The sequence below is a fragment of the Rhodobacteraceae bacterium D3-12 genome (assembly GCA_025916135.1).
Classification (GTDB): domain Bacteria; phylum Pseudomonadota; class Alphaproteobacteria; order Rhodobacterales; family Rhodobacteraceae; genus JAKGBX01.
On sequence record CP104793.1, the window covers coordinates 1714472 to 1770411 of the forward strand.

The 55940-nt window shown below is 60.6% G+C and carries 56 protein-coding genes and 4 pseudogenes (2 of these 60 running past the window's edge); 22 read left to right on the forward strand and 38 right to left on the reverse strand.

Annotated elements, in window-relative coordinates; all coding sequences use genetic code 11:
• From N4R57_08455 to N4R57_08470, 4 genes and pseudogenes are all read left to right on the forward strand, one after another.
• Positions 1-158, forward strand: partial view of a twin-arginine translocase TatA/TatE family subunit gene (locus N4R57_08455; protein UYV39028.1) — the 3' portion only. The gene continues 67 nt to the left of window position 1, outside the view; only the last 158 of its 225 coding nucleotides appear in the window; its start codon lies beyond the left edge, outside the window; it ends in the stop codon at positions 156-158.
• Between the two features lie 9 nt (positions 159-167).
• On the forward strand, positions 168-896 hold the full coding sequence (gene tatB, locus N4R57_08460; GenBank protein ID UYV39029.1) for a Sec-independent protein translocase protein TatB: 729 nt from the start codon (positions 168-170) through the stop codon (positions 894-896).
• 110 nt (positions 897-1006) lie between these two features.
• Positions 1007-1845: pseudogene (gene tatC / locus N4R57_08465) on the forward strand (twin-arginine translocase subunit TatC).
• Entirely contained in the window at positions 1838-2683 is an 846-nt protein-coding gene (locus N4R57_08470) for an ATP-binding protein (GenBank protein UYV39030.1), read from the forward strand. Before tatC ends, N4R57_08470 begins: the two are co-directional and overlap by 8 nt.
• A gap of 3 nt (positions 2684-2686) precedes the next feature.
• On the opposite strand, the gene N4R57_08475 is transcribed toward N4R57_08470, so the two are convergent.
• The 14 genes from N4R57_08475 to alr form a co-directional block, all read right to left on the reverse strand.
• Positions 2687-3241, reverse strand: a complete 555-nt coding sequence (locus tag N4R57_08475; GenBank protein ID UYV39031.1) for a hypothetical protein — start codon at positions 3239-3241, stop codon at positions 2687-2689.
• A 141-nt stretch (positions 3242-3382) separates the two neighbouring features.
• On the reverse strand, positions 3383-4591 hold the full coding sequence (locus tag N4R57_08480) for a peptidoglycan DD-metalloendopeptidase family protein (protein ID UYV39032.1): 1209 nt from the start codon (positions 4589-4591) through the stop codon (positions 3383-3385).
• A gap of 60 nt (positions 4592-4651) precedes the next feature.
• On the reverse strand, positions 4652-5305 hold the full coding sequence (locus N4R57_08485; GenBank protein ID UYV39033.1) for a protein-L-isoaspartate(D-aspartate) O-methyltransferase: 654 nt from the start codon (positions 5303-5305) through the stop codon (positions 4652-4654).
• Positions 5302-6081, reverse strand: a complete 780-nt coding sequence (gene surE, locus N4R57_08490; GenBank protein UYV39034.1) for a 5'/3'-nucleotidase SurE — start codon at positions 6079-6081, stop codon at positions 5302-5304. The genes N4R57_08485 and surE overlap by 4 nt, the downstream gene beginning before the upstream one ends.
• A 181-nt stretch (positions 6082-6262) precedes the next feature.
• Positions 6263-6907, reverse strand: a complete 645-nt coding sequence (locus N4R57_08495) for an SDR family oxidoreductase (protein UYV39035.1) — start codon at positions 6905-6907, stop codon at positions 6263-6265.
• Between the two features lie 40 nt (positions 6908-6947).
• Complete coding sequence (locus tag N4R57_08500) at positions 6948-7223, reverse strand: hypothetical protein (protein ID UYV39036.1); 276 nt, start codon at positions 7221-7223, stop codon at positions 6948-6950.
• A 126-nt stretch (positions 7224-7349) separates the two neighbouring features.
• On the reverse strand, positions 7350-8801 hold the full coding sequence (purF, locus tag N4R57_08505; protein UYV39538.1) for an amidophosphoribosyltransferase: 1452 nt from the start codon (positions 8799-8801) through the stop codon (positions 7350-7352).
• 126 nt (positions 8802-8927) lie between these two features.
• Positions 8928-9482 (reverse strand): CvpA family protein, encoded by a 555-nt coding sequence (locus tag N4R57_08510; protein UYV39037.1) that lies wholly within the window; start codon positions 9480-9482, stop codon positions 8928-8930.
• A gap of 38 nt (positions 9483-9520) precedes the next feature.
• Positions 9521-10885: a DNA repair protein RadA gene (radA, locus tag N4R57_08515; protein ID UYV39038.1), complete on the reverse strand. Its 1365-nt coding sequence runs from the start codon at positions 10883-10885 to the stop codon at positions 9521-9523.
• A gap of 86 nt (positions 10886-10971) precedes the next feature.
• On the reverse strand, positions 10972-11727 hold the full coding sequence (locus N4R57_08520; GenBank protein UYV39039.1) for a DNA repair protein: 756 nt from the start codon (positions 11725-11727) through the stop codon (positions 10972-10974).
• 122 nt (positions 11728-11849) lie between these two features.
• Positions 11850-12320: a paraquat-inducible protein A gene (locus N4R57_08525; protein UYV39040.1), complete on the reverse strand. Its 471-nt coding sequence runs from the start codon at positions 12318-12320 to the stop codon at positions 11850-11852.
• 334 nt (positions 12321-12654) lie between these two features.
• Positions 12655-13413, reverse strand: a complete 759-nt coding sequence (locus tag N4R57_08530; GenBank protein ID UYV39041.1) for an ATP-binding cassette domain-containing protein — start codon at positions 13411-13413, stop codon at positions 12655-12657.
• A 127-nt stretch (positions 13414-13540) separates the two neighbouring features.
• Entirely contained in the window at positions 13541-14335 is a 795-nt protein-coding gene (locus tag N4R57_08535; protein ID UYV39042.1) for an ABC transporter permease, read from the reverse strand.
• Between the two features lie 9 nt (positions 14336-14344).
• Positions 14345-15382 carry an alanine racemase gene (gene alr, locus N4R57_08540; GenBank protein ID UYV39043.1) on the reverse strand — a complete coding sequence of 346 codons (1038 nt, stop codon included), beginning with the start codon at positions 15380-15382 and terminating at the stop codon, positions 14345-14347.
• A gap of 135 nt (positions 15383-15517) precedes the next feature.
• Here alr and N4R57_08545 point away from each other — a divergent pair, with 135 nt between their 5' ends.
• Entirely contained in the window at positions 15518-16792 is a 1275-nt protein-coding gene (locus N4R57_08545; protein UYV39044.1) for a hypothetical protein, read from the forward strand.
• 75 nt (positions 16793-16867) lie between these two features.
• On the opposite strand, the gene N4R57_08550 is transcribed toward N4R57_08545, so the two are convergent.
• The 10 genes and pseudogenes from N4R57_08550 to N4R57_08595 all read right to left on the reverse strand — a co-directional run bounded on the left by N4R57_08550 (position 16868) and on the right by N4R57_08595 (position 27732).
• A complete protein-coding gene (locus N4R57_08550) occupies positions 16868-17296 on the reverse strand; it encodes a hypothetical protein (GenBank protein ID UYV39045.1) in 429 nt (142 codons plus the stop codon).
• Entirely contained in the window at positions 17296-18783 is a 1488-nt protein-coding gene (locus tag N4R57_08555) for a replicative DNA helicase (GenBank protein UYV39046.1), read from the reverse strand. Before N4R57_08555 ends, N4R57_08550 begins: the two co-directional genes overlap by 1 nt.
• A gap of 195 nt (positions 18784-18978) precedes the next feature.
• On the reverse strand, positions 18979-19662 hold the full coding sequence (locus N4R57_08560; GenBank protein ID UYV39047.1) for an orotate phosphoribosyltransferase: 684 nt from the start codon (positions 19660-19662) through the stop codon (positions 18979-18981).
• A gap of 78 nt (positions 19663-19740) precedes the next feature.
• Positions 19741-20778 carry a dihydroorotase gene (gene pyrC / locus N4R57_08565; protein UYV39048.1) on the reverse strand — a complete coding sequence of 346 codons (1038 nt, stop codon included), beginning with the start codon at positions 20776-20778 and terminating at the stop codon, positions 19741-19743.
• Between the two features lie 67 nt (positions 20779-20845).
• A complete protein-coding gene (locus N4R57_08570; protein ID UYV39049.1) occupies positions 20846-21826 on the reverse strand; it encodes a phosphoadenosine phosphosulfate reductase in 981 nt (326 codons plus the stop codon).
• Positions 21827-21950: 124 nt separating this feature from the next.
• Positions 21951-22991, reverse strand: coding sequence for a glycosyltransferase family 2 protein (locus tag N4R57_08575; GenBank protein UYV39050.1), 1041 nt, complete (start codon positions 22989-22991; stop codon positions 21951-21953).
• A 4-nt stretch (positions 22992-22995) separates the two neighbouring features.
• Complete coding sequence (locus N4R57_08580; GenBank protein UYV39051.1) at positions 22996-23706, reverse strand: FkbM family methyltransferase; 711 nt, start codon at positions 23704-23706, stop codon at positions 22996-22998.
• Between the two features lie 3 nt (positions 23707-23709).
• Positions 23710-26078 (reverse strand): annotated as a pseudogene (locus N4R57_08585) (glycosyltransferase family 2 protein).
• Entirely contained in the window at positions 26078-26704 is a 627-nt protein-coding gene (locus N4R57_08590) for a sulfotransferase family protein (GenBank protein UYV39052.1), read from the reverse strand. The pseudogene N4R57_08585 and the gene N4R57_08590 overlap by 1 nt, the downstream one beginning before the upstream one ends.
• Complete coding sequence (locus N4R57_08595; protein ID UYV39053.1) at positions 26701-27732, reverse strand: glycosyltransferase family 2 protein; 1032 nt, start codon at positions 27730-27732, stop codon at positions 26701-26703. The genes N4R57_08590 and N4R57_08595 overlap by 4 nt, the downstream gene beginning before the upstream one ends.
• Positions 27733-27958: 226 nt before the next feature.
• Between N4R57_08595 and N4R57_08600 the strand changes: the two genes are divergently transcribed.
• From N4R57_08600 to N4R57_08610, 3 genes are read left to right on the forward strand one after another with little or no spacing between them, the layout of a single operon-like run.
• A complete protein-coding gene (locus N4R57_08600) occupies positions 27959-28867 on the forward strand; it encodes a MoxR family ATPase (GenBank protein UYV39054.1) in 909 nt (302 codons plus the stop codon).
• A 29-nt stretch (positions 28868-28896) separates the two neighbouring features.
• On the forward strand, positions 28897-29106 hold the full coding sequence (locus N4R57_08605) for a hypothetical protein (GenBank protein ID UYV39055.1): 210 nt from the start codon (positions 28897-28899) through the stop codon (positions 29104-29106).
• Between the two features lie 18 nt (positions 29107-29124).
• Positions 29125-30387, forward strand: coding sequence for a VWA domain-containing protein (locus N4R57_08610; protein ID UYV39056.1), 1263 nt, complete (start codon positions 29125-29127; stop codon positions 30385-30387).
• Between the two features lie 13 nt (positions 30388-30400).
• Here N4R57_08610 and N4R57_08615 read toward each other — a convergent pair whose 3' ends face one another.
• Positions 30401-31024, reverse strand: coding sequence for a hypothetical protein (locus tag N4R57_08615; GenBank protein UYV39057.1), 624 nt, complete (start codon positions 31022-31024; stop codon positions 30401-30403).
• A gap of 65 nt (positions 31025-31089) precedes the next feature.
• Between N4R57_08615 and N4R57_08620 the strand changes: the two genes are divergently transcribed.
• The 4 genes from N4R57_08620 (at position 31090) to N4R57_08635 (ending at position 34419) form a co-directional block, all read left to right on the forward strand.
• Positions 31090-31641 carry a YeeE/YedE family protein gene (locus N4R57_08620; GenBank protein UYV39058.1) on the forward strand — a complete coding sequence of 184 codons (552 nt, stop codon included), beginning with the start codon at positions 31090-31092 and terminating at the stop codon, positions 31639-31641.
• A 3-nt stretch (positions 31642-31644) separates the two neighbouring features.
• Positions 31645-32235 carry a YeeE/YedE family protein gene (locus tag N4R57_08625; protein UYV39059.1) on the forward strand — a complete coding sequence of 197 codons (591 nt, stop codon included), beginning with the start codon at positions 31645-31647 and terminating at the stop codon, positions 32233-32235.
• 229 nt (positions 32236-32464) lie between these two features.
• Positions 32465-33427, forward strand: coding sequence for an XdhC family protein (locus tag N4R57_08630; GenBank protein ID UYV39060.1), 963 nt, complete (start codon positions 32465-32467; stop codon positions 33425-33427).
• Complete coding sequence (locus N4R57_08635) at positions 33424-34419, forward strand: molybdopterin-binding protein (protein UYV39061.1); 996 nt, start codon at positions 33424-33426, stop codon at positions 34417-34419. The genes N4R57_08630 and N4R57_08635 overlap by 4 nt, the downstream gene beginning before the upstream one ends.
• A 66-nt stretch (positions 34420-34485) precedes the next feature.
• On the opposite strand, the gene N4R57_08640 is transcribed toward N4R57_08635, so the two are convergent.
• From N4R57_08640 to infC, 3 genes are all read right to left on the reverse strand, one after another.
• The gene (locus tag N4R57_08640; GenBank protein ID UYV39062.1) at positions 34486-35112 is read right to left on the reverse strand and encodes a protocatechuate 3,4-dioxygenase; all 627 of its coding nucleotides are present in this window, start codon (positions 35110-35112) and stop codon (positions 34486-34488) included.
• A gap of 136 nt (positions 35113-35248) precedes the next feature.
• Entirely contained in the window at positions 35249-35833 is a 585-nt protein-coding gene (locus N4R57_08645; GenBank protein ID UYV39063.1) for a class I SAM-dependent methyltransferase, read from the reverse strand.
• A gap of 300 nt (positions 35834-36133) precedes the next feature.
• Positions 36134-36826: a translation initiation factor IF-3 gene (gene infC, locus N4R57_08650; protein ID UYV39064.1), complete on the reverse strand. Its 693-nt coding sequence runs from the start codon at positions 36824-36826 to the stop codon at positions 36134-36136.
• A gap of 60 nt (positions 36827-36886) precedes the next feature.
• Here infC and N4R57_08655 point away from each other — a divergent pair, with 60 nt between their 5' ends.
• Positions 36887-37711 carry a translation initiation factor 3 gene (locus tag N4R57_08655; protein UYV39065.1) on the forward strand — a complete coding sequence of 275 codons (825 nt, stop codon included), beginning with the start codon at positions 36887-36889 and terminating at the stop codon, positions 37709-37711.
• Positions 37712-37793: 82 nt separating this feature from the next.
• Here N4R57_08655 and N4R57_08660 read toward each other — a convergent pair whose 3' ends face one another.
• The 5 genes from N4R57_08660 to N4R57_08680 form a co-directional block, all read right to left on the reverse strand.
• On the reverse strand, positions 37794-38591 hold the full coding sequence (locus N4R57_08660) for a ferredoxin--NADP reductase (GenBank protein ID UYV39539.1): 798 nt from the start codon (positions 38589-38591) through the stop codon (positions 37794-37796).
• 221 nt (positions 38592-38812) lie between these two features.
• Positions 38813-39238 (reverse strand): DUF934 domain-containing protein, encoded by a 426-nt coding sequence (locus tag N4R57_08665; GenBank protein UYV39066.1) that lies wholly within the window; start codon positions 39236-39238, stop codon positions 38813-38815.
• Positions 39235-39984, reverse strand: a complete 750-nt coding sequence (locus N4R57_08670) for a phosphoadenylyl-sulfate reductase (protein UYV39067.1) — start codon at positions 39982-39984, stop codon at positions 39235-39237. The genes N4R57_08665 and N4R57_08670 overlap by 4 nt, the downstream gene beginning before the upstream one ends.
• A gap of 21 nt (positions 39985-40005) precedes the next feature.
• A complete protein-coding gene (locus tag N4R57_08675) occupies positions 40006-41652 on the reverse strand; it encodes a nitrite/sulfite reductase (GenBank protein ID UYV39068.1) in 1647 nt (548 codons plus the stop codon).
• A 27-nt stretch (positions 41653-41679) separates the two neighbouring features.
• Positions 41680-42003 (reverse strand): DUF2849 domain-containing protein, encoded by a 324-nt coding sequence (locus tag N4R57_08680; GenBank protein ID UYV39069.1) that lies wholly within the window; start codon positions 42001-42003, stop codon positions 41680-41682.
• A 147-nt stretch (positions 42004-42150) separates the two neighbouring features.
• Here N4R57_08680 and N4R57_08685 point away from each other — a divergent pair.
• Positions 42151-42611: pseudogene (locus N4R57_08685) on the forward strand (Lrp/AsnC family transcriptional regulator).
• 39 nt (positions 42612-42650) lie between these two features.
• On the opposite strand, the gene N4R57_08690 reads toward N4R57_08685, so the two are convergent.
• Entirely contained in the window at positions 42651-43817 is a 1167-nt protein-coding gene (locus N4R57_08690; GenBank protein ID UYV39070.1) for a cytochrome P450, read from the reverse strand.
• 71 nt (positions 43818-43888) lie between these two features.
• On the opposite strand from N4R57_08690, the gene N4R57_08695 reads away from it, so the two are divergent.
• From N4R57_08695 to N4R57_08725, 7 genes are all read left to right on the forward strand, one after another.
• Positions 43889-45556 carry an ATP-binding protein gene (locus N4R57_08695; GenBank protein ID UYV39071.1) on the forward strand — a complete coding sequence of 556 codons (1668 nt, stop codon included), beginning with the start codon at positions 43889-43891 and terminating at the stop codon, positions 45554-45556.
• Positions 45553-46782 carry a sigma-54 dependent transcriptional regulator gene (locus N4R57_08700; protein UYV39072.1) on the forward strand — a complete coding sequence of 410 codons (1230 nt, stop codon included), beginning with the start codon at positions 45553-45555 and terminating at the stop codon, positions 46780-46782. The genes N4R57_08695 and N4R57_08700 overlap by 4 nt, the downstream gene beginning before the upstream one ends.
• Positions 46783-46917: 135 nt before the next feature.
• Positions 46918-47385, forward strand: a complete 468-nt coding sequence (locus N4R57_08705; protein ID UYV39073.1) for a hypothetical protein — start codon at positions 46918-46920, stop codon at positions 47383-47385.
• A gap of 285 nt (positions 47386-47670) precedes the next feature.
• Positions 47671-48675, forward strand: a complete 1005-nt coding sequence (locus N4R57_08710) for a DctP family TRAP transporter solute-binding subunit (protein UYV39074.1) — start codon at positions 47671-47673, stop codon at positions 48673-48675.
• Positions 48676-48799: 124 nt separating this feature from the next.
• Positions 48800-49471, forward strand: a complete 672-nt coding sequence (locus N4R57_08715) for a TRAP transporter small permease (GenBank protein ID UYV39075.1) — start codon at positions 48800-48802, stop codon at positions 49469-49471.
• On the forward strand, positions 49471-50847 hold the full coding sequence (locus tag N4R57_08720; protein UYV39076.1) for a TRAP transporter large permease: 1377 nt from the start codon (positions 49471-49473) through the stop codon (positions 50845-50847). Before N4R57_08715 ends, N4R57_08720 begins: the two co-directional genes overlap by 1 nt.
• Before the next feature lie 105 nt (positions 50848-50952).
• On the forward strand, positions 50953-52836 hold the full coding sequence (locus N4R57_08725; protein ID UYV39077.1) for an SLC13 family permease: 1884 nt from the start codon (positions 50953-50955) through the stop codon (positions 52834-52836).
• 133 nt (positions 52837-52969) lie between these two features.
• On the opposite strand, the pseudogene tpiA reads toward N4R57_08725, so the two are convergent.
• From tpiA to N4R57_08745, 4 genes and pseudogenes are all read right to left on the reverse strand, one after another.
• A pseudogene (tpiA, locus tag N4R57_08730) lies at positions 52970-53721 on the reverse strand (triose-phosphate isomerase).
• A 73-nt stretch (positions 53722-53794) separates the two neighbouring features.
• Positions 53795-54163: an iron-sulfur cluster assembly accessory protein gene (locus N4R57_08735; GenBank protein ID UYV39078.1), complete on the reverse strand. Its 369-nt coding sequence runs from the start codon at positions 54161-54163 to the stop codon at positions 53795-53797.
• Positions 54164-54192: 29 nt separating this feature from the next.
• Complete coding sequence (locus N4R57_08740) at positions 54193-54555, reverse strand: SUF system Fe-S cluster assembly protein (GenBank protein ID UYV39079.1); 363 nt, start codon at positions 54553-54555, stop codon at positions 54193-54195.
• A 291-nt stretch (positions 54556-54846) separates the two neighbouring features.
• Positions 54847-55632, reverse strand: coding sequence for an enoyl-CoA hydratase-related protein (locus tag N4R57_08745; GenBank protein UYV39080.1), 786 nt, complete (start codon positions 55630-55632; stop codon positions 54847-54849).
• A 201-nt stretch (positions 55633-55833) separates the two neighbouring features.
• Between N4R57_08745 and tgt the strand changes: the two genes are divergently transcribed.
• Positions 55834-55940, forward strand: the beginning of a protein-coding gene (tgt, locus tag N4R57_08750; GenBank protein ID UYV39081.1) for a tRNA guanosine(34) transglycosylase Tgt. Its footprint extends 1024 nt past the window's final position; only the first 107 of its 1131 coding nucleotides appear in the window; the start codon lies at positions 55834-55836; its stop codon lies off the right edge, out of view.

A 55940-nucleotide genomic window follows, 5' to 3' on the forward strand; every position in this document is an offset into this window, starting at 1 on the left:
GCGGCAAGATTAGCTCGCTCATGGGTGAGGTCGGCAAAGGGATCACCGCCTTTAAGAAAGGCGTCAGTGACGGCACGCAAGAGCTGGAAGATCAGGCGAACGACGTCTCGGATTCGGCCAAGGACGTGACGCCCGCCGAAGAAAAAGACAAAGCCTGAGTCGGCTGAATGTTCGATCTTGGCTGGACCGAGCTTCTGCTGATCGGCATCGTCGCGCTGATCGTTGTGGGACCCAAGGATTTGCCCATGCTGTTCCGCAAGGTGGGGCAGTTTGTTGGCAAAGCCAAAGGCATGGCGCGCGAATTCAGCCGGGCGATGGATGAAGCGGCCGATGAGTCCGGGATGAAAGAGACGGCAGAGTCCTTGCGCAAAATTGCTGATCCCAAGAAAATGGGGTTGGACGCGGTTAAAGACGCCACGGACGGGTTCAAGAACTGGGAACCGGGGTCGAACACTGCCGATCTGGCCGAGGACCGCGCTGAGGCGGCCAAGAAAATCCACGATGCCACGGCCAAGAAAGCGCAAGAGCGTCAGGCCGCCGAGGCCGCGAAGCTGGCCGAAGAGACCGTGAAGGCGACAAGTGCGGAACCGGCAAAAACCGCGTCAGCAAAGACAGCACCGGCCAAGAAAGCACCGGCCAAGAAGCCAGCGGCGAAAAAGCCCGCAGCGAAGGCGAAAACGGCTGCTTCCAAAGCGCCTGCGAAGGCGGCGGGGGCTAAAACGGCTGCGAAAGCACAGGCCAAAACACCGGCAAAAACCTCGGCGAAGACACAGTCCAAAGCCAAGAGCACGGCAAGCAAAGCTTCCGCTAGCAAGGCAACAGCCTCCAAAGCAACGGCAGCCAAGAAACCGGCGGCGAAGAAACCCGCTGCCAAATCCACCGGATCCAAGGCATGAGCCAGACCGATACACATGACGACATCGAAGACAGTTCTGCCCCGCTGATCGAGCATCTGACCGAATTACGTGATCGACTGATCCGTTCGGTTTTGGCTTTTATCGTCGGGATGGTGATTTGTTTTACTGTCTGGAACCCGATCTTTAACTTTCTGACGCAGCCGCTTTGTGATGCGCGTGGCGCGATGGGGGATGATTGCGGGCTGATCCTGATCAAGCTGCAAGAGGGTTTCTTTGTCGCGATTTCGATTTCGCTTTTGGGCGGGTTGGTGTTGTCGTTCCCGTTCATTTCCTATCAGCTGTGGCGCTTTGTGGCGCTGGACTTTACAAGTCCGAAAAGGGCGCGTTCTTGCCGTTCCTTGTGGCGTCGCCGTTCATGTTTTTTCTGGGCGCATCGTTTGCGTTTTACGTCGTGACGCCGCTGGCCTTTGATTTCTTCCTCGGATTCCAGCAAGAAGGCACGTTGATCGGTGAGGGCGAGGTGGCCAACAAGACCGCCGGGATCGCCTTTCAGGGGTCCGCGCATGAGTATCTGCGCCTGACAATCAAATTCATTGTCGCCTTTGGTCTGTGTTTCCAATTGCCCGTTCTATTGACCCTTATGGGCAAGGCGGGCTTGGTGAGCGCCGAGGGGCTGGGCAATGTGCGCAAATATGCTGTTGTTGCAATTCTGGTGCTGGCCGCGTTGGTAACGCCGCCGGACATCATCACTCAGGTGATCCTTTTCGTGGTGGTTTATGGTCTCTACGAAGTTTCGATTTTCCTCGTCAGACGGGTTGAGAAGAAGCGCGAAGAAAAGCTGCGCGCCGAAGGGCTTTGGTTTGAGGATGATGAGGAAGAGGCCGATGACGGTCTGGACGATGACCCGCTGATGGCCGAGTTCGATGACGATGATATCGACGGAGTCGAGGGGGATGACCCGACAAGGCGGGTAAGTCCTGATGTCTAAGAAGGTGTTGGGACGGATCGCATCGGCGCTGGAGCGGATGTCGCCGGAGCCTGAGAAAGCGCCAGATTTTGACGCGGCGTCGGCCTTTGTCTGGCAAGTTGAGCCGGATCGGCTTGACCCGGTTGCAGACGTTTCGCGGGTCGATCTGCGGCTGTTGTTGGGCGTGGAGCGTTCGCGCGATACGCTGTTGGCCAACACGCGACAGTTTGCAGAGGGGTTGCCCGCCAACAACGCACTTCTCTGGGGCGCGCGTGGGATGGGGAAATCCTCGCTCGTCAAGGCGGTGCATTCGGATGTGCAGGCAGGGTTCCCCGATCTGAAACTGGTGGAATTGCAGCGCGAAGACCTGCCTTCGGTTGGCCGGTTATTGAACCTGCTGCGCGAGAGCGATGCGCGATTTGTGCTGTTCTGTGATGACCTGTCGTTCAGCCATGATGATCAGCATTACAAATCGCTTAAAGCCGTTCTGGATGGCGGGATTGAGGGGCGGCCCGAGAACGTGGTGTTTTATGCCACGTCAAACCGGCGCCACCTGATGCCGCGCGATATGATCGAGAACGAGCGTGGCTCGGCGATCAACCCGTCCGAAGCGGTGGAAGAGAAGGTGTCTCTTTCAGATCGTTTCGGGCTTTGGCTGGGCTTTCACGCCTGTGATCAGGATGCGTTTCTGTCGATGATCCGCGGTTATTGCGACCACTATGGAATCGAGATTTCAGACGAAGAGCTGCGCGCTGAGGCGATAGAATGGCAAGCCACCCGAGGCGCGCGTTCGGGCCGGGTGGCTTGGCAATATGTGACCGATCTAGCCGGGCGAAAAGGTGTTTCGCTCAAAAGCTGAAGATCAGTTTTTCTTCTTCTTTTTCTTGTCTTTTTTCTTCTTTTCCTTGGCGGCCTTTACGACCTGAAGCTCGCGGCGAAGGTTGAAGGCCTCGCTTTTATTGACCTGATAATACTGAATTTTCTGATGCTCTGAACTGCGTGCGCTGGTGAGGAGAGCGTTCATTGTGTTGACCTTGACCGTCTTCTTGGGCTTGACCCAGACGAAGCCTTCATCGTTGTAATAGAAAGGGAAATACGAGTATTTCCCGCTCTCCGGATAGACAAGGAAGAACAGGTCGCGCGATTCATCCGGATGGCGAACGATCAGGCTTGTCGAGCGGACGTGATCGGTCTTGTCGACGTCAAGTTCGCTGAGGGTAAGTTTGACCAGCCCGTTGTCGAAATCCATGAAAATGTAAGAGCCCTTGCGCGAGGAAAACACCGCGTTTTGCCCGCCAAAGAACTCTGGCGGGGAGAGTGCCACAGCATCGCGATGCAGGTCATAGGGCGAGGACAGCTTGCACGCTCCCAGTATGAGGAGCGAAATCAGGGCGAGGGAAATTCTAGAAAGCGACATGGATATCCTCTGAGAAGCGGTTAATCGGTAAAATATGTCGGTTCAGGGTAGGGAGGATCTGTTGGTTCGACAACAGATACCTCTGCCCTGTCGCCGGTTTTCCGACCGATCAGGCGCGCGTCAGAGGGGGGCGCGGCCGGGTTACTTGGTCAGATACGGCAGGGGATCGACGCTGTCGAAGCCTTTGCGCACTTCGAAGTGGACATAGGCGCTTTTGCCTGCCGGTATTTTGGCAAGCGCCTGCCCGCGTTTGACGGTTTGTCCCTTTTTGACCGCGATGCCGTCGATATTGGCATAGACCGTGCTGAGCCCGCTTTTGTGTTTCACAACGACGATTTGAACATCATCGCTTTTGGGGGAGACATAGGCGACGCTGCCGCTTTCTGCGGCGCCGACGGACTTACCTGCGGCGGCGGCGATGTCGATACCCTCGTTCTTGCCCTTCTTATACTCGCGGATGATCTTGCCTTGCACAGGGTATGCCAGCTTGCCGCCTGTGCTTGCCTTGGTCTGGGTTTTGCCGAGATCGGGGGCAGCGGCTTTGGCCTCTGCCTTGGCTGCGGCCACGGGTTTGGTGCTTTCCTTGGGCAAGGGTTTGGTCGAACTGGGCGGAGTCGGCGTGGGGCTGCCTGCGCCAGGGGCGACTGTCGCGGCGGCGGGTTGGGCTTTGGTCGGGGCTTTTGCTTCGGGGACCGGGATCAGCAGGTATTGACCTTCGCGGATGGCAAAATCGCTGCCTAGACCGTTCCATTCAGCGAGCGAACGGACAGAGACGTTATAAAGCCGGGAGATGGTAAAGGCGGTTTCGCCGCGCTGTACCTTGTGGCGTTTGGGTTCGAGGCCGCGCGCGACCTTGGGCGCGGCGGCGGGTTTTGTGGCGGGCAGAGTGGTTGTTTTGACACTCTGTTGTCCGGCGCGATCAATCGCGCCGCCGGCCAGCGTGGTGATGTCGACACCCGGCGGTTGGATCGGGCCGCTGGTCGCGGAGCCGGTCGCCGGCGATGGTTCGGCGACGCGGCGGGGCAGGGCGACGATTTCGCCGTCGCGCAGCACGTCGGTCGTTTGCACGCCGTTATATTTGGCCAGAGCCGCCGCATCGGTGCCAACGCGAGAGGCCACATCAGCCAGCGTATCGCCGCGTCGCGCAACGGCGACCTGATAGTTAGGATAGGAAATGATGCCGCGATTATCGGGACGGGGGCGGTTGGTTGTGGCTTGGCGAGCGGCCTCGGCCGTGTTTAAGCCGCCAAGCGCGCCGCGCATGTCCAGATCAATTCCGTTCTGGCACCCGGCCAGAGCCAAAGTGCCGCCCAATAACGCCACACGGGCCGCTGAGAAGTGAAACCGCATCTCGATATCCTCAATCCTGCTCCCTATTGCCGGAGCTTGGGGTGTTTCTCTTATGTTGCCTTACGTGTCTTTCCCAAGGCCTTCAAGCAAAGGCACGAAACGCACCGGTCGAAGCTCTTCGTAGTCCAGCCCGTTTTCGGTTCTTGTGACCCGGATTAGGTGCTGCACCGTGTCGGACTGTCCTACCGGCACGACCATAATACCCCCGATTTTAAGCTGGGCCAAGAGCGGGCCGGGCGGGTCTTCGGCGGCGGCGGTCACGATGATACGATCGAACGGCGCCTGATCCGGCAGGCCGAAGCTTCCGTCGGCGGTCATGGCGGTGATATTGGTGAGGTCCATCTCGCGGAAAATTGCGGAGGCCTCGCGCACAAGGCGGCGGTGGCGGTCGACCGAATAGACACGGCGGGCAAGCTGGCTGAGGATTGCGGCCTGATAGCCCGAGCCGGTGCCGACTTCGAGAACCTTGTCGCGCGAGCTGACATCAAGCGCTTGCGTCATAAGCCCGACCACGGAGGGTTGCGAGATGGTCTGCCCGCAGGCGATCGGCAGGGGCATGTCCTCGTAAGCGCGTTCAGAGAACAGGCCGCGCACGAAGGGGCCGCGGTCGATCTTCTCCATCGCTTCGAGAACCCGTTGATTTGTCACACCTTTTGAACGCAGCGCAAAGAGGAACTGCATCTTGCGTTGCGAGATATCGTCCGGTGTGCTCATTCGACCCCCTTGAAGGTGTCGAGCATGTCATGGGCCGTCAGGTCCGCGCGCATGGGGGTGACCGAGATATAGCCATCGAGATTGGCGGCAGCATCGGTGCCGGGGGCGGTGGGGTGATGTTGTTCGCCGCCTTTGATCCAGAGAAACTTGCGGCCCGACGGCGAATGGTGCGGTTCGGTGCTAAAGCGGGTCTGGCGGCGGAAGCCTTGGGCGGCAATGCGCGTGCCTGCGACTTTGTCAGCGGGCTGGGGCGGAAAATTCACGTTGTAAAACAAGCGGTAATCCGCCTGATCCTCGGGCGCTACGTCGAGGATTTTACGGATCGTTTCTGCGCCGTACCGGCGGGCGGCCTCGAACGGGTCGTTGGCTTGGAAGTTTGCCGGGCCGTAATATTGCGAGAGCGCGAAGGAGGTTACACCTTGCAATGCCCCCTCCATCGCGCCGCCAAGGGTGCCGGAATAGAGCGCGTTTTCAGCGGAGTTATTGCCGCGATTGACGCCTGAGAGGATCAGGTCGGGGCGCTCTTTCATGACCTCGTGAAGGCCCGCGAGCACGCAATCTGCGGGGCTTCCTTCGGCGGCGTAGCGCCGCTCGCTCATTTTCGAGATCATCATCGGGTGCGTATAGCTGATGCAATGGGCGACGCCGGATTGCTCGAACGCGGGGGCCACGGTCCAGACTTCGCCTTCGGGACCGGCCAGATCGGTTGCGATCTGGTGGAGGACTTCAAGCCCGGGGGCATTGATGCCGTCATCATTGGTGATCAGAATTCGCATGTGCCGCCCCGCCGTTGTTGCCTTGCGGAGTGCATATACCCAAACGCGCGCGATCTGAACCATCGAAAACAAGAAGGAAGATGATCTATAAAGATTGCGGAAGTTTTAACACAGCGGACCGGACAGGGCGACGTCGGAGCGGGGCTCCGGATGGTTGCAACTGGTGCGGCGGTCGAAGCGCTCAGCGCGGGAGCGTATCCAGCAAGCGCTTGGCTTCATCCGCGGGGGCAGCCAGCGGGCTGCGGTCTTCGCCGGGGAAGAAACGGGCGCGATTGGCTGTGGCCAGCGGGCGCGGCGACAGGACATGCACTTTGGGTCCGATGTTGACCGTTTCCGCAGCCCAAGAGCGGGCGAGGGCGATCTGTGCGGCTTTGGTCGCGCCATAGGCTCCAAAGAATTTTTCGCCCGCGCGGGGATCGTCAAAGAAAAGCGCAGTTCCCGATTGCCCGAGCAGCGGGGCGATGAAGGGAATCAGCCGCCCCGTGGCGGTGACATTGATGGCGACCGATTTTTCCCAATCCTTGTCGCTGACATGGTCCGCAGGCGAAAGCGGCGCGGCGTGAACCGCCGTATGGGCCCAGACATCAACGCTGTTCCAGCGGTCATAGATGCTTCGGCACAGTTGGGCCATGGCGTCGGGGTTGGTGATGTCCATCGGGGCGAGGGTGGCAATGCCGCCTTTCGCCTGAATACGGTCATCCAGCTCTTCGAGGGCGCCGGTGGTGCGGGCCACGGCGACGATGTGGTGTGTCTCGCAGAGGGCTTCGGCAAGGCCGGCGCCAAGGCCGCGGGACGCTCCGGTGATAAGGGCGATTTTGGTGCTCATATCGGCTGTGTGGCCCCCATGGCGCAAAAGGTCAAGCCCGCTAGCGCGGCATGGCGAGGCGGAGGGTGCGCCCGCCTTTGGCCAGCAGCAATTCGCTTTGGCTGATGCCGACGACCTTGCCAATCGTTGTTTGGTCGCCGGTGCTGACCTTGAGGATTTTGCCAGCTGGAAGGCGGATGAGGGCACCGGGCGCGTCAGCGCTTCCGAAGGTTCCAATCAGCGCCACGTTGTTCAGGCGCATCGCTGTTGTTTCGGTCGCGGCAGTGGCGACCTTGGGATTGGCCGCAGTGTCGGGCGTTTTGTTGGACTTGGACATGGTTTGACCGCTTGTTCATTGGCAGAAAAGCGGGCCAATAACAGTGCCAAGCGGGAATGCCCACACGGGCAAAACGCGCATGCGCGGGTTCTTGCTGCGACGCAGCGTAAGGGGGCGGGATGCCGCTTATTCAGCGGCTTTCATCTCGAACCCTTTTTCGATCATGTCGGCGGGGGTGACCGGGTATTCGCCTGAGAAGCAGGCGTCGCAATATTGCGGGCAGTCATTTTTGCGCCCGGAGGCTTCGCCCACGGCGCGGTAGAGACCGTCAAGCGAGACGAATTTGAGGCTATCAACCGCGAGGTGGTCGCGCATTTCGTCTTCGCTCATCGTGGCGGCGAGGAGTTTTTCGCGTTGCGGCGTGTCGACACCATAAAAACAAGGCCATGCCGTGGGCGGCGAGGCAATGCGGAAGTGGACTTCCTTGGCACCGGCATCAAGGATCATTTCCTTGATCTTGCGGCTGGTGGTGCCGCGCACAACGCTGTCATCGACAAGCACCACACGTTTGCCGCGGATCAGGGCGCGGTTGACGTTGAGTTTGAGGCGCACACCCATGTTGCGGATCTGTTCGGTTGGCTCGATGAAGGTCCGGCCCATGTATTGGTTGCGGATGATGCCCATGCCGAAGGGGATGCCGGATTCATGGGCAAAGCCAATGGCGGCGGGGGTTCCGCTATCTGGGACGGGGCAAACGAGATCGGCCTCAACAGGGGTTTCGCGGGCCAGTTCAACGCCAATCTGGCGGCGGGTTTCATAGACCGAACGGCCGCCGATGATGCTGTCGGGGCGCGAAAAATAGACATGTTCGAAGATGCAGAAACGCGAGGACTTGCGACGGAAGGGAAAGGAGCTTTCGACGCCTTTGTCCGAGATCACGACCATTTCGCCGGGTTCGATTTCACGCACGTAGTCCGCGCCGATAATGTCGAGCCCGCAAGTTTCCGAGCTGAGCGCCCAGCCATCACCGATCTTGCCCAATACCAGTGGGCGCACACCAAGCGCGTCGCGCACGCCGATGAGCTTGGTCCGGGTCATGGCAACGATCGAGAACGCGCCTTCGACGCGGCGCAGCGCGTCTTCCATGCGTTCGGGAATGTTGCGTTGAAGCGACCGGGCCATCAGGTGGATGATGCATTCGCTGTCGCTTGAGCTTTGGAAGATCGAGCCGCGCTCGATCAACTCGCGGCGCAGGGCGTCGGCATTGGTGATATTGCCGTTATGGGCAATCGCTGCGCCGCCCATGGAAAATTCGCCAAAGAAGGGTTGAACGTCGCGGATTTGCGCGGCCTTCGAGCCAGCCGTGGAATAGCGCACATGGCCGATCGCAAGCGGGCCGGGCAGCGTTTCCATCAAGGATTGCTTGGTAAAGTTGTCGCGCACGTAGCCGAACCGACGGGCGGAATTGAACCCCTGCTCGGGGTCGTGGCTGACGATGCCGCCGGCCTCTTGCCCGCGGTGTTGCAGGGCATGCAGGCCGAGGGCCACGAAATTCGCCGCGTCGGTCACGCCGACGACGCCAAAGACGCCGCATTCTTCTTTGAGTTTGTCATCATCAAAAGGATGGGCGGGGGGCATTTGGATGGGCACGGGAGGCAGCTCCGAATCCGTCTGGACGATCCTGCCCTCTTGTAAGGGCTCAGGAAGGCCATGTCACGAAACGATCACAAATGAAACCCGCCAAACGGCAGGCGGCGGTAAAATTTACTCGCTACAGGCGCCAACGAGTTGTTCGTATTGACGGGTGACCCAGCCCAGAGCTTCTTCTGGGTTGTTTTCCTGAATCCGGCCGGTGAAGCGCGAGAAGACGCGGTGAGAGCGGCTGTCGTCGATCATCTGGATGTCTTGGCTGGTGATCACCGTTTCATAGACGAAGAAGGCCACCGCAACGAGCAGCACACCGCGCAGCACGCCAAAGAGGAAGCCGAGCCCCTGGTCGATGCCGCCAAGGGCAGAGCGTTGCACCAGCGAGGAAAACAGCGGCGTAAAGAGCGAGGCCACAACCAGCGCCACCGCAAAGACGGCGGCGAAGCCTGCGATCATCGACAATTCACAGCTGTCGGAAAGGAAATCTCCGAGAACCGGGACTTCCTTGACAAGTGGCTGCACTTGGGGTGCGAACATGAAGGCGAGGATCGCGGCCACGATCCAGCCCGCGATGGCAAGGGATTCGCGCACGATGCCGCGAGAATAGGCCAGAAGTGCCGAGACGACGATAACGAGCGCAACAACGCCGTCGATGATGGTAAAGCCTTCCATGACTGTCCCTTTTTGTTTTTTGCTTGTGCGCTTGCGGTTCAGCCCGCGCCGAAAATTTCACCCACGAATGCGGTCAGGTCGGCCAGTTTAGTGGCCTTGAAACCGCGCGTGCCTGCGGCTTTGCCGCCTGATGGCATGATTGCAGAGGAGAAACCAAGTTTTTGCGCTTCTTTCAACCTGTTTTCGGTTTGAGAGACCGCTCTGAGCGCGCCGGAGAGGCTAATTTCGCCAAAAACCACGGTGTCGGCGGGCAGGCTGGCGTCCTCGCGGGCCGAAAGGAGGGCGGCGGCGACGGCGAGATCGGCGGCGGGTTCGGTGATTTTCATACCGCCCGCGACGTTGAGGTAGACATCAAGCCCGGCGAAGGGAATGCCGCAGCGGGCCTCTAACACGGCGAGGATCATGGCGAGACGGCTGCCATCCCAGCCGACGACGGTGCGGCGGGGTTGCGAATGGGGCGAAGGGGCGACAAGCGCCTGAAACTCAACCAGAACCGGGCGGGTGCCTTCGATCCCGGCGAAGACGGCTGAGCCGGGGCTGGGTTCGCCACGTTCGGAGAGGAACAGGGCGGAGGGGTTCAAAACCTCGCTAAGGCCGGCGCCGGTCATCTCGAAGACGCCGATTTCATCCGCGGGGCCAAAGCGGTTTTTGACGGCGCGCAGGATGCGGAACTGATGGCCGCGCTCGCCCTCGAAATAGAGCACGGTGTCGACCATATGTTCGACCACACGCGGGCCGGCGATTTGGCCATCTTTGGTGACGTGGCCCACAAGGATCACCGAGATGCCCATGCGCTTGGCAAAGCTGGTCAGCTCATGCGCGGCGGCGCGCACCTGAGAGACGGAACCGGGGGCGGAGCCGACGTTATCGGCCCACATCGTCTGGATCGAATCGATGATCGCAAGGGCGGGGCGTTCGGCCTCGAGAGTGGTTAATATATCGCGCAGATTTGTTTCGGTCGCGAGTTGAACCGGAGCCGAAGCGAGGCCGAGGCGTTGGGCGCGCATGCGCACTTGTGCGCTGGCCTCTTCGCCGGAAACGTATATTGTTTTCAACCCCTTAGTGGCAAATGCGGCGGCCGCCTGCAAAAGCAGCGTGGACTTGCCGATGCCCGGATCGCCGCCGACGAGCAGTGCGGAGGCGGGAACGAGGCCGCCGCCGAGGACGCGATCAAGCTCGCCCAGGCCGCTGATGGTGCGGGCGGGCGGTTTTTCTTCGTGGCCCAGATCGGAGAGTTGCACCGGCTTGCCACGGGTGTTGCCAAGCGATTTGGTTGCCGGGCCAGAGGACAGCGGCACCTCTTCGACGATGGAATTCCATTCGCCACAGGCGTCGCAACGCCCGGACCATTTGGAGTGCTTTGCGCCACAGGCGTTACAGGTGAAACTAGGTGCTTTTGCCATGCTCAGGGGTTTGCATGAGCGCAAGCGCCACGTCAAACGGCAAATGCATCAAGACGGAGTTTGCAGCAAGACCGGTGAAGGCCCGGTTACTCGGCCGCGCGGGGCAGGGTGATGATCTTGCGCGCATCCAACATTTCGCTGCCCATTTCGGGCAGGATGACGAACAATTCGTCGCGCAGCCGTTCGAGTTGCGACGCGGCGACGCTCTCTTCGAGTTCGACCTGTGTGAGCCAGTGTTTCAGCTCTTGGTGGATCTCTTTTGCGCGGTCGAGACGCTTGTCGAAATTTTCGACCTCGTGCTGACGCTGGCGCAGGAAATCGCGGGCGCGATTGACGTTTTCATCAGAATAGGTGACCGCCAATTCGCGCGAAACATAGCTCATCTGGGCGGCCATTTCGAGGATTTCAGGCTCCATCTGTCCCATGTCGGGATGGTCACGCAGATAGGCGATCCGCTCGCGCATGGCGTCGAATTCGGCGCTCATCTGGAAGACATCGTTGCGGTCGGCGGCATGGGCGTGGTGATAGGCGCGGGCGACGTCCTCGACGCCCATGTGGAAGGTGCGATGCGAGTTTTCGAGCGCCATGATGCGGCGGTTCGAGGGCAGGAAAAAGCACAGTAGAACAGCAAGAATTGTGCCGCCTACCTGCACATAGATACCAGCATTTTCAACTGCTTGGCCGCCGACGTTGATCTGGAGATCAAGCCAAGGCCAATAGCCGATCGCAGAGAGGATCGTGGCGACGACCAAAGACAGCGCCAAGAGCATAAACGTGAAAAAAGCCAGACGGTGCAGCAAGTGCTGCGCGAGTTCAAAACCAGCACGAAAATGGTGCGACATGACATCCCCCCAAGGAAGTCAAAACATTACGATTACTTAGGCGAGTTTATGCCGGATGGCTTCCGGAACGCTATGAAAAAAGAAAAAAATGTGACGATAAAAAGGCAGGAAAGCCTTGGAAGTCAGGTGGTTGTTTCCCAATCCGAGACAATGGTAGACTTTTTTAGCTTTCGTTCAGAAAGCATGCCGATCACCAGCGAGGCAACGATGCAGGCGGTGAAAAGGTAAAGCCCCCAGGCGACTTCGATTTTGCCGATTCCGATGCCTTTGGAGAGGGTGATATAGAGCGCGATGAGGAAGATATCGGCCATCGCGAGCTTGCCCAGAATACCCAGCACCGGCAGCACCTTGGGGGAGAGCAGGTCGAAATGCAAAAGGCCAAGGCCGATGGTTTTCATATAGGGCGCGAAAAGGGCGAAGAAGGTCACCATCAGGGCGAGGAAAATGTCCGAGCTCCAGAGGCTTTGCAGGCCGGAAATAACGCTGATTTCATTGAGGGAAAACAGTGGCAAACCAAGTCCCGCGCGCATGAGCGGCGAGAACCAAGCAATCGGGAAAAGGATGATGAGGCTGAGATTGGCGATGCGCAGCATAGGTGGCCTTTCCGTGGTGCATTGGGCGAGAGGTAGGGGGGATTGCGGCGCGGTGCAATGGGCGGCGGCGTTAACCCGTTGTTAGGGGAGGTTAATTGGCCACATTGGCGGGGATCGGTGGGGGGTGATGTCCGGCTGACCTTCGGCTGACATGCGTATGACATCCGAAAACCGCATATGTTTACCCCGTATTAAGTAAATGCATCGTACGGTGGGGTAACGATTGGCGATCTTTCGGGTCGATATTTCCGGGCGGTGGTGCGGGGGTGTTTGAGGCTCGGATCAAGGTCGGAGGACGCCGGTTCAGCGTCTGACTGGCTGGGCGCGCTGTTGCTTAGCGTACCGCTTCGATCGGGCCGTCGGCGCGGCCGTGGATGAATTGATCGAGGTAGGGATCGCCGCTGTTGTCCATATCGGCAACGGGGCCGGTCCATTGGATGATACCATCGTGCAGCATCGCCACCTGATCGGCGATGGCACGGACCGAGGACATGTCGTGGGTGATGGTCATGGCGGTGGCCCCCATTTCGACGACGATCTCGCGGATGAGTTCGTTGATGACGCCAGACATGATCGGGTCGAGCCCGGTGGTGGGCTCGTCAAAGAAGATGATTTCAGGCTCGGCAGCGATCGCACGGGCGAGACCGACGCGTTTTTGCATGCCGCCCGAAAGCTCGGCCGGGAAGAGATCGGCGGTTTCGGGTTTGAGCCCGACGCGGCGGAGTTTTTCGATGGCGATCTCGCGGGCCTCTGCATGGGGGCGTTTGAGAGCGCCGCGCAGCAGGCGGAAGGAGACGTTTTGCCAGACGGGGAGCGAGTCAAACAGCGCGCCGCCCTGAAACAACATGCCAAAGCGGGCGAGGAAGGCGTCACGCTCGCCCGTGTTGATGCCAGTGTTGACGTCGGTGCCGTCAACCGTGATTTGGCCGCTGTCGGGTTTGATCAGGCCGAGGACGCATTTAAGCGCCACGGATTTGCCGGTGCCGGAGCCGCCGATGATGACCATGGATTCGCCGCGTGGGATGGTCAGGTTGACTCCCTGTAGCACACGTTTCGGGCCGAAGGATTTATGGATGTTCTTCAGCTCGATCATGGTGTGTTGCCCCCGTTGAACAGCGGCGGGATGCGCCTGCCGGCCCCACGGTTCGCACAATCTACGCCCAGCCGGGCAGGCGCATCCCGTCGGTCAGCGTTGGCCGGGCTATGGCGGACAGGTGATATCATGCGGCAAAGAACAGTTCGGTGAGGATGTAATTGGCGGCGAGGATCATCACCGAGGCGGCGACCACGGCGGATTTGGTGGCACGTCCGACCCCTTGGGCGCCACGGCCGGAGTTCATGCCGTAAAAACAGCCCATCGTGGCGACGATGAAGCCGAAGACCGCGCCTTTGATCATGCCGGAGGCGACGTCCCAGAGTTCGAGGAAGTCGGCGGTGTTCTTGAGGTAGGCGGCGGCGTTGAAATCGAGCCGCGTGATGCCGACGAGGTAGCCGCCCATGATGCCGATCGCATCGCCGACGCCGACCAGCACCGGCACGGCAAGGGTGGCGGCGAGGACGCGCGGCAGGGTGAGGTATTTCATCGGGTGGGTCGAGAGGGTGACGAGGGCGTCGATTTGTTCGGTCACCTTCATGGTGCCGATTTCGGCGGCGATCGAGCTGGCGACACGGGCGGCGACCATGAGGCCGCCAAGCACGGGGCCGAGTTCGCGGGCCATGCCGATGGCGACGATCGAGGGGACGACGGCTTCGGCGTTGAAGCGTGCACCGCCAGCGTAGATTTGCAAGGCCAGCGCGCCGCCGGTGAAGAGGGCGGTGAGGCCGACCACGGGCAGCGAGAGCCAGCCGATCTGAACCAGAGCGTGGGCAAATTCGCGGGCATAGAACGGCGGGCGGAAGAGATGTGTGATCGTGGAGATCGCAAACAGGCTTATCCGGCCAAGAAAGGCGAGGGCCGCGAGCGTGGTGGCGCCGGTGGCGGCCAGCGGCGCGGTGAGGGAGGTGGCGAGGCTCATGCTTTGGCCTTATCCGCCAGCATAGCGGCGGGTATAGCGCGGCCCGAGCGAGGTGAGGATTTCATAGCCGATGGTGCCCGCGTCATTGGCGAGGTCATCAACCTTTTGCGCATCGCTAAGGATGGAGAGCGTTTGCGGCGTGTCGGGCAGTTGGGTGATGTCGACACCGATCAGATCCATCGAGACGCGGCCAAGGATCGGGCAGGCGATATCGCCGGAATAGAGCGTGCCTGTGCCAGACAGCGCCCGCAGCAGCCCATCGGCGTAGCCGGCAGAGACGGTGGCAACGCGTCTGGGCGTGCTGGCCGTGAAGGTATTGCCGTAGCCAACGGTTTCGCCGGGGTCGACGTCACGCGTTTGGATCACCGGCAAATCGAGGCGCACGACCGGCGTGGCCAGATCGAACGGCAGCCCGCCATAGAGGCCGATGCCGGGGCGGGTGACGTCAAAGTGATACTCCTTGCCCAGAAGAATGCCGCCGGTGGCCGAGAGCGAGCGCGGGATGTCGAGCCCGTCCGTCATCTCGTGAAAGGTTTTGAGCTGTTGGCGGTTCATCGGGTGTGACGGCTCATCAGCGCAGGCGAGGTGGGACATGATCAGCGTCGGTTGTTGGCTGATCGCGATGTCGCGCACGGCCTGCCATTCGGAGAATTCCATCCCGAGGCGGTTCATGCCGGTGTCGAGTTGAATGCCAAAGGACGCGCCGGGCAGGGCTTCGACATGGCGGAGCAATTGATCGAGGCTGTTGATCATCGGCGTGAGAGAGAGATCGCCGATCATATCGGTGTCGCCGGGCATATGCCCCGACATCACATTGATTTCGGGCCCCGGGCCGAGGGTTTCGCGCAGCGCGGCGCCTTCTTCGGCGATGGCGACAAAGAAGCGGCGCGCCCCTGCGCGGGCCAATGCGCGCGACACGCGGCGCGCGCCGAGCCCATAGCCGTTGGCCTTGACCACGGCACCGGTTTCCCCATCGCTCATCGCGGCGAGACTGCGCCAGTTGGTCACCAACGCGTCGAGATCAATTGTCAAAATACCACCAGCCATGGGGCTTTTTCGGCCCGGTGACGGGTGAGGTCAAGGGGGAATGCAGCGACATTTTCGGCGCAAAGAGAGTTGACCGAGAGGCCGCGCGCGTCAAGAATGGCGGTATTATTGAGCAAATAGACCATAGGTATTGATATGAAACGTTTTCTAGGAGCGCGCGCGGGCGCGGTATTTCTTGCACTGATGACGGCCACGCCGGTTTGGGCGGATGCAGCGGCGGAGGTGCAAAAGAAAATCGCGACCTGTTTGGAGCGCAATTGTCGGGATTTGTCGCTGTCGGGGATCAAGGATCTGACGGTGATTCCGCCGGAGATTGCACAGTTGACCGGGATGTCGGGGCTGAACCTTGCGCGGACCGGGATCACCGATTTGTCGCCGATCCGCAATTACCCGTGGCTGCAGCGTTTGACGCTGGACAACACCGGGGTGAGCGATCTGAGCCCGCTGATCGGGATGGCGGCGCTGCGCGAGCTGAATATATCGCGCACGGCGGTGAGCGATATTGCTCCGCTTACGACGCTGACCGGATTGCGGACCTTGCGGATGCAGAAGGTGCCGGTCACCGATCTGAGCCCGCTGGCCAATCTGGTGACGCTGCGCGGGTTGGATATTAGCGATAGCCCGAGCACGGATATCACGCCGTTGAGCGCGTTGCGCAGCCTTGATTACCTGACGATTAGCAAGACCCGGGCGACCGATCTTTTGCCGTTGGCGGGGATGACGGGGCTGAGCGAGCTTTATATGTCGGGCGCGGCGGCGACCGATCTGTCACCTTTGGCGTGGCTTAAAGGGTTGGATACGCTGGATATTTCCAACACGCGGGTCACCGATCTGAGCCCGCTTGCGGGGTTGACCGGGTTGCGGCGGCTCTATGCACCGGGGATTGCGGCGACGGATATCGGGCCGCTGGCCAATCTGCGGTCGTTGCGGAGCGTGAACCTGCGCGGGGCGCCGGTGTCGGATCTGTCGCCTTTGGGTGGGTTGATCGCGCTGGAACAGGTCGAGTTCAGCAATACGAAGATCACCGATATCACGCCGCTGGCGGGGAAGGTGATGCTGCAATCGCTGTCGATCAGCGGCACGGGGGTGAGCAATATTTCGATTCTGGCCGCGTCGCGGGGGCTGCGGATCTTGCGGATCAGGAACACTTCGGTCGCGGATGTCTCGGTGCTGGGAGGCATGAGCCGGCTTGAGGATGCGCAGCTGGGCGATACGCCGCTGGGCAGCATTGCGGCGCTGAGCGGGAAGGCGAATTTGCGCTACGTTGTGATCCCCAACACCGGGGTGGCGGATGTGTCGCCGCTGTTCGGGTTGGAGAAGCTGAAGGGGCTGACCATTGGCAAGAACAGCGCGATCCCGGCGGCGCAGCTTGAGCAGTTGGAAGCGCAGGGCGTGCGGATCCGGCAGTAGAGCCCGGCAGTAGATACGGCACGAATTTGTGTCTTGGAGGCGCTCTCTCTTTGCGGGGGCGCCTTTTGCGTGCGGCTAGCCGGGTTCCGCCATGGAGTGCCAGAAAATGCGCACATTGGTGGCAAGGCCGTCGGCGTTGAACGTGCCGATCAACGTGCCATCAAGGATCAGGCGTGGCAGCGGGTCGCCGGGATTGCGATCAGGCACGCCGGTGCCCGTGGATTTGGCCCAGATCGCAAACAGCTCTTCCGAGGCGACGCGGTATTCGGTGTGCCAATGCGCGATGCCACCTGAAGATGTTTCGGCAAGGACTTCATAAGACAGGGAAATATCCTGTTGAAGCTTGATGCGATCCCAATAGGTTTTGCGCAGGTCGAAGGTGTTTTGGCATTGGAACGGCGTGTTCCAATAGGCACCATCGGGGGTAAAGAGCGCGGCGAATCCTTCGCTGTCCTGCCCCTCCCAAGTGCGTTTGTAGGCGGCCATAAAGGTGTGGATCGACATTAGAAGTCTCCTCCTGAGCCTTGTTGCCAGCGTTTGGCGAGGTTGCCGAAACGGGTGAATTCCGCTTCAAAGCTAAGCTCGACAGTGCCGATGGGGCCGTGACGTTGCTTGCCTATGATGACTTCGGCTTTGCCATGCAGGCCGGACATGCGGTCTTGCCATTCGGCCATTTTATCAAGCTCGTGATCACCGGGCTTTTCACGCTCGACATAGTATTCTTCGCGGAAGACGAACATAACCACGTCGGCGTCTTGTTCGATCGAGCCGGATTCACGCAGGTCAGAGAGCTGCGGGCGTTTGTCTTCGCGGCTTTCGACCTGACGGGAAAGCTGGGACAGGGCGATGACGGGGATATCAAGTTCCTTGGCTATCGCCTTGAGTCCCATGGAGATTTCGCCGATCTCCTGCACCCGGTTTTCGGAGGTGCCGCGGACCAGTTGCAGGTAGTCGACGATCAGCAGGTCCAGTCCGTGGGTCCGCTTGAGACGTCGGGCGCGGGCCGCGAGTTGGGCGATGGGAATCGCGGCGGTGTCGTCAATGAATAGCGGGCAGGCTTCGAGCGCCTTAGCGGCGTCGACGAAGCGGCGGAATTCGCTTTCGTCCATGTCACCCTGACGGATCTTGTGGCTGGAGATTTCCGAGGCTTCGGCGAGGATCCGACCGGCGAGCTGTTCGGCGCTCATTTCGAGCGAGAAGAAGCCGACGACACCGCCATCCACCGCGCCTTCGCTGCCGTCATGGCGGGTGCCGCGCTTGTAGGCTTTGGCGACGTTGAAGGCGATGTTGGTGGCGAGCGAGGTTTTGCCCATGGAGGGACGACCGGCGAGGATGAGCAGGTCAGATTTGTGCAGCCCGCCGAGTTTGCCGTCGAGGTCCATCAGGTCAGTGGCGATCCCGGCGAGGCCGCCTTCGCGTTGATAGGCGGCATTGGCGACATTAACAGCGTCGGTTACAGCCTTGAGAAAGCTTTGAAATCCGCTTTCTGACTGGCCTTGCTCGGCAAGTTGATAAAGGGCTTGTTCGGCTTCGACGATCTGCTCTTTCGGCTCGGAGCCGATTTCGACTTTGGAGGCTTTGGTCGAGATGTCTTTGCCAAGCTGGATCAGATCACGGCGGATGGCGAGGTCATAGATCAGCTGGGCATAGTCGCGCACGGCAAAGGCCGAGATCGCCGCGCCCGCGAGGCGGGCGAGATAGGCGGGACCGCCGAGTTCCTTGAGGCCGTCGTCTTCTTCAAAAAACGCTTTGAGCGTCACCGGGGAGGCGAGGTTGTTTTTTGCAATCCGTGCAGCGGCGGTTTCAAAGATGCGGGCATGGACCGGGTCATAGAAATGCGCCGGGCCGATGATCGCGGCGACACGGTCATAGATGTCATTATTGGTGAGAATCGCGCCAAGAAGCTGTTGTTCAGCCTCGATGGAGTGCGGAATGGTGTCGGGGTTCGAGACCTCGGCTCCGGTCGGATTGAAGGTGGTGACTTCGTTCATGATTCTGCTTTTTTGCTATCCCGCCATTGTGATACGCGAGCGCCTGCATGTGGGGCAAATTGTATGTTTTTGTGGATTGTTTGTGAGTATCACAATTCCACTATATTTGGAAGAACAACGGCTGGCGTCCACCGGATTTGGTGGAAGCTTACGTAGAGGAAGTGTCGATTGTTCCGCGCACGGCGCGGCGCGAATTTACGCGCCTTCTGCGTGCTCTTCCTGCCATTTTCGGGGGTCGTTCAGGAAGGCTTCGACGCCTGCGAGCGTTTCGGCATCAAACGCGTTTTGGGCGCGGGCTTCGGCGAGGACGTCCCACCATGTGCAGAGGTGATGCAAGCTAACGCCGTGATCGCCCAGCGTTTTCTCGGTCTCGGGGAAGATGCCGTAATAGAAGATGACAGCGGTGTGGGCGCAGGTGGCACCGGTCTCGCGGATGGCGTCAACGAAGGAGAGTTTCGAGCCGCCATCGGTGGTGAGGTCTTCGACGAGCAGGACGCGCTGGCCCTCGCTCATCTGGCCTTCGATTCGGGCGCCGCGACCGTAGCCTTTGGGTTTCTTGCGCACATAGGTCATCGGCAGGCCGAGGCGTTCGGCCATGAGGGCGGCGAAGGGGATGCCGGCGGTTTCGCCGCCTGCGATGTTATCGAATGCCTCAAACCCGGCGTTGCGCATGACGGTGACGGCCATGAAATCCATCATGGTCGAGCGGATGCGCGGATAGGAGATGGGGGTGCGGCAGTCGATATAGGTCGGGCTGGGCAGGCCGGAGGCGAGGGTGAAGGGCTCGCGGGCGTTGAAGTGGACCGCTTTGATTTCAAGCAGCATCCGGGCGGTGAGGCGGGCGATTTCTTCTGCCGAGGGGTAGGAGGAGGGGATCATGGTGACGGGCCTTTGGCTGATGGCGGGAGCGAGGGGCCAGCCCCTCGCGCTCCCCGGGATATTTCGGGTCAGATGAAGTTACTGGATGGACCAGTAGACGGGAAAGCCGGGGTCGAAAACGGTGACAGTGTGCTCGCCCGCGGGGATTTTTTGCGGCCATTGAGTTGGGGTTGCGCCGCGGGCGAGGGTGATCGTGTCGGTGTTGACCGGCAGGCCGTAATAGGCGGGGCCGTTGAGGGAGGTGAAGCCTTCGAGCCTGTCGAGGGCGTTTGCGGTTTCGAAGGTCTGGGCCAGGATCGGCATGGCGTTGGGCGCAGTGAAGCAACCCGCCGAGCAGCATTCGCTTTCCTTGGCGTGGGTTGGGTGCGGCGCGCTGTCGGTGCCGAGAAAGAAGCGTTTGTCGCCGGAGGTGGCGGCCGCCAGCAGGGCCTTGCGATGGCTGCCGCGTTTGAGGATCGGCAGGCAGTAGTAATGCGGGCGCATGCCACCGACGAGCATGTCGTTGCGATCAAGGATCAGGTGCTGCACCGTGATGGTGGCGGCGAGGTCTTTGTCGTTGGCGCGGACGTAATCGACGCCTTGCGAGGTGGTGATATGTTCCATGACCACGCGCAGGCTGGGGGTTGCGCGGCGGATCGGATCAAGCACGCGGTCGATGAAGACGGCTTCGCGGTCGAAGATGTCGATCTCGGGGTCGGTGACTTCGCCGTGGACGCAGAGGGGGCAGCCGATCTCGGCCATTTTCTCAAGCACGGGGCGGACCTTGTCGAAATTGGCGACGCCGGAGGCGGAATTGGTGGTGGCGCCAGCCGGGTAGAGTTTGACCGCGGTGATCAGGCCAGAGGCATGGGCGGCGGCGAGGTCTTCGGGGTCTGTATCCTCGGTCAGGTAGAGGGTCATCAGCGGTTTGAAATCCGCGCCCTTGGGCAGGGCGGCGATGATCCGATCGCGGTAGGCGGCGGCATCGGCCGAGGTGACCACCGGCGGCACGAGATTGGGCATGATGATGGCGCGGCCAAAACCGCGGGCAGTTTCGGGCAGGACGGCAGCGAGCATTGCGCCATCGCGCAGGTGCAGGTGCCAATCGTCGGGGCGGCGGATTGTGATGCTGGTCATGGTTCCAGCGATTAGCGCAAAGGCGCGGTGCTTTCCAGTGCTGAGATGGGGCCCGGTGCCGCCCGTGTTAAAATTTTGCTGGCGTGTCGGGTTTGGGCGGGTTGGCGGCGGTATCGCCCGCATTGGCGGCACGCAGCAATTGATTGAGGCGGCGCGAGAAGCGCGGGGCATTGTCGAGCCGCGAGACCACGTTGCGGCAAAGCATGGTGGCGAGCGCGGGGCGGTCTTGTTTGTCGACCTCGGCCAGCACGCGGCGCAGGTAAGGTGGGTGGGTGCGACGCGCACGCATCAGGCGCGCGAAGCTTTCGGTGGTGAGCGCACCATCGCCAAAGAGCGCGAGCAGCGGCGCGAGCAGTTTCATCTGGATCAGGTCGGTCTGGATCGCGGCGCCCATGAAGCGCATGCGGAATTTTTCAACATTGGGGCGGGTGAACAGCGCGGTATGCATCGCGTCAAGTTCGACCGACGGGTCATAGAGGATGAAGACGTTTGTCGCCGCGTCGAGCATATCGGGAGCATAGCCGTAGCGATCATCAAACCGGGTGCGGCGCATATGGGTGAAGCGGTCATCCCATTCGGCGATGCGCGGATCAAGCGTGGCTTGGGGCTGGATGGCCAGCACCTCTGCGCCGGGGGCGGCGACGGAGAAGGCGGCGGCGGCGTAGCCACAGGGGCCAGCGCCATAAAACAGGATGCGGTCGAATTCGTCAAAGAAGCCGTCGTCGATCAGAGCGTCGAAATAGCCGAACACGTCGCGGTCCCGAAACCATGTGTCGCCTTGCGAGACGAGGGTGAGGGACGACCAGCCGCGGCTTCGGGTCATGGACCAGCCCAAGGGTTCGGCGCTTTCGGTAAGGGCGCGCATGCCTTGGATGGTTTCGAAGCTGACCAGCAGGGTGGATCCGGCATCGAGGAAAGCCGCAAAGTGGCGTTGACCGAGGGGCTGGAAATGGCCGTGGGCCTCTCCGGTGTCGGCCAAACGGGTCAGCCATTCGGCTTTGGCAAGGCCGGACAGGTCGATCTCGAGCTCATATGGCGTGTCTTGCATCGGTTTTGCCTCGCAGGGGACGCGCCGATTGAACGGGATTGGCCGGGCGCGTTTATTGGTTTGCGCATCGGATTAGGCGGCAAATCGGGCAAAAATTGGGAGAAGACTTGGGGATTTGAGGTGCTTAGTCGGGTTTTCCGAGGGCGGCGTGATGACGCAGGAACGCGGCGGCCTGTTTAGAGACCGGGCGCGTGGGCGGTGTTTGCAGCAAGCGGCCATAGAGGGCGCGGAAGGGTTCGTCCTGTAGCAGTTTGAGGAAGCGCGATTTGCGCCAATCCACGGCGGCGCGGTGCAGGCGGCTGAGTTCGGCATCGGCGTGGAGGGATGCGAGATGCGCGGCGCGGGGCGTGGCGAGGGCGTCGATCGAGCGGTCTTCGGCGATCATATAGTTGCGTTCGACCCAGTAATCGAGATCAAGCATATGGTCGCTGTGAACGGCGCGGCCACGGTCGGCTTTGATCACGAAATTCTCCATGCTGCCAAGGGGATAGTGGTTGAGTTGCGCCAATCCGTAGTTGGGGCGGCCATAGGGGGAAAAGATCCGCGCGGTGGCGAAATTGGCGGGCAGGGCGCGACCGTGGCCATCGAACCAGCGGGCATTCGGCAGGCGCGATTTATCGGGGCTGCGCGGGCGGTGGATGCCGAGCTTGCCGTAGGTGCCATCGTTGCGAAAGAGCGTTTTGAACATCGCGGCGCGCCACGGCCAGAACATGATCTCGGGCGCGGCGTGGGTGAAGGTGTCGAGCACCGGCGTGTCCTCGTACCGGGCGAGGCCCATGGAGCCGAACAGCCGCCATGTGAGGGTGATGGCGGTGGCATCGGGCAGGGCGGCGAGCAGGTCCGGGATGGTGTGGTCGCCGGTATGGATGTTGATGAATTCGTCGACATCAAGGGTGATGATCCAGTCAGCTGCGGCCACCTCTGGCGTGGTGTCGGCGTGTTTCATCGCCGTGAACTGGATCCCGCCCTTGTGATAGGGGCCGGGGTTGGGGATGTGGGTGATGAGGCCGAGCGCGGCCAGCCGGTCGAGCATCAGCTCGGTGCCATCGTCGCAATCATTGGAGTAGATCAGAAAGTCGCTGATCCCGGCCGCCCGGTGATGGGCGAGCCATTCAAGCAGGTAGGCGCCTTCGTTGCGGACGGTGAGGACGACGAGGATTTTCAAGGGCTTACCACTCGCGCCGGAAGACGACGACCTTGCGATAGGACCAGCGGGGGTAATAGGTGAGGCCGCAGTTGTGCATCGCTTCGAACACGGCGCGCACGCCTGCGGCCTTGATCCATTGCGGGTGCAATTCGATCACCGCAGCGCGCAGACCGTCGTATTTAAGGGCCGGGAGAAGTTCGGCCTCGGCGCCTTCGATGTCGCAGATCAGCACGTCTGGCTTGATCTCATTAAAGGTGGTGTTGATGCCGCGCACCTCGATCTGTTCGACCGATTGAATGCCATCGGGGTTGAGCGCATCGCCGTCCAGAGAGGAGGCGAGGAAGTTCCTACGGACGTAGAAATTGCGCGGCTTGGCCTTGCGCGGGCCAAGCAGGGCGTTGTGTACGGTGGCGTTGGTGATGCCGTTCAGCGCGTGGGCGCTGCGGATATAGTCGATCAGTTGGGGGTTGGCCTCAAACGCGTGAATTTCTTTGACCGGGCGTTTTGCGCCGATCAGGGTCGAGATATAGCCAAGCCCGGCGCCAAGTTCCAAAATTGTGTCACCTTCGCGCGCGATTTTCATCACGGCGTCGGCTTCATAGCCTTCATAGGTGTTCTCACGCAGGGAGCGGCGGATGCGCGGGCGGGTGATGCCCTGCACCTTTGGCATCTTGATGCCGCGCGAGATGATGTGCGGCGTGTTTTGGGCAACTTCAGGGGCAGAAGCGTCCATGGCTCAACTCTCCATATCAAGGGCAAGGGCATAGGCAACACGCTCGGTTTCGGTCAGCTTGATCTTGACCGCCTGTTCGTAGAGGTCGGCGAATTCGTCCATTCCGTGCAGTTCTTCGGCCTTGGCGCGGTGCCATTCAAGGCCTTGGTGGTGCAAATCGTGCAGGGGTTTATCCTGCATCAGGCGGTCATATTCGGCCCGCAGACGCGGCAGGTTGCGTTTGATCGTGACATCGCGGAAATCGGACCAATCCATGCGGATCCAATAGTTGATGCCGATTGAGCGGTCGACATGCAGGGCGCGGCCACGTTGACGTTTGATCAGAAAGGATTCAGCCGAGCGCAGGGCGTAGTGGTTGAGTTGTAATAGGTCGTAACCGATTGATTTCTTGGAACTTCGCCAGCCTTTTTCCGCCGCCTCGCGGGTCATATCCTGACCCGAGCCATTGACCCATTTGACCTGTGATTTGAAAGCATCATCAAGCTTGTTGGGGCGATGGCAGGAGATTTTCTCATAGGCACCGATATTGCGGAACATGGTTTTGAAGCCCCAAACGGTATGCGGCTTGGGACAGAATTTCGGGGCGCAGGTGTCGAATTGGTCGATCACGAACTCATCCGCCAGTTTGGTCACGTTGTTGTGGCCAAACAGCCGCCACGTCATGGCGACATTGGTGGCGTCTGGCACCGCTTGGAAAAAATCGTCGAGGGTGCCGTTCCCGCAGCGCACATTGATGAATTCGTCCACGTCAATATGGATGATCCACTCGGCGTTTTTGATCACGTCTTCCTTGAGCGCCTGATTGAGCGCGTATTGCTGGGGCGAGTTGCCTTTCCACTTGTCGTTGTTGCGGTGCTGAAGCACGCCCATTTCCTGTAACCGGTCCAGCAGTTCGGAGGTGCCGTCAGAGCAATCATTGGTGTAGATCAAGAAGTTATCGACGCCCATTGCGCGGTGATAGGCGACCCATTCGATGATGTAGGGGGCCTCGTTCTTCATGCAGCCGACGATGACATTGCCGGAATTGCCGGCGGGCAGCGGACGGGGGGTGATTTCGCTATAGGGGGCGGCGAGTTGGTCTTCGTCGACCATGCCGAGCTTGTTATGCGGGGCGAAAGAGCTGTTGCGGAGTTTGGCGAAATTCTGCTGTGCCAAGGGGGGCATGAGGGCGCGGGCGGTGTCGGTGAGGCCGTCGTTGTTTTTAGGTTTTTCTTCAATCGGTTGCGCGTCACTCTTCATGTTTTCAAGCGCGGCGAGTTTGTCATTTTTGGCCTGTCGGGTGGCCTTGTCGATGCGCCACATGAAGGCGAGCAAATATTGCGAGGCACGGTAGCCATTGCCGGGGTCGGCCTCGACCCATGGCGCGGTGGCTTTGGCGGGTTTGAAGTGGGCCGGTTTGAGCGCGGGGTGGCTTTTGGTCAGCGCTTTGAGCTGGGGGGCGAAGGATTGGGAAATTTCGGACAGGCTTGAAGCGTCGATGGGATCGCCGGAGATTTCGAGTTCGCCCAAGAATTTACGCCAGAGCGGGCGCGGCAGGATACGCTTGCGTTGACCCAAGACCCGCAGGAGCAATTCGTTGAGTTGCCGGGCGCGGGCGAGCCATGCGGCGGAAGGTTGCTCGGGCGGTGTTTCGGCTTCGGCGCGGCCAATGTTTTCTTTTATGTCAAAGGCTTCGCGGATTTCGTTAATGATGTCAGAGCCATAAAACCGCGCCGCATCATAGGGGCGTAGGGTGACGGAGCCGGCACCGAAGGCCGCCTCCCAATGGGTCACGAGGCGGGGGTAGTCGAGCCAGAACGGCGGCGTTTGGGTTTCAAGGAACTGGCCCGCTTGCGGGTCGATTTTATGGGCGTCGAGCAGGGCGTCGTCCCACCAATCGCTGCTTCCGGCGAGGTCGCGTTCAAGGTCGAGCGGCGCGGCGCGCCCTTCGAGGACCTGTGCGGCGTAGTGGCGGGCAAGGAGGCGGCCCGGCTCATCAATATGGGCGAGGATTTGAATGTCGTTCGACAGCGGCGCGAGAAGGGATTTCAGACGCTCGACCTCGGACGGGCGGGCAAGGGACACGCCGAGTTGCGAGGCGGACAAGATCATGAGATCGGGCGTATGCGCGTCGATTTCACGCTTGAGACCCTCGGCGACCTCTTTGAGCAGCTCGGCCTGAGACTGGGGCGTGATGTAGCCGCGATTGAAGCGCAGCGGGTCGATATGATCGGGGTCGGTCACGGCCATGAACAGGCGGGTGTGGTTCTTGGGTCCGGGCTTCGCGGGAAGAGGATGCCCTTGGAAATAAGGCCTTCGCGTTTGTCCGCGAGGACAGATTGCAGGCGGTCGGCTCCGACCTCGGCCATGCCGATATGAAGAATGATGCGCATCAGGCGACGGCGTCCTTGTTGGTGTTGAGCCGTCCCCACCAAGGCAAGTCGCGACCCAGAAAGGCGGCGATCTTTTGCGGGGCAGTTTGGTCGGCGATGTTATATTCGAGAAAGTCATCTGCGCCCGCGAAAACATGGGCGAGAAAGGCATGATGCGCCGCGATCCATTGGGCGCGTTCGAGGTTGGTATGGCCAAAGCCGCGCGGCAGGCCCGGCACGGTGAGTTTGGGCAGGCGTTCGATCCCCATGTCGGACCATTTCAGCATCGAGAGCGCCTGATCCTTGGGGTCGCGGGAGGAGGCAAGGAAGCGCACGCCGGGGTGGTGGGCGCGCAGGGCCGCAAGCACCCCCCAATCGGTTTGCGGCCAATAGGAGAGGTTGCCACGGGTCATGCCGATTTCGGAAAACCCGTCAAAGTCTGACAGGGTTTGCAGCGGGTCACCGGAGGCAAAGTAGCCTTGATACATCTGCCCGCCGACAAAGCGCCCGCGCAGCGCCTTGTTATCGGTATCGCGCCAGCGGATGCGGTAGTCGGCGACCTTGAAACCGGCCTCGCGCAGGGCGCGGGCCAGCGTGGTGGTGCCGGATTTCGGCAGGCCGAGGTTGATGACGATCTGGCGGCTCATGAGGCGAGTCCGAGGTCGATCAGCATCGCCTCTTCCTGGTGGGAGATGGTGGGGGCGGATTTGAGGTGCTTGTAGAGTTTGGCATAGGGGCGTTGCTCTAGCAGCTCATCGCGTTTGGCCTTGTGACGTGCAACAGCTTCGTCGTGCAGGGATTTGATTTCATTGTCAGATTTCAATTCGTCCAGAGCGGCAGTGAGGCCCGGCAAGTAGCGGTGGATCGACGTGTCGAGAAAGCCGTTGTCGTTGCGTTCACGCCAGTAGGTATCATCGAAGGCGCGGTTTTCGCGGTTCACATCACCGCGGTCATTCTTGACCAGATAGCTATCAAGCGAGCGCAGCGCGTAGTGGTTGAGCGTGGCAAATTCGCGCGCACCGTGGGCCGGAAACTTGCGAATACGGCGCGGATTGGCGGCGACGAGGAAGCGATGCGGCACCTCGCGGCCCGATCCATCGGTCCATGAGGGGCGTTTGCGCGGCGGCAGACCCTTGCGGAAAAACGGCCGGTGGGCGCCGAAATATTGCAGCGGGAAGTCGTGGCGGACCAGCGATTTCACCTCAATCGCGGTTTCGCCGCACCAGAGGTCGGGGTTGTGCGAGCGGGTGAATTGGCCGATCACCGGGCGGTCGTCAAACGCTTTCACCCCGTCATTGGCAAAGAATTGAAACGTGAGCGAGATCGCGTGAGGGTTGTCACATGCCTCGATCAGGGCGGGGATGGTGTGATCGCCCACATGGATGTTGAGAAACTCATCAACATCGGCGACCCAGACCCAATCGGCCTCGGTCACGATCTCTTGCTTGGCGGCGTCTTTGAGCGCCTCCATCTGGTAATTGCGCCCTTCGGCGGGGTTGGGCAGGTGGTGCACCAGCCCGCGCGCGGCCAAGGCATCAAGCAAGTGGTCGGTGCCGTCGGTGCAATCGTTGGAATAGATCAGGTAATCGGTCACGCCAATCAGGCGATTGAAGGCGATCCATTCCAACAGGAACGGCCCCTCGTTTTTGACACATGTGACTGCCGTGATCTTCATCACGGACGCCCCGCCGGAAACCCGGAATTCGTTTGCATTGTTCTGCCTGCCTGACGCGTTGGTCATGATTTGATGGGGTTTATCCCATGCTTTTATTGAGAAAGACCTTCGCATTTGCGCCCCTTGGCGTCAATCTTTGGCAAAAGCGGTGAATGACGCAATGGGGTGGTGTTGCTTGACGGCAGCGCAAGCACATGCAGGACTGTGCAAAAGAGGAGGGGCAGGCATGAGCGATATGACAACGATCGACGATGTTCAGGCGATGTTAACCAGCCAAGACTATGTCTGTGGGCGGGCTTTGGCGACGGTGGTGTTCTTATCGCTCAAGCTGGGGCGGCCATTGTTTTTGGAGGGCGAGGCCGGGGTCGGCAAGACCGAGATTGCCAAGGCGATTGCCGCAGGATTGGGGCGGCGGTTGATCCGGTTGCAATGCTATGAAGGGCTCGACGCGGGATCGGCTGTTTACGAGTGGAATTTCGCGGAGCAGATGATTGCCATTCGCACAGCCGAAGCCACGGGAGGCGCGGATCGTGAGGCGTTGAAAACCGAGCTGTTCACTGAGGATTATCTGATCGAGCGCCCGTTGTTGCAGGCGATGCGCGCACAGGAGGGCGGCGCGCCGGTCCTGCTGATTGATGAGTTGGATCGCACGGATGAGCCGTTTGAGGCGTTCTTGCTCGAGGCGCTGAGCGATTTTCAGGTGACGATCCCTGAGTTGGGCACGGTAAAGGCGCCGGAACCGCCGATTGTGATCCTGACCAGCAACCGCACGCGGGAGGTGCATGATGCGCTCAAGCGCAGGTGTTTGTATCATTGGGTCGATTACCCGGATTTCGAGCGTGAGGTCGAGATATTGCAGGCGCGCGCGCCCGAGGCCGCCGAGGCGTTGAGCCGTCAGGTGGTGGGGTTTGTGCAGGCGCTGCGCACGGAAGATTTGTTCAAGAAACCCGGCGTGGCCGAGACCATTGATTGGGCCAAGTGCCTGTTGGCATTGGATGTTCTGGACCTTAGTCCCGAAGTGATTGCCGATACGGTGGGCGCGATTTTGAAGTATCAGGACGACATTCAAAAGCTGCAAGGCTCAGAAGCCAAGCGCATTCTGGACGAGGTGAAAGCCACGTTGGAGCCAGCATAACGGGGCTGCGGGCAAGAGGGGCAAGGCGGATGTTCGAAGTTGAGTTGGACCCGGTGTTTGGCGTGGCCGATCCGTTGTTGGCGCGCGCAATTTTAGAGAGCGATCAGGGCGGGCGCGGTTTGTTTGCCGATTTGCTGTTTGCGGTGGGCGAAGACAGGGCCGAAGAACAAGAGGCGGCGTTTGAAACGGGAGAGTTTCAAGTTGGCAGGGGCGGGCCGGAAAGCTTGGCGGTGGGGTGATCGCGCCCGGGGCGTTCAATGGTTGAAGCGATCCCGCTTGAGCTGCCTGAGCGGCCAAAGCTTGCCCAGAATATCATCCATTTCGCACGGGCGTTGCGCAAGGCGGGCCTGCCGATTGGGCCGGGGCGGGTGATTGATGCGATCCGCGCGGTTGAGGTGGCGGGGTTCAGCGAGAAGCGTGACTTTTTCTGGGTGCTGCATGCTTGTTTTGTGAACCGGCCAGAGCATCGGCGCGTGTTTGCACAGGTGTTCCGGCTCTATTGGCGCGACCCGCGCTATATGGAGCATATGATGGCGATGATGCTGCCGGCGCTGCGGGGGGCGCAGGAGGCGCGCAAGCCCGAGGCCGGTGAGAAACGCGCAGCCGAGGCGTTGCTTGACGGGGTTGAGCGGGATTTGCCGGACATAGAGGACGAAGGTGAGGACGAGAGCGAGATTGAGATCGACGCCTCGCGCACCATGTCGGGCGAGGAGCGGTTGCGGTCCTTGGATTTTGAGCAGATGAGCACGGCGGAAGTGGCCGAAGCCAAGCGCATGCTGGCGCGGTTGAAGCTGCCGGTGCGCCCGATTGCGTCACGGCGCAGCGAGGCGGCCATGCTGGGGCGGGCGATGGATTGGCGGCGCACCATGCGGCGGGCGATGCGGCGCGGCGGAGAGCTGGACCGTCTTGAGATGAAAGCGCCCAAGGAGCGGTGGCCCAATCTGGTGGTGCTGTGCGATATCAGCGGCTCGATGAGCCAGTATTCGCGGATGGTGCTGCATTTTCTGCATGCGGTGGCAAACCAGAAGGGGGCGGGATGGGCCAAGGTGCATGCCTTCACCTTTGGCACGCGGCTGACCAATATCACCCGGCATCTGGCGACGCGCGATGTGGATCAGGCGTTGGCCGCAGCCGGAGCCGAGGCGCAGGATTGGGAAGGTGGCACGCGGATCGCAGAGAGCCTGCATGCGTTTAACCGGGATTGGTCGCGTCGGGTGATGGGGCAGGGCGCGGTGGTTTTGCTGATCAGTGATGGGCTGGATCGGGACGCAGAGGGCGCGTTGGGCCGCGAGATGGAGCGGTTGCATCTGTCGGCGCGGCGGCTGATCTGGCTCAATCCGTTGCTGCGATGGGACGGGTTTGCGCCCAAGGCGCGTGGCATTCGCGAGATGTTGCCGCATGTCGATGCGTTTCGCGCCGGGCATTCCATTGCCACGCTGGAAGAGCTGGCAGCGGCGATTTCGCGGCGCGATGACCTGGGCGAAAAGGCGCGTTTAATGGAGATGATGCGCAAGGAATAGCGTCATGATAGCGTCATGCGGACTGGCGTCCGAATGGGCGTTGTCGGTGAGGCCGGGGCGTTTTCCGTGACGGAAAACAGACCGAAATCCGTGACGGATTTCGGTTAGCCGGGGGCTGGCATTGCGCATCCGGCAGACGGGTGAGCAGGAAGCTCTTGTCGTCAGGCTCACGCGAGAGCACGGTATCACCGGCGTCACAATCGTGAAAATAGATGTCGGACCCGCCGGTGATCAACAGCTTTGTCCCGCTTTTGTCTACCAGATTGAACCGACCTCCATCGCATTCCAGACCGCAGGACATGCCTTTGCCATCGGGCCAGCAAAAGCCGGTCGCGCCGTAGGCCTCGCTGTTGCCGCGCAGGGTGACGGAGAGATTCACGACGATTTCAGGCGCCTTTGGATAGATCAACGGCTGGCCATCTTTGCCAAACGGGCCGGAGACGCGCGGGAAATGATCAATCCGGATCGCGGTGACCTGTTGTTTGGGGTGTTTGGCGAGGTGATCGGCGCTGTAGCTTCGCGCATAGCAGCTGTTGCTGGCGCCGAAGTGGCGGGTCAGCGGGCTATCGGCGAGTGCGGGGGCCGCGAGGAAAGCCGAAATTGCGAGAGCGGCGGGAAGAAATTTGATCTGGATCATTTTAAAGCATTCCACTTTCAATATATATGGTTTTCAGAATGTGAATCATGAACAGGAGGTCAGTTATGACACTCGACTGGAAACTGGGCGGCATCCTTTTAGGTTTTGTTTTCTTCCTTGCGGTGCTGTTGGTCAAGCCCATCGGGGTATCGACGCAGTTTGTTATCCTTGATGGGATCATCGGTGACGCGGTGAATTCCGAGCTTGTGACGCAAACCGATACGGGCTTTACCTCGACCAACGCATATCTTGCGAAATCGGACGGAAAATATGCCAAATCCGTTGCTAACCCGCTGAACTATAGCTTTGTTTTTGTCATCGCCATGATGATCGGGGCTTTTGCATCGGCCATGGCGCGGGGCGGGATCGGCGCGGATGAGCGGCGATTGCCCGCGATTTGGTATGCAAATTACGGTGACACGCCGATGAAGCGCTATGCCGTCGCCTTTGTGGGCGGGTTTATCGTGCTTTATGGCGCGCGGCTCGCCGGGGGGTGCACCTCGGGGCATATGATGAGCGGGATGATGCAGACATCTTTGTCGGGCTATATCTTTGCTCTTGGAGCTTTTGCTGCGGCGGTGCCCGTGGCGATGATGATGTATCGCAAGGAGGGTTAAGCCATGACATCTATTATTCTCGCATTGGTGATTGGCGCCGCTTTTGGCGCGACGCTTGACCGGATTGGGGCGACGAACCCGAATTGGATCGGCAGGATGTTGAACCTGACTAATCTGCATTTGATGAAGACGATTTTGCTGGCGATTGGTGTCGGGTCGATCCTGATGTTTGGCGGGCAGATGCTGGGCCTTGTTGAGGTTGGGCATATGAGCGTGAAGGCGGCTTATGTCGGTGTGTTCATCGGCGGATTGCTGCTTGGCGCGGGTTGGGCGATGGCGGGCTATTGTCCCGGCACCAGCGTTTGCGCCGTCGCGGCGGGGCGCAAGGATGCGCTGTTTTTCATCGCCGGCGGCTTGCTGGGGGCGGCGGCCTATATGGTCACCTATCCGATGTGGAAAGCCAGCGGCATGCTGGACAATATCGCCGGGGGCAAGGTGACGCTTGGCACGGTTCCGGGTTCGAAGTTCGACGGCATCTGGGCGGTTCAGGGCGACGTATTGGGCCTTGTTCTGGGGGCGGCGTTTGTTGTGATCGCCTTTGTTTTGCCGGAGCGGTTGGCCGGATCGGGCGAGGTGATTGCCCCGGCAGAGTGAACTGGCAGAATGACCCTGCAGAATGAGTAGGGTCAGCTTGTTAGGCTGACTGGTCACAGATCAAAGACCGCAGTGACGACCGCTCTATGGATATGGGGCGGTCGTTTGCGTTTACGCCCAAAGGCGCGCCGGAGTGGGTTGGCCAATGCGGACGCGGGCTTAGGTGATTGATCTTGCCGCGCGGGAGCGTCATGCTGCGCCGGATCGACATTCGCGCGAAGGGTGAGAGATGGACCGGTTCGACAACATTCCCGAAGTGGCGCTTGAGTGGGTGCAGGCCGGGCGCAAGGTTGCCTTGGCGACTGTGGTGCAGACCTGGGGCAGTGCGCCGCGCCGTGTCGGCAGCCAGTTGGTGATTGCTGATGATGGCGCGATGGCGGGCTCGGTTTCGGGCGGGTGCGTCGAGGGCGCGGTGGTTGTCGAAGCGCTTGAGGCGATCGAAGACAGCGCCCCGCGCGTGTTGGAATACGGCGTGAGCGATGGCGATGCTTTTGCGGTCGGGTTGGCCTGTGGCGGGACGATCAGGGTGATGGTCGAGCCGGTGGGCGCAGTGATCCCTGTGGCGCTGTTAGAGGAGCTGGTTGCGGCGCGCGCCGCACGCGAGAAGGTGGCGGTTTTGTCGCCACAAGGCAGCGGCACGCGGCAGATCCTGCGCGACGGGTTTGCCGAGCGGTTTCGCATGGATCGCTCAGGGTTTGAGGAGGACGGTGGGTTTGTCACTATCCACAATCCGCCGTTGCGGATGATCATTGTCGGCGCGGTGCATATCGCACAGGCGCTGGTGCCGATGGCGCGGCTGGCCGGGTTTGACCCGTTGTTGATTGATCCGCGCCCAGCGTTTGCCGCGCAAGAGCGGTTTCCCGGTGAGACCATTGTCGAGGATTGGCCCGATGAGGGGGTGCGCGCCTATGGGTTGGACATGCGCACGGCCCTTGTTTTGCTGACACATGACCCCAAGCTGGACGATCCGGCGCTTGAGGCGGCACTGCGTTCAGAGGTGTTTTATATTGGCGCGCTCGGGTCGACCCGGACCCATGGCAAACGGGTGGAGCGGCTGCGGGCTGCGGGGTTTGGCGACACGGAGATTGCGCGAATTCACGGGCCTGTCGGGCTTGATATTGGCGCGGCCAGCCCGGCAGAGATTGCCGTTTCGATCCTGTCGCAGGTGGTCGCGGTTTTGAGGGCGGCGTGAAGTTCGCCGCGATCCCCGTGGCCGAGGCCGAGGGCGCCATTCTGGCCCATTCGGTGCGGGCCGGTGCAGAACGGCTGCGCAAGGGGCTTGTGCTTGAGCGGGGGCATCTGGAGAAACTGCAAGCGGCGGGGATCGAGAGCGTGGTGGCTGCGCGGCTTGATGCGGATGACGTGCATGAGGACGAGGCGGCGCTGACTGTGGCGCGGGCGTTGATCGGCGGTTCGGCGGGGAACTTGCGATTGACGCGGCCGGGCACGGGGCGGGTCAATGTCATGGCCGAGGGGTCGGGCGTGGCGGTGCTGGATGCTGTGCGCTTGGGCGAGGTGAACCGGGTGAACCCGATGATCACGGTCGCCACGGTGCCGCCGTTTCAGCAGATGGAAGCGGGCGGCATGGTCGCGACGATCAAGATCATCTCATACGGCGTGCCGGGGCGGGATATTGGCAAGGCCGTCGGGCGTGGCCGCGGGGCGATTGCGATGAACACGCCGGTGATGGAGCGTGCGAGTTTGATCATCACCGAAATCCCCGGCGGGGCGGGCGAGAAGGGGCGCGATGCGATCGAGGCGCGGCTGAACGCTTTGGGTGTTGATCTGTCGCAGGTGTGTGTTGTGCCGCATGAGATTGGCGCGCTGTCCGATGCCTTGGCGCAGGCGCGGGGCGAGGTTGTGTTGATCCTGACCGGATCGGCGACGTCGGACATGTATGATGTCGGGCCGGAGGCGCTTAGGCATGCGGGGGGCAAGGTCAAACGGTTCGGGATGCCGGTGGACCCCGGCAATCTTTTGTTCCTTGGGCGATTGGGTAAGCGGCCAGTGATTGGCCTGCCGGGGTGCGCGCGCTCGCCCGCTTTGAATGGGGCGGATTGGGTTCTGAGCCGGGTGGTTTGTGGGCTGAAGGTGAGCAATGCGGATATTGCCGGGATGGGCGTTGGTGGCTTGCTCAAGGAAATTCCGACGCGCCCGATGCCAAGGAAAGGGCGGCGGAGGTAGCGGGCGGGCGTGTCGCGCGGGGCCGCGTGGGCGGGCCGTTGTTCAGTGTGTCGCGCAGATTGTCGCTCAGATCACGACATCGACGCTGGCTTCCTCTCCACTTGCGGTTCGGGTGAAGACCATCGAGACCGCTTGTGCTTCGCTCTCTGACAGGCGGTTGAAAATCCTGTCGCGACGGTTGACGGGGTGGCCGTCGATATAGAATTGGGTCGTCAGCACTTCCTCGTCGTTCTCGAAGAGTTTGACGTGGATATGCGGCGTGCGCCCCGGGTAGGTCACCGGTTTGATGGTGCGGAAGGAATAGCCGCCATCCGGGCCGGTGATGTCATGGCCGAAGCCCTGAAACGCCGGGTCGAACTTCATCGCCTGACGGTCGCCGGGGTGGAGGTATTTGCCGTTCATGTCGCATTGCCAGATCTCGATCCGGCGATCCGCGAGTGGTGCGCCGTTGGCGTCGAGCACGCGGCCTTTGAGGCGGAACACCTCGCCGCCGGCCTCGCGCACGGTGCCGAGGATCTTGACCAGATCATTGTCGATATCGGCCCTGCGCATGGAGGGGGTGGGGTAGAAGGGCCCTTCGGTCGCCGGGGCGGTCAGGGCGGCAGAAAGCGCGGGCTGTGCCAGAGCCGAGAGGCCGAGGGTGCCGAGCGTTCCACCGACAAAGCGACGGCGCGAAGGTTTGGAAGTGTCCATGGTGTCCTATCCGGTTTGCTGCTTGTGGTGGTTATACGCAGGCTAAAGCGTCCCCACGGTTCCGCAAGGTGATCGGCGCCGTGCCTGATCCCACGGGGGATCAAGTTTTCTTGAGCCGTGCCGGGTTTTGGCCGCCCTAGACAGGTTTGCGCGCGACGAAGTCGATATAGGCGGCGAGGCCTTGGCCGGATTGCGCCTCGCGGGTGTATTCGGCGACCTCGCGCACCTCCCAGCCTTGAAACTGTTCGCGCAGGAGGGCTTCGGTATACATGTTCTCGACAAAGGGCGGGCCGCCGGTGCCAAGCGCGATCTGCTCGGGGGTATAGCCGTGCAGCATCAGGAGGCCGCCCGGTTTGGTCGCGTCTTGCATCTTGGCAAAAAGCGCGCGCCGCTCGGTCGGGCCGGTGAATTGGATAAAGATGCCGGTGACAATGTCATAGGTTCCGGTGAAGGCGTCTTTGAGGACATCACAGGTTTGAAAATCGACGCTGACGCCTTGCTCATTAGCGAGGGCGCGGGCCTTGGTAATCGCCGAGGGCGCGAATTCGAGCGCGGTGACCGTCATGCCGCATTGCGCCATGAAGACCGAGTTGCGTCCTTCGCCATCGGCAACGGAGAGGCCGGTGGTGCCGGGTTTGAAGTGATCGGCGTGTTCGGTCATGAAACGCGCGGGCGCTTTGCCGAAAACGTAGGCCGGGGTTGCGAAGCGGTCCTCCCACATGGGCGTGTCCTTTTTGTTGGGCGTGATCGGTGATTGCTCTCGGCCGGACCATAGGGGCGCGGCGCGGATTGTCCAATGGGTGAGGGGCCGCGGATATGGGAGCGGGTGGCTGAGATTCGCGTCAGGCCGGATTTGGCGGCGCTGCTGGGAGCGGTCTGTTTATCTGGTCTTTTTGGGCGCGCGCAAAAGAAAACGCCCCGGCGGGACATCCGCGGGGCGTTTATTGATCCGGTCATACGCTTCGGCCCTTTTGGAGCCGTTACCCATGTTCGCACCGTTTCAGGTGCTTATTTTGCAGCGTTATTTTTGCGGCAGCGGGGCAATCATCATAATCATCTGACGCCCTTCCATTTTCGGCATGTTCTCGATCTTGCCGAGGTCGACCACATCGTCTGCGACCCGCTCAAGCAGCTCGCGGCCGAGGTTCTGGTGCGCCATTTCACGGCCACGGAAGCGCAGAGTAACTTTGACTTTGTCGCCATTGCTGAGGAATTTCAACACGTTGCGCATTTTGACGTCATAGTCATGCGTGTCCGTATTGGGCCGGAATTTGACCTCTTTGACCTCGATGATCTTTTGTTTCTTGCGGGCTTCGGATTCGCGCTTTTGCTGTTCATATTTGAACTTGCCGAAATCCATGATCTTGCAGACCGGCGGCGTGGCGTTGGGCGAAATTTCGACAAGGTCGAGACCGGCCTCTTCGGCCAGTTGCATCGCGCGTTCTGGCGTAACGACGCCATGATTTTCGCCTTCGGCGCCAATCAGGCGGAGTTCGGGGGTGCGGATTTTCTCGTTGACGCGGGGGCCGGTGTCACGTTGCGGCGGCGCGTTATGGGGTCTGCGGGCTATGGTTTTGATCCTTCGGTTGTTTTCGTATAGCACTCGAGCCTGCAAGGTATCTGCGCGAGGGCCGCACTTCAAGCTGCAATATTCGGCCGAAATGAGCCGAAAAGCCAGTGTTTCCCCCTTGCACCTATTGGCAAGCTCTTGCATTTGCCATGTGTATCAATGGACTCGCCCTTGGCGGGTCGAAAACGTAAGGGGACCAAGTTTATGAAAAACCTGATTTGGGTTGTTTTGGCTGCTGTTGTGATCGGTGGCGGGTATTACGTCTATTCCGAGAACCAGCGCGAAGCCGAGGCTGTGAAAGCCGCAGCGGATGCGAAAATTGCCGAAGAAGCCGCAGCCAAGAAGAAGGCTGAGGAAGAGGCCGCTGCGAAAGCCGCTGAGGAAGCCAAGAAGGCCGAGGAAGCTGCTGCTGCTGCGAAGGCCGCTGAAGAGGCTGCTGCTGCTGAGGAAGCGAAGAAAGCCGAAGAAGCTGCTGCTGCCGCGAAGGCCGCTGAAGAAGCTGCTGCTGCTGAGGAAGCGAAGAAAGCTGAAGAAGCTGCCGCCGCCGCGAAAGCGGCTGAAGAGGCTGCTGCTGCAGCCAAGGCTGCCGAAGAGGCTGCTGCTGGTGATGACGCCAAGAAGGCGGCTGAGGAAGCTGCTGCTGCGGCGAAGGCTGCTGCGGATGAAGCGGCTGCAAAAGCGGCTGAGGAAGCTGCTGCCGCTGCCAAAGCTGCGGAAGAAGCTGCTGCCAAGGCTGCGGAAGAAGCCGCTGCGAAGGCTGCTGAGGAAGCTGCTGCAAAAGCGGCCGAGGAAGCCAAGAAGGCGGCTGATGCGGCTGCTGCGAGCGCGGGTGACGCAACCGGTGGCATGGCCGATCTGCTGAGCGTTGACGGCTTCAGCATGGATAAAGTGGTCGAGATGATCGACGGGTCCGACAAAATCGGTACGGTTCAAAAGACCCTGCTGAAAACCGGTCTTGAGAAAGCCAAAGACAATCCCGAGCTGCTCCAAGCGGCTCTGGCCAAGGTCAAGGAAGCGCTTGGCATGTAAGCCGGGCCTTTGGGCACCAAAAGAAAGGCTCCCCGCCGGTGTGGTGGGGAGCCTTTTTTGTTTTGGTTGATCTGGCAAGCGATTAGTCGAGGAAAGCCTTTTCGACGACGTATGTCTTGGGGTCGGAGTTGGCGCCTTCTTCAAGCCCGTAGTCTTCGAGCATGTCCTTGAGTTCGAGATTGAAGGCGAGGTTGCCGCAGATCATGGCGCGGTCGTTGTCCGGGTTGATCGGATCGACGCCGAGGTCAGCAAAGGCTTCGCCAGAGCGCATCAGGTCGGTGATGCGGCCCATCTTGGCGCTCTCTTCGCGAGTGGTTGTGGGGTAGTATTTGATCTTCTTCCAGAAGCCTTCGCCGATAACTTCGTTGAGAAGTTCGTCGGTCTTGAGCCCTTCAATCAGCTCGCGACCATAGGTCAGCTCACCCGCTTCGCGGCAGGTGTGGGTGATGATCACCTCGTCGTAGTCTTCATAGGTTTGCGGTTCGCGTAGGAGCGATGCGAAAGGCGCAAAACCGGTGCCGGTGGCAAAGAACCACAGCCGTTTGCCGTGCAGGAGCGCGTCATGCACGAGGGTTCCGACCGGTTTGGGGCGCAGGATGATCTCGTCCCCCGGTTTGATGTGTTGGAGCTTGGACGTGAGCGGGCCGTCCTGGACCTTGATTGAGTAGAACTCAAGCTCTTCGTCCCAAGAGGGAGAGGCGATGGAATAGGCGCGCAGCAACGGCTTGACCTTGCCGGTTTTAGGGTCGGGGTCATTCATCAGCCCGATCATCACGAATTCACCCGAACGGAACCGCAGGGACGCAGGGCGCGTGCAGCGGAAGGAAAACAGCCGGTCGGTATAGTGTTTCACCTCTGTCACGGTCTGGGCATCGGGCAGGGTGGGAGTTTTGGGCGCGGTGGCGGATTTTGTGTCTGTCACGATGTTTTGCTCTGCTTAATTGTTAGTAGGCTAACGAATTTACATGACCCGTATAGCACAGTCTGGGGCTTTTTGAAGGTGTATTTTGTGTGCGTCTTTGATCTGGCGCAAGTGCGGCGTGCCTGTTGTGAGCAGGCACGCCGAAAAATCAGGAATTAACGATGGGGTCAGGCGAATATTCAGGCAGCCGGAGCGCGCAAGCGGGCCTGATGGTCGTTGTCGGACCAGTCGGCGCGAAAGAGCCAGTCTTCTTCAGGCTGACGCGCGGCGATGGCAGCAGGGACTTCGACCTGATCAAAACCCGAGCGGCGGGCCATGGCGTATTGATCGGCGATCAGCGGCCCATAGGCGCGCAGGCGGCCCGTATAGCCCATCAGGCGCAATTGCCGCGCCGTGGTAAAGCCGCGCCCATCGGCAAAGGAGCCAAAGGAGATCCGGATCAGCCCGATACTGTCGATCCGCCCGGTCAGTTCGGTCAGGTCGAAGTCGGGTGCGATGTCGAGGCCGGCGCCGTTTTCACCGGCGATTTCGCGCGGATTGTCGGTGAAGCCATGGGCCCATGTTTCAGCAATAAAGCCGGTGTCGTCGATCAGTTGCGTGCTCATGAAGCGATCCTTTCCATGCGGCCATTGACGAAGTGAATGCCGCATTCCTGTTTATCTGTGCCGCGCCAGCGCCCCGCGCGAGGGTCTTCGCCATCCTTGACCGGCGTGGTGCAGGGGGTGCAGCCAAGCGAGGGGTAGCCGCGCGCCACAAGCGGGTGGCGCGGTAGGGCGTTGGTGTCGAAATAGCTGTTGATTTGCGCCGGCGACCAGTTGACCAGCGGGTTGAGTTTGAGTTTGGCAGTGGTGGTGTCGATTTCAAACAGGTCAAGTGCGGTGCGCGTGCCCGATTGGAACCGTTTGCGCCCGGTGATCCAGCCATCAAAACCGGTCAGTGCCGCGTCGAGGGGGGCCGTTTTGCGCAGGGCGCAGCAAGCGTCGGTGTCGCGTTTATGGAGCGTATTGTCCGGGTCGGCGGTTGAGGTGTCGGCGGTGAGGATACGCACATCGCTCAGCCCGAGGTGGCTGGCCAGTTCACGTTGATACGCAAGCGTCTCGGGAAAGAGCAGTTGGGTGTCGAGGAACAGCACCGGCGTGGCGGGCGCCACGCGCGCGACCATATGCAAGAGCGCTGCCGCCTCGGCCCCGAAGGAAGAGACCATAGCGATGCGTCCCAAAGCCCCGGAGAGCGCATAGTCGAGCAGCTCTTCCGCGGTTTTGTCGGAGAAATGCGCGTTCATCACATCCGCGGTGCGCGGGTGGAGAACGGCGGACCCTCCGGGGGGAGTATTTTGAGCAAGATGAAGCATCTGTGGCCCTTTATGAGGTATTTAGGCGGCTTGGTCGGTTTCGGGGTAGAGCGCGGCTTTGAATGGGTCGGCTCCGAGGCGTTGATAGGCGGCGAGGAAGGTTTCCTCTTCCGTGTCGCGCAGGTCGAGATAGGCGGTGATGAGCCGTTCGAGCGCGGGCACGATTTCTTCTGCGGAGAAGCCGCGACCTGTGCGTTCGCCCAAGGCCAGCGCATCGCCATCGGTACCGCCAAGCGTGAGCTGGAAGGTTTCGACGCCGCCACGATCGAGGCCGAGGATGCCGATATTGCCGAGGTGATGGTGGCCGCAGGCATTGATGCAGCCGGAGATTTTGATTTTCATCCGCCCGATCGCCTCGTCAAAGCCGGTGTCGCGCAGCATGGTCGAGATGTCCTGTGCCAGCGGGATGGAGCGAGCGGTGGCAAGGGCGCAATAGTCGAGCCCCGGGCAGGCGACGATGTCAGAGGCGCGACCGATATTGGCGGTGGCAAGGCCGGCTTTGAGCAGGCCCGCATAAAGCGCGGGCAGGTCGGCGCGGGCGACATGGGGCAGGATAACATTCTGTTCGGGCGAGATGCGCAGTTCGGCGTGCGAGAACTCTTCCGCCAGATCGGCCAGCGCGTTCATTTCGGCGCTGGTGGCGTCGCCGGGGATGCCGCCGTGGGGTTTGAGCGAGACCGTCACGATGGCGTAGCCGTCGCGTTTATGCGCGGCGATGTTGGTGTCGGTGAAGGAGCGGAAGCCTGCGTCATCGGAGCGGGCCGCGTGATAGGCGGCGTCATCGCGCGCCGGAGGCTCGGGCAGGGCGAAGCGGTTTTCCAGCTCGGCGAGGAGCTTTTGGTCGGCGCCTGCGAAGGTTGGCAGGCGGCGGGCGAATTCTTCTTCCACCAGCTCGCGGATCTTTTCGAGGCCGTGTTCATGCACGGCGATTTTGATGCGGGCCTTGTATTTATTGTCGCGGCGGCCAAGCAGATTATAGGTCGCCAGCACGCTTTCGATATAGGGCAGAAGGTGCCCCGGAGCGAGGAAGGGGTGCAGGGTTTTGCCAACCATTGGCGTGCGCCCCAAGCCGCCACCGACGAGGATTTCATAGCCCAAGAGCCCGTCTTCGCGCCGGATGCGGATGGCGAGATCGTGGGCTTTCAACACGGCGCGGTCCTGATCCGCGCCGGAGACGGCGATTTTGAATTTGCGGCCCAAGAATTGGAATTCCGGGTGGTCGGTGGACCAGATGCGCACCAGTTCGGCCAGCGGGCGCGGGTCAGCGATTTCATCGGCGGCGGCCCCGGCGAAAGGGTCGGCGGTGACGTTGCGGATGGTATTGCCCGACGTCTGGATCGCGTGCAATCCGACTTCGGCCAAGCGGTCGAGCATGTCGGGAATGTCGGTCAGCTTGGGCCAGTTATACTGGATATTCTGGCGGGTGGTGAAATGGCCATAGCCACGGTCCCAACGCTCGCCCAATTCGGCGAGCACGCGCATCTGGCTCGCGTTGAGCGTGCCATAAGGGATCGCCACGCGCAGCATATAGGCGTGCAATTGCAGGTAGACGCCGTTCATCAGGCGCAGCGGTTTGAATTCATCCTCGGTCAGTTGGCCGGAGAGGCGGCGTTCGACCTGTGCGCGGAACTGGGCGCTGCGTTTGACGAGGTAGGGATCGTGGAACATGGGCTTGGCCTTTGGATGGGGGCTGGCTTATTCGGCGGCGATGGCAACGGCGAGCGCGTCTTGGGCGGCGGTGCCATAGGCAATGGAGGGACCGGCGGCGCGCAATGCTTCGCGGCGGGTGACGGGCACGGGGCCATTGGCGGTGATTTCAACGGCGGCGAGATGCGCGTCGACAACGGCGAGGGTTTGCGACGCGGCACTGGCGAGCACGGTTTCGGCTGTGGCCTTGTCCGCATGCCAGGCGGCGTCGACGATTTCGACGCTCCAGTCGCCATCGGCGGTGAGATAGACGACATCGCCGCTGCTGAGGGCGTTGGCGGTGATGACTTGGCTGACCGGATTGGCGCTCATGGCGTGATACCTCGTTATAGCGTTTGATCTTGTCCCTAATTTAGGAAATAGTTCCGGTTGAATGCTAGTCGCCTGCGGAAATAAGGAAAAATGTTCCTGTTGGGCCGTGGGGCGGGTGGAATGTCCGTGAATATGGAGAATGCGAGAATGGCGGTTCGGCTTGATGATCTGGACAGGAAAATCCTTTCGGAGATGCAGAGGGATGCGGCGCAGTCGCTGGATGATATTGCGCGCGAAGTCGGCTCATCCAAGACGCCGGTGTGGAACCGGATCGCAAGATGCGCGAAGGTGGGGTGATCCGACAGCAGACCGTATTGCTGGACGCGGAGGCGCTTGGGTTTGAGGCGTGTTTCTTTGTGTTGATCCGAACCAGCGAGCATGAGGCGGATTGGCAGCACAAGTTCCTGAAGGCTTTGCAGGACCGCCCGGAGGTGCAGGAGGCGCATCGGCTGGCGGGGGATATTGATTACATTCTGAAGGTGCGGGTGCAGAACGCGCGCGCCTATGATGCGTTTTATCAGGCGCTGATTTCAGAGGTGAAGGTGCATAATGTGACCGCTCTTTTGTCGATGGAAGAGATCAAGTCGGGGATGGCGTTGCCGTTGTAACGGGTGCCGCTCGCCATGCGCGGGGGCGTCTTGGCCTGCTCAGGCGTGGAGCATGAGGCGGGTGAGGGCGTGGAAATGGTATGTGTTTGCGTAAACTGGCGGCGCGGCGAGGCGCAGGTTGGGCAGCCGTGAGAACAGGATCGGCAAGGCGGTGGCAAGTTCAAGCCGTGCAAGGGGCGCGCCGACGCAAAAGTGCAGGCCGCCGCCAAATGCGAGGTGCGGTTTTGTCGGGCGCTCAGGCAGGAAGCGATCGGAGTTGGTCCAGATGGCGGGGTCGCGTCCGGCTGCACCGAGCAGAAGGGCGATTTGATCGCCGCGTTGAAAGGTATGGCCGAAGGCGGTGATGTCCTCGTAAGCGTAGCGGGTGAACATATGGAGGGGCGGATCAAAGCGAAGCGTCTCTTCGATGGTGGCGTCGTCAATATCCGGTTTGTCGTGTTCAATCAGGCATTTGGTGGCATTGGCGAGCGCGTGGACGGTGGCTTCGTGGCCGGCGTTGAGGAGCAAGATGCAGGTTGTGATCAGCTCTTGCGTTGAGAGCTTTTCGCCCGCTTCCTCGGCCGTGATGAGTTGGGTGATGAGATCATCCTGCGGATCAGAGCGGCGTTTGTTGATGTAGCTCTGCATGAAATCCGAAAACTCGGTTGCGGCGCGGGCGGCGGCGTCTTCTGTGGGGCGGCTGCGCGTGGCCTGATACATGGCAACCATATCGTGGGACCATTTGAGCAGCTGATCGGCCATGTCGCCCGGCACGCCGAGCAGGCGGCAGATGGTGAGGATCGGGATCGGGGTTGCGAAGCCGGGCAAGAGATCAAAGGGCGCATCGGTTGGCATCCTGTCGATCAGATCGTGGCTGAGCGCGGCGATAAAGGGGGCGAGGGCGTTGACGCGTCTTGAGGTGAAAGCGCGGGTGACGAGACCACGCAGGCGGGTGTGGTGCGGCGGTTCGAGTTCGAGCATCGAGTGCGCTTCGACCGCGTAGAACGGCGCGAGGTGGGCGGGCGGCGGTGTGACCCGTTCGGCGGGGCATTCGCGCCCGAAGCGGCGGTCACGCAGGAGCGCGTGCACAGCGGCGTGAGAGACCGCGCAAGGCATGTCATAGTCAGCCCAGAAGAAGAGGTCGCCGGTGCGGCGGGCCTTGGCGTAAAACGGATAGGGGTTTTGTACGAAGGCGGGATCGATGGGCGATTGGTGCAGCGTTTTCATGGCGGTATCTGTTGCCGAACGCTCTGGTCAATGCAAGGGCGGGGCGGTTAGATAAGGGCATGACGGCGGGTATGATCAGACGGGCCGGGCTTGGCCTTGGGTTTCTTGTGCTTGTGGCGGTGATGAGCGCGGCTGTGTTCAGCTATGCCCAGCGGCAGGCGTTGGACCAATTGGCGCAGCGCGCCCGCGCCGACCTTGCGCTGGCGGCGGATCGGGTGACGGGGCAGTTGCAACGCTATCAGGATCTAGCGGTTTTGCTGGCTGATAACCCGACGTTGCGGAGCGGCGACCGGGCCGCGATGCGGGCATTGTTGCTTGAGGCGGCGGACAAGACCTCGGCTTTGAACATCCAATATCTGGACGCGGCGGGCGCGGTTGTGGCCGAAGTGCAAGCCGGTTTGGGCGGAGCGGGGCCCGCGTTGATCGCGCGGGCCATGCAGGGTGCCTTGGGCACCGGGCATGGGGTGGTGCCAGACGGGCGGCGGACCTATTATTTTGCGGCACCGGAGTTTGGCGACAGCGGCAGGGTGCGCGGGGTGTTGGTTGTTGCGGTCGATATCGACAACGTCGAGTGGGATTGGCGCGGCAGTCGCCCGGTGGTTTTCTTTACCGACGCGCGCGGGGTCGTCTTTATCTCGAACCGCTCGGAAATATTATTCTGGACACGCGCGGGTGAGGGCGCGGGATTGCGCCCGCGCCAAGGGATCAGCACCGGTTTTGAGCGTCGCGTGATCGGCCCACACGAGGTCTGGGCGGTGGATTGGGGAGCGTATATCCCGGCGCGGTCGCTGCATTTGACCAAGGCGTTGCCGGTGATCGGCATGACGGCAGAGGCGCTGGTTGATACCGGCCCGGCGGTGCGGCTGGCACGCTTGCAGACGGCGGTTTTTGCGGCGCTATGGCTGGCGTTCGGGGCGCTGTTGTTTTTGGCGACCGAGCGGCGGCGGACATTGGCGGAGGCGAACAGGTTGCTGGAGGCGCGTGTGGCGGCGCGCACCGCAGAGCTTAAAAAAGCGCAGGCCGATCTGGTGCAGGCCGGAAAGCTGAGCGCGTTGGGGCAGATGAGCGCGGGCATCAGCCACGAGTTGAACCAGCCTTTGATGGCGATCCAGCAATACGCCGAAAACGGCGCGGCCTTTCTGGAGCGAGGCAAGCCGGAGGTGGCCGAGCAGAACCTGTCGCGGATTTCGGCGCTGGCGGGGCGGGCGGCGCGGATCATCAAGAACCTGCGCGCCTTTGCGCGCAACGAGAGCGAGCCGATGGGGCGGGTCGATCTGGTGAAGGTGATCGACGCGGCGGTTGAGTTGACTAACGTGCGATTGCAGCGCGATGGCGTCGCGCTGAACTGGTCCCCGGCGCAGGCGGGGGTGTTTGCATATGGCGGTGATGTGCGGTTGACGCAGGTGTTTGTGAACCTGATCAACAATGCGGCCGATGCCATGGCCGAGCAGCCACGCGAGAAGGTTATCGGCATCGAGATCAAGGCCGGTGCGCGATTGTGCGTTGTGGTGCGCGACACGGGCCCCGGCATCGCCGATCAGGAGCGGATTTTCGAGCCGTTTTATTCAACCAAGGAAGTGGGCGGCGACACCGAAGAAGGCATGGGTCTTGGCCTGTCGATTTCTTACGGTTTGGTGCAAAGTTTTGGTGGCAATATCCGCGGTGAGAATGCGCCGGGGCAGGGGGCGGTGTTCACTGTTGAGTTGGAGTATTGGCACGAAGAGGAGAAGGCGGCGTGACACGCAAGGTTCTGTTTGTCGATGACGACGCGGCGGTGCGCGAAGCGACGCGCCAGACGCTTGATCTGAATGGGTTGGAGCCGCTTGTGGCGGGCTCTTTCGTGGCGGCAAAGGACCATATCCAGCGCGGGTTCGAGGGGGTGATCGTGTCCGACATCCGCATGCCGGGGCGCGACGGGTTTCACCTTTTGGAGCATGCGCAGGGGGTGGACGCGGAATTGCCGGTGATCCTTTTGACGGGAGAGGGCGATATTCCGATGGCGGTTCGCGCGATGGGGCTGGGGGCGTTTGGCTTCCTTGAAAAACCCTGTGCGCCGGCAGATTTGATTGCGGTGGTGGAGCAGGCGTTAAAAACCCGCGCCTTGGTGTTGGAGAACCGCAGGCTGAAGGCGCAATTGGAGGCGGGAGACCCGGCCGCGCGGATGATCTTTGGCTCGTCAGGCCGGGCGGAGGCGTTGCGCGACAAGGTGCGCAACGTGGCGGCGACCGAGGCTGAAGTGCTTGTCACCGGGCCGCCGGGCAGCGGGATTTCCAAAGTGGCCGAGGTGATCCACCTGATGTCACGTGCGGCGCAGGGGCCGTTCGTCAAGCGCCCGGCGGCGGCGTTGAGCGTTGGGGAGCTGGACCGGATGTGTCAGGACGCGGCGGGGGGCGCGCTGTTTCTTGATGAGATCGGCGCTTTGAGCGAGGCCGGGCAATACGAGCTGTTGGAGCGCTTGGAACAGGGCGCGGGTCTGCGGGTGATTGCGGGCACGACAGGGGAACTGTCGGAGCGGGTCGAGGCCGGCACCTTTAGCGCCGATCTGTTTTATCGGCTGGACGTGATGCAGGTGCGTATTCCGGCGTTGAGCGAGCGGCCCGAGGATATTCCGGTGCTTTACCGTCATTATGTCGCGCAGGCGGCGGAGCAGGCGGGGTTGAAGGTGCCCGAGGTCAGCCCCGAACATGTGGCCGGGTTGATGGCACAGGATTGGCCGGGCAATGCGCGCTCGCTTATGTCGGCGGCGATGCGGTTTGTTCTGGGGATGCCGGAAGAGGCGCAGACCAGCGGAGAGTTGGGCCTGAGCGAGCAGATGGCGCAGGTGGAGCGTTCGCTTTTGATCGCGGCATTGGGGCGGCAGAACGGCAAGGCGGCGGCGGCGGCAGAAGCGCTTAAACTGCCGCGCAAGACGTTTTACGACAAGCTCGCCCGGTATGGTATTCGCCCGGAGGATTACCGCCGCTAGCTGCGGCGCTCGGCGTAACGTGCTGAATTTGCGACATTCGCAGAGAGAATGCGCGCTTGGGTGGCAGCATGGTTGATTGCGGCCCGCGCCCATGAGCAGGGTGGCCGAGGGGGCGCTGAACAGACGGGCTGAGCCATGCAACGACCAGTGATGAACCTTGTGAATGCCGCGATTTGCGGGCTGGCTGTTTGGGCGACGCCGGTGCAGGCGGGGCCCGATCGTTTTTCGATTTTGCTCGGCTCGAAACATATCGGGGCGAGCGGGTTTCACGAGGTTAACCCCGGCGTTTTCGCGACGTGGGAAGGGGAAAAGCTGGGCTATTCCATTGGCGCCTATGTCAACAGCTATAAGCGCGGGTCGGTCGCCGTTGCCGCGCATCTGCCGCTTTTTCAGTGGGAGAAGGGCGGGGTTTCGGCCTTTGGCGGTTTGGCGTGGTATCCCGGTGATGGGCATCGGTTCAAGACCCATCTTGGCAACGATATTGTCGGCATTGGCGGGCTGGAGCTTCGTCACGGGCATGTTTATGTTCAGTTCCTGCCCAATGACGCGGGCGGCGCGCGCGGATTGGTAACCCTTGGTCTGACGTGGGACGTTGGTCAGTAACCGGCGTTTTCGGCGCAGGAAAAACCCGAATTCCGGTTGAGAATCACGTTGGATGAGTGTGCGGAATTTCGCACAAGTTTCGGTGATGCTGTGCGGAAAGCCGCACAATGCGCCTTGGGCGTGTCGGCTATGCGCCCCTCACATACCGATAAGTCGTTGATAAACAGATTAAAACCTGTGCGATTTACGGCTGATGCGCTGAACCCTTGAGCGAAACTCACACAATCGTGAGGATTGCGCCGTAGCCCTATTGCGGGGCGAGGTTTCAATTCTGGGAGGAAAACCATGAAATTCCTGACAACCGCTGCAACTGCGCTTGCTCTGGCTGTGACGGCTTCGGCTGTATCGGCAAATGCCTGTGACGAAGGCGAGATCGTCGTCAAATTCGCGCATGTGACCAACACCGACAAGCACCCCAAAGGGATTGCTGCGTCGCTTTTGGAAAAGCGTGTGAACGAAGAGATGAACGGCAAGATGTGCATGGAGGTTTTCCCGAACTCCACGCTTTATAACGACAACAAAGTTCTGGAAGCGATGCTTCAGGGCGATGTTCAGCTGGCGGCGCCGTCGCTGTCGAAGTTCGAGAAATTCACCAAACAGTTCCGCCTGTTTGACCTGCCGTTCATGTTCAAGAACATCAACGCGGTTGATGCTTTCCAAAACAGCGACAACGGTCAGGCCATGCTGAACAGCATGCAGCGCCGCGGTCTGCAAGGGCTGGCGTTTTGGCACAACGGCATGAAGCAAATGTCGGCCAACAAGCCGCTGGTGAACCCGACGGATGCCAATGGGCTTAAGTTCCGGGTGCAAAGCTCGGATGTTTTGGTTGCGCAAATGGAAGCGATCGGTGGCAGCCCGCAGAAGATGGCCTTCTCGGAAGTTTACGGCGCGCTGCAACAGGGTGTTGTGGACGGGCAGGAGAACACTTGGTCCAACATTTACGGCAAGAAGTTCTTTGAAGTTCAGGACGGCACAACCGAAACCAACCACGGTGTCATCGACTATCTTGTGGTGACGAGCGTTGATTGGCTCGACAGTCTTGAGCCCGATGTGCGCGATCAGTTCCTGACCATTCTCAAGGAAGTGACCACCACGCGGAACGCTGAATCCTTTGCGGTGAACCAAGCGGCGAAGCAATCGGTTCTGGATGCGGGCGGTGTGATCCGTGAGCTGACGCCGGAACAGCGCCAGGCTTGGGTTGAAGCGATGAAGCCGGTTTGGGCGAAATTCGCAGGCGACGTTGGTCAGGACATGATCGACGCGGCACAGGAGATCAACGCAGGCCTGTGAGCCAACCGTTGATCGGGCCTGTGATCCGGGGATAACCGGATGAAAATTGTGGGCGGGCTGTTTTGAAGCAAACGGCCCGCCCGATTTCCAAGCAAGGGGCGGGTGAAACCGCAGGAGGGGGACAATGCAGCACAAGCAGCATAAGTCGTGGACCGACCAGATTGAGGAGACGCTGATTGCGGTGATCCTTGGGCTGATGACATTGATAACATTTGCCAATGTGATCGCGCGGTTCGTGTTCAATTCCAATATCTTGTGGGCGCTCGAGCTTACCGTGTTCCTGTTTGCATGGCTGGTGTTGCTGGGCGCGTCCTATGCAGTGAAAACCCATAGCCACCTTGGAGTCGATGCGATTGTGAACATGCTTTCGGCGCCGATGCGCCGGGGGTTGGCGTTGGTATCGGTGGCGTTTTGTCTGATCTTCTCGTTCCTGATGCTCAAAGGCGCTTATGACTATTGGGCCGTCTTTGCCGAATTGCCGCCGACATCGGGGCGATGGTTCCCGACCGGGCTTGTGGACAAGTTCCGCGGGCAAGGGTTTTACGAGGTGCAAGACGTGCCGATGATCGCGCCGCTGCGGTTCCTAGAGGACTGGATCAACTATGGTGAGGCCTATGAGAAGCTGCCCAAAGTTGTGCCGTATATCGTGTTGCCGGTGTCGATGATTTTGCTGCTCGTCCGCTTTTTGCAGGTAGCGATGCAGGTCTGGCAGGGGCGGATTGACAGGCTGGTTGCAAGCCACGAGGTCGAGGATGAAATCGACGATGCGCGGGCCAAGGTCGAGGGGGCAAGCTGATGGATGTGGTTCTTCTTTTTGCGATGGTGATCGGCTTTTTGCTGATCGGTGTGCCAATTGCTGTGTCGCTGGGGCTCAGCTCGGTTTTGTTCCTGTTATGGTATTCGGATGCGACGATGGCCGGGGTTGCCGGCACGTTGTTCGAAGCCTTTGAGGGGCATTTTACCCTGCTGGCTATTCCGTTCTTTATCCTTGCATCAAGCTTTATGTCGACGGGCGGCGTGGCCAAGCGGATCATCCGTTTTTCTATCGCTTGCGTGGGGCATTTGCCGGGTGGATTGGCGATTGCGGGCGTGTTTGCCTGTATGATGTTTGCCGCGCTTTCGGGGTCATCTCCGGCGACGGTGGTGGCGATCGGCTCGATCGTGATCGCGGGGATGCGGCAGGTGGGCTATTCCAAGGAATTCGCAGCCGGTGTGATCTGTAACGCAGGCACGCTGGGCATTTTGATCCCGCCGTCGATCGTGATGGTGGTTTACGCCGCGAGCGTCGAAGTGTCGGTGGGGCGGATGTTCCTTGCCGGGGTGATCCCGGGGTTGATGGCCGGCTTCATGCTGATGGTCACGATCTATGTCATGGCCAAGGTCAAGAACCTGCCCAAGGGCGAATGGCAAGGCTGGGGCGAGATTTTTGAAAGCGGGCGCGAGGCCGGTTGGGGCTTGTTCCTGATCGTTATCATCCTTGGCGGGATTTATGGCGGGATTTTCACCCCGACAGAGGCCGCCGCTGTGGCTGCTGTCTATGCTTTCCTGATCTCGGTCTTTGTTTACCGCGATATGGGGCCGTTGGCCGAGCAGGGCGAGCGCGGCAAGAAATCCCTGCTGCAAAGGCCACAAACGCTTGTTACGGCGTTCTTCCATCCAGACACCAAACAGACGTTGTTTGAGGCGGGAAAGCTTACCGTAACCTTGCTGTTTGTGATTGCTAACGCGTTGATCCTTAAACATGTTTTGACCGAGCAGCAGGTGCCGCAAGAGATTGCCGGTGCGATGTTGAGCGCCGGGTTTGGGCCGGTGATGTTTTTGATTGTGGTCAACGTGATCCTGTTGATCGGTGGCCAGTTCATGGAGCCATCGGGCCTGTTGGTGATTGTTGCGCCGCTGGTGTTCCCGATTGCGATGGAGTTGGGGATTGATCCGATCCATTTGGGCATCATCATGGTGGTCAATATGGAGATCGGGATGATCACCCCGCCGGTGGGTTTGAACCTGTTCGTGACGTCGGGCGTGGCGGGTATGCCGATGATGAGCGTGGTGCGCGCGGCGCTTCCGTTCCTTGCGGTGCTTTTCGTCTTCCTGATCATGGTCACCTACATTCCGTTCCTTTCGACATGGCTGCCCAACACCTTCATGGGGCCGGAGATCGTGACGAAATAGGGCAGAACCCATTGAAAGTACGGATGAAGGCGGCCCAATGGGTCGCCTTTTTCGTTTGGCGTTAAGGGGGGATGTGCGTAACCTGATCCGCGAGGAGGAGACGGAATGGAGCCGATCACGCTAAGCTTGGAAATGGTCGTTGTGCTGGCGGTTCTGGCGCTGACGGTGGTTTTGTTCGTGACCGAGTTCTTTCGCATTGATTTCACCGCGATCCTGATGATGGTCTTGCTTGGCGTGTTGAGCCAGCTTCCGGGGATGGGGGAACTTGCTGATCCGGCGCATTTGTTTGACGGTTTTGCCTCAAATGCGGTGATTTCGATCATTGCGGTGATGATTATCGGTGCCGGGTTGGACCGGACCGGGTTGATGAGCAAACTGGCGGCGGTGATCCTGCGACATGGCGGGCGCACCGAGGCCAAGATCATTCCGATCATATCGGGCACGGTCGGGGTGATTTCGTCGTTTATGCAGAATGTCGGGGCGGCGGCGTTGTTTTTGCCTGTGGTGAGCCGGATTTCCGTGCGCACGGGGCTGCCGCTGAGCCGGTTGCTGATGCCGATGGGGTTTTGCGCGATCCTTGGCGGGACGATGACGATGGTGGGCTCGTCGCCGCTTATCCTTTTGAATGATTTGATTATTGCGTCAAACCACTCGCTTCCTGAGGGGCAGAAGATGGAGACCTTCGGGCTGTTTGCGGTGACGCCTGTCGGGGTGGCGCTCGTGCTGTCTGGGATCATCTATTTTGTGCTGTTGGGGCGTTGGGTTTTGCCGGTGCGCGACTCGTCCAGCGGGCGCACGTCGGGGCAGGGGGTTGGGGCCTATTTACAGCAAACCTATGGGTTGAAGTCGGACATCGTTGAGGTGATTTTCCCGGCAGGTAACCTGCTTGAGGGGCAAGAATTTCGCGACATTATGGTCGCGCATAACCTATATATTATAGGCTCTTACCATGGCGGTAAGCGGTATATGACGCCACCGGTCGCGACGAAAATTCAGACGCCCTGTCGGCTCGCCATATTGGGACGGCGCAAGACCATCGAAGAGGTTGCCAGCTGGTATGGGCTCGAGGTTTTGCAGGAGCTCGACATTTTTGCCGAAGATTTCGCCCCCACGGTCGCGGGGGTTGGCGAGGTGGTTGTGCGCCCGTCCAGTCCGGTGATCGGCAAGACGCCACTGGAGCTTGCCATGCGGCGGACCTATGGAATGAGCCTGTTGGCGGTGCATCGCACGGGGCAGACGTTCAGCCTTGTGGAAACACAAGAGGAAGCGGCCGACGATATTTTGAACATTCCACTGCAGGAGGGCGATACGCTGGCCGCGTTCATGACATGGGATGCGCTCGCCAAGATGGGGCAGAACCGCGATTTCGTGGTGGTGACGACGGATTTCCCCCGCGAGGAGATGCGACCCAAGAAAGTTGGCTGGGCGGTGCTGTTTTTTGCCATTGCTCTGGGGTTGATCCTGTTCACTGACATGCGCTTGTCGCTGGCGCTTCTTGTTGGGGCGGCGGGGATGATCGGGGCGCAGGTTCTGCGGATTGACGAGGCCTATGATGCCGTGAGTTGGCAGACCGTTTTCCTGCTCGCGAGCCTTATTCCATTGGGTCAGGCGGTGCAGGAGACTGGCACGGCGGCGTGGATTGCGCAGCAAATTCTGTTGCTTTTGGAGGGCTGGCCGATCTGGGCATTACAGGTGGGGGTGGCGGTTTTGGCCACGGTGTTCACGCTGGTTATGTCGAATGTGGGCGCGACTGTTTTGCTGGTGCCGCTGGCGGTGTCAATTGCGTTGGAAGCGGGGGGAGATCCGGCGATTTTTGCGCTGACTGTGGCGATATCGACGTCGAATTCATTCCTTATCCCGACGCATCAGGTGAACGCCCTGATCATGGGGCCGGCGGGGTATAAGGTGGCGGATTTTGTACGTTCCGGCAGCGTGATGACGGTGATCTTTTTAATCGTGTCGATGGTCATGATGCAACTGGTGTATTGACCTTAAACGAAGCGGGACACCGTGATATGGCGGCGGTTTTCCTTCGCTCGCACTGGGCGGCGGCCCGGAGGCTGTTTTAATCTGACGGCCAGACTGCCCCCCCGAAAAGGTTTCGGATAGACGAAGAGGCAGCTTAAGCGGTTTCTTCCAAGGCTTTGATAATGGGCGAGAAATCGGCAGCTTTGAGGGAGGCGCCGCCGACGAGCGCGCCGTCTACATTGGGGACGCGGAAGATGTCTGCGGCGTTGTCGGGCTTGACAGAACCGCCGTAGAGAATGCGCGTGCCGCGCCCGACGCCAGCGCCGAAGCGGCGTTCGAGGCGGGCGCGGATGAAGTCATGCACTTCGCCGATTTGGGCGAGCGTCGGAACCTTGCCAGTGCCAATAGCCCAGACCGGTTCATAGGCGATCACAAGGGTTTCAGCGGTGGAATTGTCGGGCAGGGACGCTGCGAGTTGGCCCGCGATAATGTCGAGTGTGTTGGAGCTTTCGCGTTGATCGAGGCTTTCTCCAACGCAGATTATTGCTGTGAGACCAAGGGCTTGGGCAGCGCGTGCTTTGGCGCGGACGGCTTCGGAGGTTTCAAAATGATCGCTACGGCGTTCGGAGTGGCCAAGGATGACATAAGAGGCGCCGGCGTCTTGGAGCATGGCGGCGGAGAGTTCGCCGGTGTGGGCGCCAAGGGCGGCGGCGTGGCAGTCCTGACCGCCGGTCGCGAGCGCGCTGTCTTGGGTGAGTTGCGACATGCGGAAAAGCAGCGTTGAGGGGGGCAGATCAGCACGTCGATGGCGGCGGATTTGTGAGCCTTAACAAGGGTTTCCACCTCGAACAGATCGGCGCTAACGCCGTTCATTTTCCAGTTGCCTGCTGCCAGTTTACGCCGCATCACGATCCCTCATATCACCAAGTTCCGAGGGTGGTGATACCGTGATGTGGCCTCTGAGGAAAGGGGGCGTTGGTCAGTTCTGACCCTGGGTCAGATTTTCGTCGAATTTGATCGATTCACCGCAGCCGCAGGCCTCGGATACGTTCGGGTTGTTGAAAACAAAACCGGCCTCTAAGAGGTTGATTTGATAGTCAATTTCCGTGCCAAACAGGAACATCTGGGCCATCGGAGCGATCATGACGCGCGCGCCTTCTTGTTCGACCACTTCGTCGTGGGGGTCGACCTCATTCACGTAGTCCATAGTGTATTCCATGCCAGCACAGCCGCCTTTTTTGACGCCAATGCGAAGCCCTTGGTGGCCGTCTTTGGCCATCAGTTTCGCGATTTGTGCGGCGGCTTTGTCTGTCATGGTGACGGCCTGTTTCCCAGGAATGCCAAACATGAGCTTCTCCTTCCAGTCCGTTGATTAGATTACATAAAGCCTAGTTCTAGGCGGGCTTCGTCGCTCATCATGTCCATGCCCCATTGGGGTTCCCACGTGAGATCGACATCAACCGATTTCACGCCCGGAACCGGGCCGATGGCTTCGGCGACCCAGCCGGGCATTTCACCGGCCACGGGACAGCCCGGAGCGGTGAGGCTCATGATGACACTGACATCGGATTCATCGGAAATCTCGATCGTGTAGATCAACCCGAGATCGTAAATATTCACTGGAATTTCAGGGTCATAAACCGTGCGGCACGCATCCACGATCGAATCGTAGAGCGGGTGCGATGTGGTTGACGGCGCGATTAGCGGGGTGCCTTCGAGTGGCTCGGTGTGTTCGGTCATGGGGGCCTCGGCGTATTTCCTGATAAATCATATAAGGATCGTGGTGCAGGCCGTAAAGGGGGGGCGGTGCGACAAAGGTTAATCGCACCGATCGGTGTGATTTAGGGGGGTGACCTTCGGCTGACTTCCGGCTGCAATGCGTATGACATCCGATTCCTGAATATGTTAACGCGCGTTAAGGTTAATTCAGCGTTCGGTGCGGCCTGACGTGGCGTTGAAACCATGGTGCGGCGCATGCTGTGGCGCGGTTAAAATCCGTGACGGATTTTTGGCTGATTTCCGTGACGGAAATCAGTTGGCTTTCCAGCGAGAGCGCGCTTCGTGCGCGATGCGATCGGGGTCCATGAAGTGCGAGACCATCACCTCGGTCGCGGAGTCATAGGCCGAGGCGATGTCCATATCGAGGTGCGCATTGGTGCAGGCTTTGCCCGCCGCGATCGGGCCGAGGTTATAGGCGGTCATCGCGTGGGCGAGGTCGTTGACATGCGCCGCAATTTCTGAGGCGGGCTTCACCTCGTTTATCAAGCCGGCGCGCAGGGCCCATGCGGCGTCTTTGGGCGCGCCGGTGAGCAAGAGCTCCATCAGGTGTTTGCGCCCCACCGCGCGTGACACGGTCACGGCAGGCGTGGTGCAAAAGCCGCCATTGCGCACACCGGGCAGGCAGAATGTGGCCGCATCGGTGGCGAAAGCCAGATCACAGGCGGCGACGATTTGCAGCCCCGCGGCGGTTGCGATGCCTTCGACGCGCGCGATGGTGGGTTTGGGGCAATTGGTGATCGCCTGCATCATCGCGGCGCAGGCCTCGAACAGGCGGGTGAGGAAGGCTTCGCCCGAGTCATCATCGTCGCGGTGGCGGGAAATTTCCTTGAGGTCGTGACCGGCGCAGAAGATATGGCCCGGCCCATGCAGGATCAGCACGCGCGTGGCGTCATCCTGGCTTGCGGTGGTGACGGCCTCGTGCAGGGCGGTGATCATAGCGAGGGAGAGCGGATGCGCCTTGCCGTTCAGCAGCGTGAGGGTCGTCATGCCGTCAGTTGTTTCGCTATGGACGAGGTCGGCGGTGGTCATCTGGTTCATGTAAGCTCTCCTTCTTGGGCGGGAGTGTGGCGCAAGGGGGGGCAACTGTCCATGGCTGGCGCGGCGCGAGGGGCGAGGAGGAAACGCTTGGGACCGCGCGCAACCGAAGTCTAACATTGGTTGCGTGTCGGGCGAATGTCGGGCGGGTTTTCGCGTGCTGCCCCCTTGGCAAAGCCCGCGTCTTGCGCCAAGAGCGGTGACATGTCGGAAAAATTCTCATTCAAGCTGAAGGCCACGGATGGCGCCGCGCGCACCGGGGTGATCGAAACGCCAAGGGGCGAGGTGCGCACGCCCGCGTTCATGCCCGT

Coding starts and splice junctions, on each gene's coding strand:
- N4R57_08520 (UYV39039.1), bottom strand. CDS start 11,727: ATGTCGCACCATTTTCGTGCTGGTTTTGAACTCGCGCAGCACTTGCTG.
- N4R57_08735 (UYV39078.1), bottom strand. CDS start 54,163: ATGTTTGGCATTCCTGGGAAACAGGCCGTCACCATGACAGACAAAGCC.
- N4R57_08550 (UYV39045.1), bottom strand. CDS start 17,296: ATGTCGATCCACACCTTTATGGCCGCCTACAAACGCACTTGGGAGGGG.
- N4R57_08580 (UYV39051.1), bottom strand. CDS start 23,706: ATGGACGCTTCTGCCCCTGAAGTTGCCCAAAACACGCCGCACATCATC.
- surE (UYV39034.1), bottom strand. CDS start 6,081: ATGCGAATTCTGATCACCAATGATGACGGCATCAATGCCCCCGGGCTT.
- N4R57_08495 (UYV39035.1), bottom strand. CDS start 6,907: ATGAGCACCAAAATCGCCCTTATCACCGGAGCGTCCCGCGGCCTTGGC.
- N4R57_08670 (UYV39067.1), bottom strand. CDS start 39,984: ATGCTTCATCTTGCTCAAAATACTCCCCCCGGAGGGTCCGCCGTTCTC.
- N4R57_08675 (UYV39068.1), bottom strand. CDS start 41,652: ATGTTCCACGATCCCTACCTCGTCAAACGCAGCGCCCAGTTCCGCGCA.
- N4R57_08610 (UYV39056.1), top strand. CDS start 29,125: ATGGTTGAAGCGATCCCGCTTGAGCTGCCTGAGCGGCCAAAGCTTGCC.
- N4R57_08480 (UYV39032.1), bottom strand. CDS start 4,591: ATGCGGTTTCACTTCTCAGCGGCCCGTGTGGCGTTATTGGGCGGCACT.
- N4R57_08630 (UYV39060.1), top strand. CDS start 32,465: ATGGACCGGTTCGACAACATTCCCGAAGTGGCGCTTGAGTGGGTGCAG.
- N4R57_08475 (UYV39031.1), bottom strand. CDS start 3,241: ATGTCGCTTTCTAGAATTTCCCTCGCCCTGATTTCGCTCCTCATACTG.
- radA (UYV39038.1), bottom strand. CDS start 10,885: ATGGCAAAAGCACCTAGTTTCACCTGTAACGCCTGTGGCGCAAAGCAC.
- N4R57_08485 (UYV39033.1), bottom strand. CDS start 5,305: ATGAGCACACCGGACGATATCTCGCAACGCAAGATGCAGTTCCTCTTT.
- N4R57_08720 (UYV39076.1), top strand. CDS start 49,471: ATGGATGTGGTTCTTCTTTTTGCGATGGTGATCGGCTTTTTGCTGATC.
- N4R57_08600 (UYV39054.1), top strand. CDS start 27,959: ATGAGCGATATGACAACGATCGACGATGTTCAGGCGATGTTAACCAGC.
- N4R57_08655 (UYV39065.1), top strand. CDS start 36,887: ATGAAAAACCTGATTTGGGTTGTTTTGGCTGCTGTTGTGATCGGTGGC.
- N4R57_08625 (UYV39059.1), top strand. CDS start 31,645: ATGACATCTATTATTCTCGCATTGGTGATTGGCGCCGCTTTTGGCGCG.
- N4R57_08595 (UYV39053.1), bottom strand. CDS start 27,732: ATGAAGATCACGGCAGTCACATGTGTCAAAAACGAGGGGCCGTTCCTG.
- N4R57_08545 (UYV39044.1), top strand. CDS start 15,518: ATGAAACGTTTTCTAGGAGCGCGCGCGGGCGCGGTATTTCTTGCACTG.
- N4R57_08690 (UYV39070.1), bottom strand. CDS start 43,817: ATGAAAACGCTGCACCAATCGCCCATCGATCCCGCCTTCGTACAAAAC.
- N4R57_08555 (UYV39046.1), bottom strand. CDS start 18,783: ATGAACGAAGTCACCACCTTCAATCCGACCGGAGCCGAGGTCTCGAAC.
- N4R57_08510 (UYV39037.1), bottom strand. CDS start 9,482: ATGGAAGGCTTTACCATCATCGACGGCGTTGTTGCGCTCGTTATCGTC.
- N4R57_08695 (UYV39071.1), top strand. CDS start 43,889: ATGATCAGACGGGCCGGGCTTGGCCTTGGGTTTCTTGTGCTTGTGGCG.
- N4R57_08470 (UYV39030.1), top strand. CDS start 1,838: ATGTCTAAGAAGGTGTTGGGACGGATCGCATCGGCGCTGGAGCGGATG.
- N4R57_08500 (UYV39036.1), bottom strand. CDS start 7,223: ATGTCCAAGTCCAACAAAACGCCCGACACTGCGGCCAATCCCAAGGTC.
- N4R57_08605 (UYV39055.1), top strand. CDS start 28,897: ATGTTCGAAGTTGAGTTGGACCCGGTGTTTGGCGTGGCCGATCCGTTG.
- N4R57_08640 (UYV39062.1), bottom strand. CDS start 35,112: ATGGACACTTCCAAACCTTCGCGCCGTCGCTTTGTCGGTGGAACGCTC.
- N4R57_08745 (UYV39080.1), bottom strand. CDS start 55,632: ATGAACCAGATGACCACCGCCGACCTCGTCCATAGCGAAACAACTGAC.
- N4R57_08530 (UYV39041.1), bottom strand. CDS start 13,413: ATGATCGAGCTGAAGAACATCCATAAATCCTTCGGCCCGAAACGTGTG.
- N4R57_08710 (UYV39074.1), top strand. CDS start 47,671: ATGAAATTCCTGACAACCGCTGCAACTGCGCTTGCTCTGGCTGTGACG.
- N4R57_08715 (UYV39075.1), top strand. CDS start 48,800: ATGCAGCACAAGCAGCATAAGTCGTGGACCGACCAGATTGAGGAGACG.
- N4R57_08570 (UYV39049.1), bottom strand. CDS start 21,826: ATGCAAGACACGCCATATGAGCTCGAGATCGACCTGTCCGGCCTTGCC.
- N4R57_08665 (UYV39066.1), bottom strand. CDS start 39,238: ATGAGCACGCAACTGATCGACGACACCGGCTTTATTGCTGAAACATGG.
- N4R57_08615 (UYV39057.1), bottom strand. CDS start 31,024: ATGATCCAGATCAAATTTCTTCCCGCCGCTCTCGCAATTTCGGCTTTC.
- N4R57_08645 (UYV39063.1), bottom strand. CDS start 35,833: ATGTGGGAGGACCGCTTCGCAACCCCGGCCTACGTTTTCGGCAAAGCG.
- alr (UYV39043.1), bottom strand. CDS start 15,382: ATGGCTGGTGGTATTTTGACAATTGATCTCGACGCGTTGGTGACCAAC.
- N4R57_08525 (UYV39040.1), bottom strand. CDS start 12,320: ATGCTGCGCATCGCCAATCTCAGCCTCATCATCCTTTTCCCGATTGCT.
- N4R57_08705 (UYV39073.1), top strand. CDS start 46,918: ATGCAACGACCAGTGATGAACCTTGTGAATGCCGCGATTTGCGGGCTG.
- N4R57_08560 (UYV39047.1), bottom strand. CDS start 19,662: ATGATCCCCTCCTCCTACCCCTCGGCAGAAGAAATCGCCCGCCTCACC.
- N4R57_08535 (UYV39042.1), bottom strand. CDS start 14,335: ATGAGCCTCGCCACCTCCCTCACCGCGCCGCTGGCCGCCACCGGCGCC.
- tatB (UYV39029.1), top strand. CDS start 168: ATGTTCGATCTTGGCTGGACCGAGCTTCTGCTGATCGGCATCGTCGCG.
- N4R57_08725 (UYV39077.1), top strand. CDS start 50,953: ATGGAGCCGATCACGCTAAGCTTGGAAATGGTCGTTGTGCTGGCGGTT.
- N4R57_08590 (UYV39052.1), bottom strand. CDS start 26,704: ATGAGCCGCCAGATCGTCATCAACCTCGGCCTGCCGAAATCCGGCACC.
- N4R57_08620 (UYV39058.1), top strand. CDS start 31,090: ATGACACTCGACTGGAAACTGGGCGGCATCCTTTTAGGTTTTGTTTTC.
- N4R57_08740 (UYV39079.1), bottom strand. CDS start 54,555: ATGACCGAACACACCGAGCCACTCGAAGGCACCCCGCTAATCGCGCCG.
- pyrC (UYV39048.1), bottom strand. CDS start 20,778: ATGACCAGCATCACAATCCGCCGCCCCGACGATTGGCACCTGCACCTG.
- purF (UYV39538.1), bottom strand. CDS start 8,801: ATGCCCCCCGCCCATCCTTTTGATGATGACAAACTCAAAGAAGAATGC.
- infC (UYV39064.1), bottom strand. CDS start 36,826: ATGCAAGAGCTTGCCAATAGGTGCAAGGGGGAAACACTGGCTTTTCGG.
- N4R57_08680 (UYV39069.1), bottom strand. CDS start 42,003: ATGAGCGCCAATCCGGTCAGCCAAGTCATCACCGCCAACGCCCTCAGC.